Genomic DNA, 43,571 nt, shown 5'->3' with positions numbered 1-43,571 from the left:
CTTTGCCGACCTCGTCGTCGGCGAAGCGAGGCGGCAGCCGAGGGTGAGGGGGCTGCCACGGAGGAACCACATCCGTTCGCACCCCCTCACCCTCGCTTCGGCGTTGCCTTCGCTTCCCGCACGGACGACGAGGTCCGTGCGGGCCTCTCCCCGCCCGCGGGGAGAGGGGAACCCGCGCGTCGTCCGACGCCATGACGAAACGTGCGAATACGGTGGCCCGTTCGCGATAGGGCGCGCGCTTGTCCGGATCGAAGGAGCAGACGATGAGCAAGGGCCTGCGGAAGGGTCTCACCAGCTACGGCGATGCCGGGTTCTCGCTGTTCCTGCGCAAGGCCTTCATCAAGGCGGCGGGCTATTCCGACGACGCCCTCGACCGGCCGATCGTCGGCATCACCGACACGGCCAGCGACTTCAACCCGTGCCACGGCAACGTGCCGGCGCTGATCGAGGCGGCCAAGCGCGGGGTGATGCTGGCCGGCGCGATGCCGATGGTGTTCCCCACCATCTCGATTCACGAGAGCTTCGCGCACCCGACCTCGATGTTCCTGCGCAACCTGATGGCGATGGAGACCGAGGAGATGATCCGCGCCCAGCCGATGGACGCGGTGATCGTGATCGGCGGCTGCGACAAGACCCTGCCGGCCCAGATCATGGCGGCGGCGAGCGCCGACCTGCCGACGGTGGTGATCCCCACCGGGCCGATGGTCGTCGGCCACCACAAGGGCGAGGTGCTCGGCGCCTGCACCGATTGCCGCCGGCTCTGGAGCGCGCACCGCGCCGGCCAGCTCGACGCGGCCGAGATCGCTGCCGTCGAGGGCCGGCTCGCGCCGTCCGTCGGCACCTGCATGGTGATGGGCACGGCCAGCACCATGGCCTGCATCACCGAGACCCTGGGCCTGTCGCTGCCGATGTCGGCGACGATCCCCGCGCCCCATGCCGAGCGCATCCGCCTCGCCGAGGCCAGCGGCCGGCGCGCCGCCGAGATGGCGGTCTCGGGCGGTCCGCGCCCGAGCGCGCTGCTGACGCCGGACGCGTTCCGCAACGCGCAGGTGGTGCTCCAGGCGATCGGCGGCTCGACCAACGGGCTGATCCACCTCACCGCCATCGCCAACCGCACGCCGCACCGCATCGACCTCGACGCCTTCGACCGGCTCGGCCGCGCGGTGCCGGTGCTCGTCGACCTGAAGCCGTCCGGCGAGCACTACATGGAGCATTTCCACCATGCCGGCGGCGTCCCGAAGCTGATGGCGCAGCTCGGCGACCTGATCGACCTCGACGCCGGGACGGTGGCCGGCGGGACGCTCCGCGACGTGGTCGCGGCGGCCGAGGACGTGCCGGGCCAGGACGTGATCCGGCCGCGCGACAACCCGATCAAGCCGCTGGGCGCGATGGCGGTGCTGCGCGGAAACCTCGCGCCGCGGGGCGCCGTGATCAAGCACAGCGCCGCGAGCCCGGCGCTGCTCCAGCACGAGGGCCGGGCGGTGGTGTTCGCCTCGATCCCCGACATGACCGCACGGATCGACGACCCCGACCTCGACGTCGGCCCTGACGACGTGCTCGTGCTGCAGAACGCCGGCCCCAAGGGGGCGCCCGGCATGCCGGAGGCCGGCTACCTGCCGATCCCGAAGAAGATCCTGGCGACCGGGGTGAAGGACATGGTCCGGATCTCCGACGCGCGGATGAGCGGCACCGCCTTCGGCACGATCGTGCTGCACGTCACGCCGGAATCGGCCGACGGCGGCCCGCTCGGCCTCGTGCGCACCGGCGACCGCATCCGCCTCGACACGGCGGGCCGGCGGATCGACCTCCTGGTCGAGCCGGCCGAGCTGGAGCGCCGCCGGTCGGAGGCCGGGCCGGCCGAGCGCCCGGCCTGGGCCGCCCGCGGATACAGCCGCCTGCTCTACGAGACGGTCGAGCAGGCCGACGAGGGCTGCGACTTCGGTTTTATGCGCGCGACGCCCGAGGCCGGCTGACCGCTCCCAACCTTAGCCCTCCGCGCCCGGCAGGACGATTTCCGCGCGCAGGCCCCCCTGCGGCAAGGTCGCGAGCCGGATCTCGCCGCCATGCGCGCGGATCGCCGAGCGCGCGATGGCCAGCCCGAGCCCGGTGCCGCCGGTCTCGTCGTTGCGCGAGTCGTCGAGGCGGGCGAAGGGCTCGAACATCGCCTCGACCCGGTCCGCGGGGATGCCCGGCCCGTCATCCTCGACCCGGATGCGCACGTCCGCCCCGTCGCGGTCGAGGGCGATGCGGGCGCGCGCCCCATAGCGAACCGCGTTCTCGACGAGGTTGTCCAGCGCCCGCCGCAGGGCGTCGGGCCTCCCTGCGAAGGGCAGGGTTTCGGGCGCCGACAGGGTGACGTCGCGGCCGAGCGCCACGTGGTCCGAGACCAGGGTGCGGGCAAGCTCAGTGAGGTCGAGGGGGCCGCTCGCCTGCGAGGCGGCGTCGTCCCGGGCAAACGACAGGGTCGCCTCCACCATCCGCTTCATGTCGCCCAGCGTGCGCACCATGCCGGCGCGCAACGCCTCGTCCTCCACCATCTCGGCGCGCAGCCACAGCGAGGCGATGGGCGTACGCAGGTCGTGGCTCACGGCGGCCAGCATCCGCGTGCGGTCGTCGACGTAGGCCCGGAGCCGCGCCTGCATCCGGTTGAAGGCGATCGTCATCGTCTTCAGCTCCGCCGGCCCCGGCTCCGGCAGGGGCGCGACCAGGGTGCCGCGCCCGGCCTCCTCGGCGGCCTGCGCCAGGGCGGTCACCGGCCCGACCACCCCGCGCAGCCCGAGGCCGACGGCGACGAGCACGGCGACGACGCTGGCGACGATCTGGAACAGGCCGATCCGCATCCAGGGCGGCGTCGGCAGCGCGACCGGCGCCTCGCCGTTGAGCCAGCGCCCGTCGGCGAGGTGCACCGAGACCTGGAGCGCCTCCGGTTTGGCCCGGCGCTCCTCGGCGCCGGGAGCGTCCGCGACGTCGCGCTCGACCGAGTCGTGTTTGACCGCGTCGTGTTTGACCGAGTCGTGTTTGACCAAGTCGCGCTTCACCAAGAGGAGCCGCGCCTCGCTCGCATCCGCCTGGAGCCTGCGGTCGAGGCCGTGCGCCAGCCGCGCCTCGTCGGCGTCCATCGCCCCGTCGGGGACGAGGCTGGCCTGGCCGATCGAGAAGTGATGGCGCGGCGAGTTGAAGGCCGCGATGGTGCCCGGCACCGCGTCCGCCGGCACCGTGTCGAGCAGTCGCACGAGGATGGCGATGCGGTCGATCACCTGGGTGCGTCCCGCGGCCCGCCCGACGCGGGTCGCCTCGCTCGCGAACATCGCGAAGGCGGCGGCCTGCGCCGCCACCACCGCCAGCACGAGCAGCAGCGCCAGCCGCCAGACCAGCGAGCGCGGCACCAGGCGGATCACCGGACCTCCCGCACGTCGGCGGCGAAGACGTAGCCGCCGCCCCACACCGTCTTCAACAGCTCGGGATGGGCCGGGTCGCGCTCGAGCTTGCGCCGCAGCCGGCTGACCTGGTTGTCGATGCTGCGATCGAAGGCCTGGGCCGTGCGCCCGCTCGTCAGGTCGAGGAGCTGGTCGCGCGACAGCACCACCCGCGGGCGCCGCACCAGCGCTGCGAGCAGGCGGAACTCGGCGGTGCTGAGCACCACCGCCTCGCCGCCCTCGCCGACGAGTTCGCGCCGGTCGCCGTCGAGGACCCAGCGGTCGAAGGCGAGACGCCGGGCGCCGGGCTCCGCGCGCTCCCGCGGCAGGGCGGCGGCGCGGCGCAGCAGGTTCTTCACCCGCGCCAGCAGCTCCCGCGGGTCGAAGGGCTTCGTCACGTAGTCGTCCGCGCCGATCTCCAGACCGACGATCCGGTCGGTCTGCTCGGCCATCGCAGTCAGCAGGATCACCGGCGTGTCGTGCACCTCGCGGATGTGGCGGCAGAGCGAGAGCCCGTCCTCGCCGGGCATCATCACGTCGAGGACGACGAGGTCGATGGCGCTGGTGTTGAGGATCGTGCGCGCCGCCGCGGCGTCGGCCGCCACGCTCACCCGCAGGTCGTGGCGGCGCAGGTAGGCGGCCAAGGGATCGCGGATGTCGCGGTGGTCGTCCACGACCAGCAGGTGGGCAGCGTCCATGTCGTCGAGCCTTTCGCCGCCGATCCTAGCGGCGGCCCGCGCGCGGGCGCGGGAAACAACGTCGCAAGATGTATCCGGCGCTCCGGCCTGCGACAGCTCGACACGAAAGTCCGTCGGCCCGGGATCGTTGCGCGACAGGCCGAGGCCAAGGTTCGTTCCAACCCGATTTGCCAGGCCGATTCGCCGAGCAGATTCGCCAAGCCGCCGGTGCGGTGCGCCGCGGGGGGATCGAAGGATCGAAGCGATGACCACGGACGCCGTCCTGGCGCTCAACCGGTTCGGAGTCGGCGCGCGGCCGGGGGAGGTCGCCCGCATCGCCGCCGACCCCCGCGGATGGCTTCGCGCGCAGCTGTCGCAGCCCGCCGCGGCCCTGATCGACGACCCTGCGCTCCCGTCCTCCGATGCGGCGGCGAGGCAGCTCGCGCAGGCCCGCCGGGCGAAGCGCGATCCGGCGGCCGAGCCTGCGGCGCAGCCGGTCGATCCCGGGCAGCCGGTCGATAAGGCGAAGGCAGCCGATCCGGGGCAGGTCCGGCGAACGATCGGGCGATCCGAGGTCGCGGCGCGGCTCGCGCACGGCGTGGCGACGGAGGCCGGCTTCGTCGAGCGGCTGGCGCTGTTCTTCGCCAACCACTTCGCGGTATCGGCAGACAAGGGGCCGGTCCGCGTGCTCGCCGGCGCCTTCGAGCGTGAGGCGATCCGCCCGCACGTGCTCGGGCGCTTCGCCGACATGCTTGGGGCCGTGCAGCGCCACCCGGCGATGCTGGTCTACCTCGACAACCAGCGCTCCGTCGGCCCGGGCTCGGTGGCCGGCGCGCGCCGCGGCCTCGGCCTCAACGAGAACCTCGCCCGCGAGACCCTGGAATTGCACACGCTGGGCGTCGACGGCGGCTACGGCCAGGCCGACGTCACGGCGCTGGCCGCGGTCCTCACCGGGCGCGGCTGGGTGCCGCCGCTGGCCGACCGGCCGGATGCCGGGCGCTTCCTGTTCAGTCCCAACCGGCACGAGCCGGGCCCGGCGACGATCCTCGGCCGGACCTACGAACCGGGCGGGCTGGAGCAGGGCGACGCGGTGCTGGACGCGCTCGCGCGCCACCCGGCGACCGCCCACCACCTCGCCCGCAAGCTCGCGACCCACTTCATCGCCGACGACCCGCCGGACGGCGCGGTGGCGCACCTCGCCACCGCCTACCGCGAGGGCGACGGCGACCTCGCCGTGGTGGCCGCCGCCCTCGTCGCGACGCCGGAGGCGTGGGACCCGGCCCCGCGCAAGTTCAAGACGCCCTACGAGTTCGTGCTGAGCGCGGCCCGCCTCGTGCCCGGCATCGGCGCGGGCGACGGCCGCACCCTGCGCGCGCTCGCCGCCTTCGGGCAGCGCACCTTCGCGCCGCCGAGCCCGCGCGGCTGGCCGGACGCCGCCGCCGAATGGCTCGCGCCGCACGCCTTCAAGGCCCGGATCGACTGGGCCGCCGAGGCCTGCGAGCGGGCGCCGCCCGCGGACAACCCGGTCGCGCTCGCCGAGGACGCGTTCGGGCCGCTGCTCTCCGCGGCCACCCGGCGCGAGATCGCCCGGGCCGAAACCGGGGCGCAGGGCCTCGCCCTCCTCCTGATGAGCCCGGAATTCCAGCGGAGATAGGTCGATGCGCCTCCACCTTCCGACCCGCCGCGGCCTGCTCGCCGCCGGCTCGACCCTCGCGGTTTCCGCCCTGATGCCGCGGATCGCTTCGGCCGCCACCCGCGATCCGCGCTTCGTCTTCGTGATCCTGCGCGGCGCCCTCGACGGGCTCGCCTTCCTGCCCGCCCTCGGCGACCCGGCCTATGCGAGCTTGCGCGGCGCGCTCGCGCTGCCGGCTTCCGGCGACGGCGCGGCGCTGCCGCTCGGCGGCCTGTTCGGGCTCAACCCGAACCTGCCGTTCCTGAAGGGGCTGTTCGACGCCCGCGAGGCCTTGATGCTGCATGCGGTGGCGACGCCCTATCGCGAGCGCTCGCATTTCGACGGGCAGGACGTTTTGGAGAACGGCACTCCCAGCCCGAACGGCAGCGCGACCGGCTGGCTCAACCGCGCGGCCGGCCTGCTCCCGGCCGCCGGACCGGCCCGCGGACGCGACCTCTTCGCCTGCGGCGCGACGGTGCCCCTGGTGATGCGCGGGCCCGCCCCGGTGATGAGCTGGTCGCCCGGAGACCTGCGCACGCCCCTCGACGACACCGTGATGCGGCTGGAGCGCCTCTACGGCGAGCGCGACCCGCGCCTGCTGGCGGCGCTGACGGAGAGCAACCGCCTCGACGCGATGCTTCCCAAAGGACCAGCCGAAGGCGGTCCGGGCCGGTCCTACGCCACCCTGGCGGCGGCGGCGGGCCGGGTGCTCGCCCGGCCCGAGGGCCCGCGGATCGCGACCCTGGCGCTCGACGGCTGGGACACCCATGCGGCGGAGGGGCCGGCCTCCGGCCGCCTCGCCCACCTCCTCAAGGCCCTCGACGACGCGCTGGCCGCGCTGAAGGCGGAGCTCGGCCCCGCCTGGGGCGAGACCGTGGTCGCGGTCGCCACCGAGTTCGGCCGCACCGCCCACCCCAACGGCACGGACGGGACCGACCACGGCACGGCGGCGGCGGCCTTCCTCGCCGGCGGGGCGGTGGCCGGCGGGCGGGTCGTCGCCGACTGGCCGGGGCTTGCGCCCGCCTCCCTCCTCGACGGGCGGGACCTCCGCCCGACCCTCGACCTGCGCGCCGTGCTGAAGGGCGTCCTGCGCGACCATCTCGGCCTGCCGGACCGGGCGCTTTCCGACACCGTCTTCCCGGGCAGCGGAGGCGTCGGGCCGACGCGCGACCTCCTCGCCTGACCATCGTTTCCGGGCCTGCCAGTCCGGAATCCCGGTGCGGCCTCCCAGCGCGCCTCCCCTCACCCGAAAGGACGATCCGATGTTGAGACGATCGATGTTGAGCAGATCCCTGGGCGCCGCCATCCTCGCCAGCGCCTTCGCCGCGACCCTGTCGGGGCCGGCCTCGGCGCTTCCCCTCGTCGGCCTCGATGCGCCGGAGGCGAACATCGTCCAGGTCTACGGTGGCTGCGGCCCGTTCGGCCATCGCGGCCCCTACGGCGGCTGCCGCACCGGCGGGCAGGCGGGCGGCTACGTCCGCGGGCGCTCCTGCCCGCGGGGCTTCCACATCGGCCCCGCCGGCCGCCGCTGCCGGCCGAACCGCTTCTGAGCGATCGATCCCGCGCCGCCCCTCGCCGGGCGGCGTGGTCCCCGAGCCCACGGAGCAGCAAGCTTACCCGGCGAGGCCTGCCAAATGCAGGAGGATGCCGGCCGCGGAGCAGGCCGCCAGCGTCGGGATCACGCCGGCCTTGAACCGGAACACCGCCACGAGCGCCCCCAGCGCGAGGAGCAGCGCCCACGGGTCCAGGCTGGCGAGCACCGGCAGGTCGAGGCGGATCGGCCCGAAGGCGACCGGTTCGAGGCGGGCGAACAGCGTGTGCAGGGCGAACCAGACCGCGAGGTTCAGGATCACCCCGACCACCGCCGCCGTGATCGCCGAGAGCGCGCCGGCCAGCGCCCGGTCGCCGCGCAGGCGCTCGACGTAGGGCGCGCCGACGAAGATCCAGAGGAAGCACGGCGCGAAGGTCACCCAGGTGGTGAGCAGGCCCCCCAGCGTCCCGGCGAGCAGCGGCGGCAGGCCGCCCGGATTGCGGAACGCGGCGAGGAAGCCGACGAACTGCGTCACCATGATCAGCGGCCCCGGCGTGGTCTCGGCCATGCCGAGCCCGTCGAGCATCTCGCCGGGCCGCAGCCAGCCGAAATGCCCGACCGCCTGCTGGGCGACGTAGGCGAGCACCGCGTAGGCGCCGCCGAATGTCACCATCGCCATCTTCGAGAAGAATAGCGCGATCTGCCCGAACACCTCGCCGGAACCGACCAGGCCGACGATCGCGGCGACCGGCAGCAGCCAGAGCGCGCCCCAGATCGCCGCCGTCAGGAGCGTGCGCGCGGGGGCCTCGCGCTCCTGCGGCAACGCCGCGTCGCCGAGGAGATACGGCCCGGCCTTCGCGGTGCCTGTCGCGCCGTGGCCGCCGCCGACCCGGAACTGCGGCAGGCCGGCGCGGCCGCCGAGATAGCCGAAAAAGCCCGCCGCCAGCACGACCGCCGGGAACGGCAGGTCGAACAGGAACAGCGCGACGAACGAAGCCGCCGCCAGCGCCACCATCGGCGCGCTCTTTAGGGCGCGCCGGCCGATGCGCAGCACCGCCTCGGCGACGACGGCCAGCACCGCCGCCTTGAGCCCGAAGAACAGGCCGGCGACCACGCCGACGTTGCCCGACAGCGCGTAGATCCAGCTCAGCGCCATGATCGCGACGAGGCCCGGCAGCACGAACAGGCCCCCCGCGACGAGCCCGCCGCGGGTGCCGTGCATCAGCCAGCCGACATAGGTCGCGAGCTGCTGCGCCTCCGGCCCCGGCAGCAGCGTGCAGAAGTTCAGCGCGTGCAGGAAGCGACCTTCGGAGATCCAGCGCCGCTCCTCGACGAGGATGCGGTGCATCACCGCGATCTGCCCGGCCGGCCCGCCGAAGGACAGGGCGGCGATGCGGCCCCAGACGGGGACCGCCTCGGCCAGGCTCGGCATCCGCAACCCGGGCGTCGCGGTGTCTGGCATCGGGATGTCGGCGCCGTCCCCCATGTCGGGTTTCGCCTTCCGTGCGCCCGCCGCGGCCGGGCTGTCCGAGGTTTTAGGCGGCCACGCGGGAGGCCAGCACCTTGTCGATGCGGCGCCCGTCCATGTCGACCACCTCGAAGCGCCAGCCGCCGGCCTCGAACGCGTCGCCCGCCGCGGGGATGCGACCGAGCTCGTAGATCACGTAGCCGGCCAGCGTCGTGAAGTCGTCGGAATCCGGCGTCTCGGCCAGTTCCAGCCGCTCGAACGCCTGGCGGGCCGGGATCATCCCGTCGATCAGCAGCGAGCCGTCGGCGCGCTCGACCACGTCGGGCTCCTCGCCGGGTTCCGGGATGTCGCCGGCGATCGCCTCCAGCAGGTCGGTCTGGGTGACGATGCCCTCCAGGGTGCCGTACTCGTCGACGACCACCGCCATCCGCATCGGCTGGCTCTGGAAGGTTTCGAGCACCGCCAGGATCGTCATGCTCTCGTGCACGACGATCGGCGCCTGCGTCGCGGCCGTCAGGTCGATCGCGTCGCCGTCGAGGACTTGGTCGAGCAGGTCCTGCTTGCGCACCACGCCGACGAGTTCGTCGACCTGGCCCCGGCTGACCACGACCTGGGCGTGGCCGCAGGCGCGCACGGCCTTGAGGATCGCCGCGTGGTCGGCGTCGGCGTCGACCCACTCGACCTCGTGGCGCGGGGTCATGATGTCGCTGACCCTGCGCTCGCCGATGGCGAAGATCCGCTCGACCGCCTCCTGCTGGACCTCGCGGATCAGGCCGGCCTCCTGGCTCGCCTGGATCAGCAGGTTGAGTTCGGCGGTCGAGTGCAGCGAGCCCTCGCCATGGCCCGGCTGGAGGCCGAACAGGCGCAGCACGCCGTTGCCGAGCCCGTTGAGGAACAGGATCGCCGGCCGGAACACGAACAGGAAGATGCCGAGGGGGCGGACTACCGCGAGCGCGGTGCGCTCGCTGCGCTGGAGCGCGAGGCTCTTGGGCGCCAGCTCGCCGAGCACGATGTGCAGCGACGTGATCAGGGCGAAGGCGATCGCCACCGCGATGGAATGGGCGGCGACCGGCCCGAGCGACAGCGGCAGCCCGTCCACCGCCGGCGCGATCAGGTGGGCGAGCGCCGGCTCGCCGACCCAGCCCAGCGCCAGCGACGACAGGGTGATGCCGAGCTGCGTCGCGGCCAGATGCGCGTCGAGGCGGTCGGTCGCCCGCTGCAGCGCCGTCGCGTTCGCGCGCCGTTCGGCGACGAGTTCGGCGACGCGGCTCCGGCGCACCGAGACCAGGGCGAATTCGGCCGCCACGAAGAAGCCGTTGGCCAGCACCAGGACGAGGACCGCGAGCAGCCCCAGCGCGGTCGCCCATGCATCGTCGGAAATCGCCGTCTCCCGTCGTGTCGAACGCCCCGCCATAGCAGCCGGCGGCGCGCCGGGCCACGCCGAAGGTCTCGGACGGCGGCGCATCGTCGAACGCAAAATCAGAAACGATGGGTTTCCATCGTTTCCGTTTCAAATCGCCGGGATGATCCTCAAATCAGGCCGATCGCGAGCGCCGGGCGGCGCTCTCAAAGGAGACACGTCATGTCCGAGATCGGCCTCCACCACGTCACCGCCTTTTCCGGCCCGGCAGCGCGCAACCGCGATTTCTACACCCGGGTGCTCGGGCTGCGGCTCGTCAAGACCACCGTCAACTTCGACGACCCGGGCACCTACCACCTCTATTACGGCGACGAGACCGGTCGCCCCGGCACGCTGCTGACCTTCTTCCCGATCGCGCATGCGACGCCGGGCCGGCTCGGCGTCGGCGAGACGCAGGAGATCGCGCTGCGGGTGCCGCGGGCCGCGATCGGCTGGTGGATCCACCGCTTCGTCGCGACGTCCGTCGATCACGACGCGCCGGCGAGCGTCTTCGGCGAGCCGACCCTGCGCTTCCGCGATCCCGACGGGATGCGGCTGGCCCTGGTCGGCGTCGACGGGGCGGAGTCGGAGCCGGCCTGGGGCGGCGGCGCGGTGCCGGCCGAGCACGCGGTGCGCGGCCTGCACGGGGTCACGCTGCGCCTCGCCGAGACCGGCCCGACCGCGGCGATCCTCGCCGACGGCCTCGGCTTCCGCGAGACCGCGCGCGAGGGCGCGTCGATCCGCTTCGCCGGGGACGCGGCGGCCGGCGGCTTCGTGACCCTCGAGGCGGCCGGCGCGGTCGCCCGGGGGCGGCAGGGCGCCGGGTCGGTGCACCACATCGCCTTCCGGGCCGCCGACGACGCGGCCCAGGCGGCGATGGTGGCGCGGCTCTCCGCCGACCACGGCCTCGCGGTCACCGAGCAGCGCGACCGCCAGTACTTCCGCTCGGTCTACTTCCGCGAGCCCGGCGGCGTGCTGTTCGAGATCGCGACCGATGCGCCGGGCTTTGCCGTCGACGAGCCGCTCGCCACCCTCGGCGGCGCCTTGAAGCTGCCGGCCGGCCTCGAACCGCACCGGGCGCGGATCGCGGCCGCCTTGCCCGACCTCGCCTTGCCCGACCTCGCCTTGCCCGACCTCGCCTGACCCGTCTTCCCGCCCCGCGCCTACGGGGCGGGATCGCCCTGCCCGCTTCCTGGAAGTCCGTCATGACCACCACCGATCTCGGCTTCGTCCACCGTTTCGAGCCGGGCGACGCGTCCGTTCGCCCCCTGCTCCTCCTGCACGGCACCGGCGGCGACGAAGCCGACCTGCTGCCGCTCGGCCGGCGGGTGTCGCCGGGCGCCGCCCTGTTGTCGCCGCGCGGTCCGGTCCTGGAGAACGGCATGCCGCGCTTCTTCCGCCGCCTGTCCGAGGGCGTGTTCGACGCCGACGACGTGCGCCGCCGCGCGGCCGACCTCGCCGGGTTCGTGGCGGCGGCGCGGGCGCGTTACGGCCTTCCGGCGCCGCTGGCGCTCGGCTTCTCGAACGGCGCCAACATCGCCGCCGCGATGCTGCTGCTGCACCCCGAAACGCTGGCGGGCGCCGTGCTGCTGCGGCCGATGGTGCCGCTGTCGGACGCCGCGCCGGCGGACCTCGCCGGCCGGCCCGTGCTGATGCTGTCGGGCGCGGCCGATCCGATCGTGCCGGCCGAGAACGCGGCGCGGCTCGCCGCCCTCCTCACGGCGGCCGGAGCCCGCGTCGAGCACGCCACGCTTCCGGCCGGGCACGGCCTGTCGCAGGCCGACCTCGCCGGCGTCGAAGCCTGGATGGCGCGCGAAGCGCCGCCGGCTTGAGAGCCGCCGCCGGCTTGAGGGCTGCCGCCGGCTTGAGGGCCGCCCCCGATCCGCGGCCATCCCCCGCAGGCGCTCCCTCGCGGCGTGCAAGCGTATAGGAAGGCACGCCGCGCCCTGCCGACGCCCGGCAGGACGCGCACGGACGCGGGAGCTTTCCATGGATGCCGACCTCGCCGAAACCCTGCGCCGGGCCGCCGCCGCCGGGCGTCGGCACGCCCAGACCTTCGTCGTCCAGACTTTCGTCGACCAGGTCGGCGCCGACGCCCTCCCCTGGTCGGTGGTCGCCGCCTTCGACGCCGAGATCCGCGGCTCGGTCGAGCGCGACCGGCGGATCGAGGACGAGCGCGACCGCGTGCTGATCGCCGCGGTGAAGCTCGCCGACGGCAGGCCGGAGGACGGGACGGAGGCGATCGAGACGGCGCGCGCGCACCTGATCGCGGCGATCGACTACCTGGAACAGGCGGTGCTGCGGTTCGGCGTCGTCAGCCGGGCCGGGGCGAAGCACGGCTTCGGCCCCGCCGGCCGTCCGATCGTCGCGCGGAGCTGAGCACCCCACGGCCGGATGCGTCGCCTGCGTTCGAGCCGTGGTCCTGGCGAAATCGCCGTCGCCGCGTGCGACGACTGCGAGCCCGCCCGGTTGACGTTGGCGGGCTTCCTCGTGCCCTTCGTAAGGATCGTTCCGGCCGCCGCGACGGTTTGCGCCTGCGCAACCGTCGTCCATCTCGACAACCGATGCCGCGCCGGCCGACCGGTGGCGGCTGGAGACTTCCGTGCCGCACAGACAGCCGCTTCGCCTCTGGATCGTCCGCCATGGCGAGAGCGCCGGCAACGTCGCCCGCGATGCGGCCCAGGCCGCCGGCGCGACGCGGATCGACATCGCCGAGCGCGACGTCGACGTGCCGTTGAGCGAACGCGGCCACCGGCAGGCCGAAGCCCTCGGGCGCTGGTTCGCCGCGATGCCCGCCGACGCGCGGCCGAACCTCGTCCTGGCCTCGCCCTACCGCCGCGCGGTCCAGACGGCCGAGGCGATCCGCGCATCGGGGGCGCTCGCCGCCGGCGCGCCGCCGCTGCTGGTCGACGAGCGCCTGCGCGAGAAGGAGTTCGGCATCCTCGATCGCCTCACCCGCGCCGGCATCGAGCAGTTGCACCCCGAGCAGGCGGAACTCCGCACCGACCTCGGCAAGTTCTACCACCGGCCCCCGGGCGGCGAGAGCTGGTGCGACGTCATCCTGCGCCTGCGCAGCGCGCTCGACACGATGGCGCTGCATTACGAGGGCCAGCGCATCCTCCTGGTCGCCCACCAGGTGGTGGTCCTGTGCCTGCGCTACCTGCTGGAGAATAGGACCGAGGCTGAGATCCTGGCCATCGACGCGCAGGGCGACGTCGCCAATTGCGGCGTCACCGAATACGCCCCCGCGGCGGTCGCCGCGCCCGGCCCCGCCCTCGACCTGATCCGCTACAACTTCGTCGCACCCCTTGAGGCACAGGGTGCTCCCGTTACTTCCGAACCCGACGCCAACGAAGCACAGGCCAAGAGCTGACAGCGTTGCACCATCGTCGGAAACCGACCGGAGGACAGCCATGGGCGCCGTGACACCGCTGACCGAGCACGTGCTCCGCGGCATGGCCCCCCCTAAGCCGGAGGGCGACAGCAAGGACGGCCGCGGCTGCGTCCTCATCGTGGCAGGCTGCACGGGCCTGCCCGGTGCCGTGCTGCTGAGCGCCGACGCGGCGATGCGCGTCGGCGCGGGCAAGCTCCAGATCGGCGTGTGCCGCGACCTCGCGATCCCGATCGGCATCGCCGTGCCGGAAGCCCTGGTGGTCGGCTTGGCGCAGACCGAGGGCGGCGGCATCGGCCGCGACTGCGCCGACGACCTCGTCGAGCGGGCCGGCGCCGTCGACGCGATCCTCACCGGTCCGGGCATGAGCGAGGACGCGGACACCGAAGCCGTGGTGTCCGCCCTCGTGCGCGGGGGCAAGGAGGCGGCGTTCGTCCTCGACGCCGGGGCGCTCGTTGCGCTCCGCGCCGACCCGGACCTGACCCGAAGCCTGTCCAGGCCGGCGATCATCACCCCGCATGCGGGCGAGATGGCCAAGCTCCTCGACCTGGATCGCGAGGCCGTCGAGGCCGACCCGCTGGCGGCGGCGCGCCGCGCCACCGAGCGCTTCGGCACGGTGACGGTGATGAAGGGCGGCCGGACGCAGGTCGTCTCCCCCGACGGCCGCGCCTGGTGCTACGAGATGGGGCATGTCGGCCTGGCGATCTCGGGCTCGGGCGACACGCTCGCGGGCCTGATCGTCGGGCTGCTCGCCCGCGGGGCCGAGCCCGAGGCGGCGGCTCTGTGGAGCGTCTACGCCCACGGCGAAGCCGGTCGCCGGCTCGCCCGCCGCTACGGCGGGATCGGCTTCCTGGCGCGCGAGATCCCGGCGGAGGTGCCCTGCATCCTCGCCGAGGTGATGACCTGAGGCCGAGTCCGGTCTCCAACGTTTGCGAAGCGAGGACCCCATGGCGCAGCCGCCGGACGACAACCTGGACCACTACGCGCTCGGCTTCTACGCGCCGGGCAAGACCCTGCGCCGCGAGGACTGCCCCTATGCCGAAGGCATGGAGGCGCACGACCTCTGGCTCGCGGGCTACGACGCGGCCCTGCGCGGCGATACGCTCGAGGATCGTCCCGCGCCGCAGGCCTGAGCCCGGGCGACGGCGTTTGGCCGTCGGAACCGCCCGCGGCGCATGGACTACCCCGCGGCGCATGGACTACCAGGGCACGGTCTGCCCGGCGTGGTCGAGGAAGACGCAGCCGCGCTGCCCGAGGTGCCGTTCGAGCACCGTGACGATGCCGCGCGCGCTGGTCTCGACGTCGAGGGTCGCGCGCCGGCCGCCGAGATCCGTGCGCACCCAGCCCGGATGCATCAGCACGACGCCCCAGGCCGCCTTGGCGTGCTGCCCGGCGAAGGAGCGGGCCAGGGTGTTGAGCGCCGCCTTGCTCGCGCGGTAGCTGCTCCAGCCGCCGCCGCGGTTCAGCGAGACCGAGCCGAGCTTCGAAGTCATCAGGACGACGAGCCCGTCGGGGGCCACGCGCGCGTGGAACGCCTCGGCGAAGCGGATCGGGCTGAGGGCGTTCGTCTGGAAAACCGCCGTCGCCACCGCGCGCGGCATCGCGGCGGCCGGCGTGCCGGCCTGGGTGGCGACGCCCGCGACCACGAAGACGAGGTCGAAGGCCGGCGCGTCCGCGAGCGTCCTGCGCAGGGCGGTCACCGCCGCGTCGTCGTCGATGTCGACGCCCGCCTCGATCCGCAGCCGGCCGTCGGTCGCGAGGCCGGACAGGGCGGCGGAAGGGCGGCGCACGGTGGCCGTCACGTCCCATCCGCGATCGAGGAACCGGGCGACGAGGCCGAGCCCGAGGCCGCGGGAGGCGCCGACGACCAGCGCCCTGCGGGCGGTCAAGGCGCACATCCCCGGCTGGGCATTACGACGACCGGCCTGCGCGGCAAGGCCGATGAAGCGCCGCCTGCGACGGCTCTCGTGACGGCATCGATGAGGGGAGGCATCGCTTCAGGATAGGTCCCGGAGCCGGCCTGTCGAGGAAACGGTTTGTCGCGTGGCAACGCCCGGAGCGGATGGGGCCGAGCCGCGTTGACCCTGTGACACCGCCGGACAGGACCCCCTCGATGCATGCGAAGCGACTGGCGGAGACCGAGGCGGCACTCGCCCGCACCGACCGCCTCTGGCGGGCGGAGGTGAGCCGGCTCTACGGCCCGGAGGGCGTCCTCCGGTTCGGCTACGGGCCGGAGGGGCGCGGCGTGGACGGCTCGTCCGTCCGGCGCGCCTACGAGGCCCGTCGCGACGCGGTCGCCTCCTGGCGCCACGAGCGGCGGTCGGCGCACGCGGTCCGGTAGCCCGACCGTGTCGACCGCGACGGCCTCCATCCTCGGCCTGTGGTCCGCCTACTGGGCGGCGATGTTCGCGCAGGTCGCCCACCTGCGGACGCTCGACGACGGCGTCGGCGCAACCACCTGCGGCTGGGTCTCGCGAAGCCTCCTGGCCATCGGAACCGCGTTCTTCCTGCTGGCGAAGGGCGGGTAGGCGAAGGCACGCGCGGGGTCGGCTCTGGATCGACGCCTGCCCCTCCGGCCGCCTGCGAATTGCTCAGCCGGCCAGGTCGGTGAGGTAGCGCCGGTGGACCCAGCCGGACCGGCACGGTCCCGCGTAGGCGGTCCGGCGTGGCCAGGGCGTCGCGACGCCGCAATCCTGCCCCTCCGGGGCCGCGTACACGACGCCGAGCCACGGCCCACGGGTCTCGCAGACCGACAGGCGCTGGCCCGTATGGATGCGATCGACCTCGCGGTAGGGGCGGCCGCCGGGGCCGCTGCGCACCGAGAGGAAGTCGTCGCCCTTCGGGTCGAGGCCGGTGACGGCGGCCAACCGCGGGCAGGCGTCGAGCTCAGGCCCGTCCGCGCCAGCCTGGACCGGCACGTCGAGGGAAGCGGTTTGCGCGTGGGCGGCCGCGATCGACAGGCCGAGCGCCGCGGCGAGGACGAGCGGCTTGCGCCAGGTCATGAACCACTCCGTTGCGGACGGGGCGACGCCGCGCCGGGCGAGCTATGTCGGCGGCGGATCACCGGTCAAGCACCGGCGGCGCGGCAGAGCGCGTGCGCCGAAACCGGGCGAGGCCGTGCCGGACGGCCGCCACCAAGCCGAACGCGGTGAGCCAGGCGAGGAGCCAGATTTCGTACAGGTCGGCGTCCATCGCGGATTCTCCGTCGAGGCCGAGCCAGGCGGCCAGGCCGTGCGGGACCGGAACGCCGGACCCGAGCGCGAGGCGCATCGCCGGGATCGACAGCAGGGAGGTGACGAGTATGTGCGCCGCCGCCCGGTAGAGCGGCCGGGCCGCGCCCGCGACGGTTCCCGCGAGCCCCGCGAGCAACGCCGCGCCGAGCCAGAGCGCCACAGGCCGCCGGGCCGCATCGGCCTCGGCCCCGCCGGGCAGGAGCGGAAACAGGAGGAACAGCGGCGCCAGGCCGAGCGCGAACAGCAGCGCGAGGGGCGGCACGTGCAGCAACCGGGCGACGCGACGGCGAACCGATTCGTCGGCGTCGGCGCCGTTCTCAGCCGCCCGCATCGCGCGCCGCGTCGAGGATCTTCAGGATCGCAGGGCTCCGGCCATGGCGACGGCGCAGGCGCGCCTCGTCCGCGTCGAGGGCGTCGCAGCCCAGGTCCTTGACCGCGGCGGCGATCTCCCGCCCCCGGGCCGCGTCGTAGGCGTCTTCGCCGGTCCAGTGCCGGCAGCCGGTCAGGCGCGTCAGGTAGCGCTCCACGTCGGCGGGGCGTCGGCCGGGCTCCGCCGCCAGCGGCGACACCGGAAGCAGCGCGGCCAACAGCGCGAGCCGCATCGTCCGTCCGGTCATTCCGTCACCTCCGCCCTCACCCCCGCCCCCGCCCCGTCGCCATACCAGAGGTTTGGCGTCGGGCGCAGCCGCCCCCGCCGGCCCGAGCCCCGTCGCCTCTCCCATTCGCCGTGCGGAAGCTGCTAGGCAGGCGAAAGCGGCGCCGGACGCCGCCCGACGCCGCGGCCTCGACGCCGCAACCTGGACGAGCATTCGCTCGCCGCTTCACCCGCCCGCGCCGACGAACGGTCGGCGCATTCCGATGGAGACGCCACGCATGCTCTCACGCCGAAACGCGCTCGCCACCGCCGCGCTGCTGCTCTGCGCATCCGCCGTCCGGGCCGAGCCGACGGTCGGGCTGGCCGAGCGCCGGGCGATCGCCGCCTATCGCGAGGGCCGCTATCCGGCGCAGCAGAAGGCGATCCAGGACGCGGCCGGCTTTCCGGTGCCGGTCGAGGTGGCGTGGGACCAGCTCACCATCCCCGGCGACGACAAGTACTATTCCGACCCGGCCTACTTCGAGACGACGATCTTCGAGCCGCTGGCGGCGGGGCTGAAGCAGGTCGGCCGCGATCCGATGGGCCGCGACGCTCTCAAGGCGAAGCTCAAGGGCATCCGGGTCCGCTACGACGAGAAGACCGCACCGGCCTCGAACTACCCGAACGGCCTGAGGTTCGATGCCGGGGTGCTCGACGTCAACTGGCGGCCCTTCGCCAACGTGGCCGACTACAAGGACCGGGTGGAGGCCGTGGTGAAGGTGCTGGAGCAGGGATTGTGATCCGGGCGGCCCGGCCGCGCCGGGCCGTGTCCGGTGCCCTCGCGGCGGTGGCCTGGTGCGGAGCGGCGATGGCCGAGCCTGCGCCGCGCTCTGGGCGTTATGACAGCCTCACCCTGGTGGTGAAGGGCGACCGTGTCGCCGGCGCCTTCGCCGAGGGCCGCGGCGGGGTCGAGGGCATGCCTTCGTTCAGCTGCATCTTCCTCCTGCACGGGACGCTGTCGGGCGCCCATGGCACCGTCGAGACCTGGTACCCGGGCGAGGCGCGGCGCATCTCCGGCACCCTCGCCTTCGACGCCGCCGGGGCGGCGCTGACCTTGGCCGAGGATCACGGCGGTTGCCCGATGACCACGGGCAGCATGGTCGGCAGCCCCTACGCCCTCGCGGCCGAGGCGGCCGATCCGGGTGAGGACGTCGCGCGCTGGCAGGGGGTGGCCCTGGTCACCGCCGAGCGCGCCGCGTTGCTTGCCGAGCCCGGACCCGCACCGAAGCGCAGCCCGTACCTCGTCGCGACCGACGTCGTCGCGGTCGAACCGTGAGACTTTCCATGAGGCCCGGCTCCGTCGAGCGACCGGCCGACATGTCGGCGGCCTCGTTCGCCGGCGACAGCGGAGACCGGATGATGGTGCGAACATCGACGCGTGGCGAAGGCCGGTTTGCGATCTCTCGGAAGGCGACCACGTGGGTCGCCCTGCTCGGTTTCGCCGTTCTCGATCTCGCCGTCCTGCCGACGCTCCGGCTCGATGCCGCCGCCCGCGAGCCGTCGGGCTCCGCCGCGCTCCGTCGCGACGTCGAGGGCTACGCCTTCGCCGCCTGCCTGACGGCGCAGGATTCCGCGTACCTGAAGGAGCAGGGCCACGGATGGGGCGCGGTCGTGCTGGAGCGCGGCCACGGCGGCGTCGAGCCGCTCATGTCCCTCGATGCGGCCGTCAAAGCCGCGGCGGCGCGGACGCCGATGGCGCTCATGCACAAGGACGGGCCCGTCTCGGAACCGCTCGTGCCCCTGCCGATCCTGTTCTGCGCGGACCTGCTGCAGACCCCGTCCGTGCGGGCGGCGAAGCTTCGCGCGATGCGGCGGCTTCGACCGGATTACCATCGCTGACGCGACGCGCCTGCGTCGGCTTTTATGCAGACACGTCGCTGCGCGCCGCATGGGGCGATCTGTCCGAGGTCTTCGCGCTCCCGTGATGCAGTCGTTCTGCGGTTTGATCGGTTGCGCAGAAGAACGTCCGGGTTTTCGTCCAATCGAAGACCCGGCACCTCATCCATCGAGCACCGATGTAGGACGCCCATGTGGTACCTCTACGGCATCGCCCTGCTGGCCGGCGTCGCCAACGCGATCGAGCCCGGCCAGAACGCCACCTTGGCCAAGGTCACGGGCCAGCCGATGCTGGCGGGACTCTTCTGCTTCGGTCTCGCCATGCTGTGCCTGATCGGGGCGATGGTCGTCACCGGCCGGCTCGACCGGCCGAGCGCAGAGAAGGTCGCCAGCGTTTCCTGGTGGGCCTGGCCGGGCGGAATCCTCGGGGCCGCGGTGGTCCTGGCGCAGCTCTACGTCGCGCAATCGGTCGGCGCCGCGCCGTTCCTGGGCTGCGTTATCACCGCGGGCGTGGTCGGGTCGATCGCCCTCGACCATTACGGCCTGGTCGGCTTCGATCGCCGTCGCGCCAGCCCGTGGCGCATCGCCGGCGGTGTCCTGATGGTCGGCGGCGTCGCCCTGGTGGCGGTGTTCTGACGATCGACGTCTTCCCAGCCTGATCAAGGATTCCGCATGGTCTTCCTCTATGGATTCGCGCTCCTGGCCGGTCTCGCCAGCGCGATCGAGCCCGGTCAGAACGCCGGCCTCGCCAAAGCGTTCGCGCAGCCGCTCCTGGCGGGCGTGGTCAGCCTCGTCATCAGCATCGCGACGCTCGCCGTGATCATGCTCGTGATGGGGCGCTATGGCTGGCCGGGGATGGAGCGCCTCGCGCAGGTTCCCTGGTGGGCCTGGCTGGGCGGCGTGCTGAGCGCGATCCTCGCGGTGGCGCAGCTCTACGTATCCAAGAAGATCGGCGCCGCCAGCTTCCTCGGGCTGATCGTGACGGCGGGCGTCGTCACCTCGGTCCTGCTCGACCATTTCGGCCTCGTCGGCTTCAAGGTGCACGAGGCGAGCGTCTGGCGTCTCCTCGGAGGCGTCCTGATGATCGGCGGCGTCGGCCTGGTCGCGCGGTTCTGATCGACGCCTGCGGAGGCGGTTTATCCGGCTGCCCTGCCTCGTCCGTCAGACCAGAACCAGGATCGCCCCGAGGATCAGCAGCACCGCGAGGCCGGCGAGCAGGACGACCCGTCCGACCGGCTCGTCCGCGTCCGCCTCGCCTTTCGCGTCCGCGGCAGGCGGCGGCGTGACGCTCACCGCCGGCTCGCCCTCGCCGCCCGCGATCGCGCGCGGCACCCCGGGCTCCGGCATCGCAAGCGTCAGCCTCGGCGTGACGGCGGTTTCGGCGCGCGGGCCGAACGCATCCGGCTCCACGCTCACCCCCGCCTCTTCCAGCTCCAGCATCACCAGGACGAGGGCGTCCACGTCGAGGCTGTCGACGGGAATTGCGGCCTCGAACTCGCTCGCCGTGAGTTCCCCGCGCGTCCGCCCGAGGGCGATCAGCCGGTCCAGCGTCGCGCGGTCGATCGTGCCTGCCATCCGTGACCTCCTGCCGTCTCCGCTCTCTCATGTGGCGCGAGGCCGACGGCATGACAGCCTGCTCGAAGGTCCGCGGGGCGAGGGGCTGGCAGCCGAAGCAGGCGAGGTTTAGGAACGGCCCCGTCGAGGCTTGGCCGACGGGGTGCCGGACGTCGGCGTTCCGAACCCGTCCAGTACGGTCCGGCCGACGGACCGAGGGCGTGTGCCGGATCACCGCAATCGAAGAGAGCGCGAACTGATGCCCTACCCGGTCGCCATCGTCTTCACGCTCGCGTTGCTCTTCGTCGGGCTCGCGGCGATCGGATGGTGGCAGGATCCGGCGGCACCCGCGCTCAGCGATTGGTTCGTGGCCAAGGCGACCGAAGGCGGGCTGTGGTCGGGCCTCCTGCTATTCCTGGTCGCGGCCGCCTTCTTCGCCTGGCGCGACGGCAGGACGAGACCGTGACGGCGGACAAGATCGCCCAGGTTCAACGCCTTTCCTCGGCGCTCGCCGCCCGGGTTCGCTACGCCCAGATGGTGCGTGGGCCGATCCTGCCGGCACAGGTCGACGCGCTGCTCGCCGCCGCGATGCTACTCCAGGAGCACGGGGTGCCCTGGCCCTCCCTGGTGGAGCAGGTGCTGCACGATCTGGCGCAGGACCTGGAGCACCCGGAGCCTTCCGCCGCCGCCGAGCCGTGACGAAGCCTCGGCGTGCCCGAGCGAGCGCGATCGATCGCGGCCTCGGAACAAGTCGGGCCGGAACGACCTGAGTGGGGGGCACGCGCCGGAACGGCTGGCGCACCCCACGCTCACGGAGCCCCGCACGCCATGGTCATGATCATCATCTGTTTCCTGGCCCCCTGGCTGGCGATGTTCCTGCGCGGGAAGGTGATCCAGGGCATCCTCTGCATCCTGCTCCACATCACCGTCATCGGCTGGATCCCCGCCACGATCTGGGCCCTGATGGTGACGCGCAAGGAAGCCTGAGGCGGTCGGGGTTCGCGACAGCAGGCCAGCGGCGGCGGAGCCCGCTCCCTCGTCGCAAAAAATCGGACGTCCCGGCGCGGAGCGGTCGCGGGGCCGTATGGCCGGCGGACCGCCAAGTCCGCGCCCGCCATCGCCTGCGAGGCGGAGCCTTAAGGCCCTGATAACCACGCGCATGCGTTCGTGATCCGGACCTGTCTGGATCCGTTCGATGGCGATTCGCGCACAACACGTTGAGAATGCGGAGGTTCGTGCAGCGAACGCAGATGGCGCGAGATCGGCCGACGGCACCCTGGCATCCGGCCTGTTGCGCTTGGCGCGCTGGCGGCTCCTGGCCATGCATCACGCGGCGGGTGTGGGACATCTCGGCGGCAACCTGTCGGCCTTCGATGCGATGATGCTCCTGCATCACGAGATGCTTCGTCCGCAGGACCGGTTCGTCCTGTCCAAGGGGCACGCGGCGGGGGCCTACTACGTCACCCTGTGGAGCCGCGGGCTCATCACCGACGCCGAGCTCGACAGCTTCCATGGCGAGGGCACCCGGCTCGCCGGGCATCCGCCGGCGCGGGGCGTGCCCGCCATCCGCTTCGGGACCGGCAGCCTCGGCCACGGCGTTTCGCTGGCGGCGGGCCTCGCCCTGTCGATGCAGCTGCAGGACCGGCCCGGGCACGTCTTCTGCCTGACCTCCGACGGCGAATGGCAGGAGGGGTCGACCCTCGAGGCCTTGATCTTCGCCGCCCACAACAAGCTCGTGAACCTGACGATCCTGATCGACAACAACCGGCTCCAGGGCTTCGGCACCACGCGGGACGTGGCCTCGATGGAGCCGCTGGCGTCGAAGCTCGCCGGCTTCGACGTGGAGATCCGCGAGGCCGACGGGCACGATCTCGCCGACATGCGCCGCGCCCTGTCGGCCGGCCGGGAGCGGCCCACGCTCGTCGTGCTCCATACGGTGAAGGGCTACGGCGTCCCCGCGATCGAGGGGCGGATGGACAGCCACTACCTGCCGCTCACCGACGACCAGTATCGCGAGGCCGTCACCGGCATCGGAGGCCTCGGGGCATGACGCGCCGGAACGCCATGCCGGACGACCTCCACCGATCCCTTCGCCCCCGACCCAGCCTGTGGTGCGTGCCGTGAGACGCCAACTCTGCGACGCCCTGGTGGAACGGGCGGCCCGGCCCGACCTCGTCTTCCTCACGGGCGACCTCGGCTTCGGCGCCTTGGAGCCCCTGCGCGACGTGCTGGACCGGCGCTTCATCAACGCCGGCATCGCCGAGCAGAACATGGTGGGCGTCGCCGCCGGCATGGCGAGCGAGGGGATGGAGCCCTGGACCTACACGATCGCGCCGTTCTGCTACGCGCGGGCCTTCGAGCAGATCCGCAACGACGTCTGCCTGCACGCCCTCCCCGTCCGGCTCCTCGCCAACGGCGGCGGCTACGGCTACGGCGTCATGGGCGCCACGCATCATGCCTTGGAGGATTACGGCGTCCTCTCGACGCTGCCGAACCTGCATCTCTTCATCCCGGCCTTCGACGAGGACGTCGCCGCGACGATCGCTGCGGCGGGAGCCCTTCCGGGCCCCGCCTATATCCGCCTGGGACGCGGCGAGTTGCCAGCGGGCACGATCGCGCCGGCCTACGCACCGTGGCGTCGCCTGCGTGCCGGGACAGGCCCGGTGGTGGTCGTCGTCGGCCCGATGGCCGGTCCGACCCTCAGTGCCCTCGAAGACGACGCGGCCGAGATCTGGGCCGTCTGCGAGCTGCCGCTGCGTGTCAGCCCGCCGCCGGAGGCGTTCGTCGCCGCCCTGCGGAAGAGCCGCCGCCTCTGCGTCGTGGAGGAGCACGTTGCGCAGGGGAGCCTGGGCCAAAGCCTCGCCGCGTGGTGCCTGGAGACCGGCGTCGGCCTCGACGGCTTCCGCATGCTCAATGCGCAAGGGTATCCCTCCGGGACCTACGGCTCGCAGGCCTTCCACCGGCAGGAGAGCGGCCTCGATGCGCCCGGCATCCGTGCCGCCGTGCAGGCGATGGGCGCCGCATGAGCCCGGATTCCGCGCACTGGATCGGAACGCTCAAGGGCCCGATCGTCGTCCTCGGCGCGGGCGGCTTCGTCGGCTGCAACCTGTTCCGGGCCATCCGGGCGGTGCGGCCGGACGTGTTCGCCGTGGTCCGCAACCTTCCAGCCCCGCGCCTGCGCGACGTCGACCCCAGCCATCTCGTCGAGGTCGACCTGAACGACCGCTCGGCGGCCCGAAACTTCGTCGAGGCGATCCGCCCGGCCACGGTCTTCGACTGCGTCGCCTACGGTGCCTACTCCTTCGAGCAGGACGCCGACCTCGTCTACGCGACGAACTTCACCGCGATGGTCAACCTCGTGGAATTGCTGGCGGCCGGCGGAACGCTCGCGGCCTACGTCCACGCCGGCAGCTCCTCCGAGTACGGTTCCAACTCGGACGCGCCGAAGGAAGATGCGGAGCTGAGGCCCAACAGCCCCTATGCCGTGTCGAAGGCCGCAGCGAGCCATTACCTGACCTTTGCCGGGCGGACGCGGCGCCTGCCGGTCGTGAACCTGCGGCTCTACTCGGTCTACGGCCCCTACGAAGACGCCTCGCGCCTGATCCCCGCCGTCGTGGCGCGCGGATTGGAGCGCGGCTACCCCGACTTCGTCGATCCCGGCATCGCGCGCGACTTCGTCTACGTCGACGACGTCTGCGAGGCCTTCGTGCGCGCCGCCGCCAAGATGGACCTCGATCTCTACGGCGCGTCGATCAACATCGGCTCCGGCGTCCAGACGACGATCCGCGAGCTCGCCAGCCTCGCGCAGACGACGTTCGCGATCCCCGATGCGGCCCGCTTCGGGGACATGCCGGCACGCGGCTGGGACCTGACCCGCTGGCAATCCGACCCCGCCAAGGCCGAGCGCCTCCTCGGCTGGCGTGCCCGCACGTCCCTGGACGAGGGCCTGACCCGGACCGCCGCATGGATGCGTCAGGCGGACCCGGCGCTGACCGGCCTGACCAAGCGCCACGGGTCGGCGCCGCGCCGGCGCTCGATCGCCGCCATCGTCGCCTGCTACAAGGACGAGGAGGCGGTGCCGGTCATGCATGCCCGCCTCACCGCGGTGTTCCAGCGGATCGACGTCGACTACGAGATCATCTTCGTCAACGACGCCAGCCCCGATCGCTGCGGCGAGCGCATCCGCGAGATCTCGGCGCGCGACCCGCACGTCCTCGGGATCACCCACTCGCGCAACTTCGGCTCGCAGATGGCCTTCCGCAGCGGCATGGAGCTCGCCACCGCGGAGGCCTGCGTCCTGCTGGACGGCGACCTGCAGGACCCGCCCGAGCTGATCGAGCAGTTCTACGCCGCGTGGCTCGCCGGGGCGAACGTGGTCTACGGCCGCCGGGTCGAGCGCGACATGCCCTGGATCTGGGGGCTGCTCTACAAGGCGTTCTACCGGGTGTTCGCGGCCTTCAGCTACATCCGCATCCCGCACGACGCCGGCGACTTCTCGCTGATGGACCGGCGGGTGGTGGGCTGGCTGCTGAACTGCCCCGAGCGCGACCTCTTCATGCGCGGCCTGCGCGCCTACGTCGGCTTCCGCCAGACCGGCGTCGACTACGTCCGCCCCAAGCGGATGTTCGGCGCCAGCACCAACAACCTCCTCTCGAACCTCGAATGGGCCAAGCGCGGCATCTTCTCGTTCAGCAACACGCCCTTGAAGATCCTGACCGCATCCGGCTTGGGCCTCCTCGCCCTGACCGCGATCCTGAGCCTCGGCCTGATCGTCGCGCGCCTCCTCGTGCCCGACATCGCTCCGCGCGGCGTGACCACCCTGCTGCTGGCGATCCTGTTCTTCGGCGCCCTCAACCTGTTCGGGATCGGTCTCGTCGGGGAATACGTCGCCAAGATCATGGAGGAGGTGAAGGGCCGCCCGCGCCTCATCCGCGCGGCGCTGATCCGCAACGGCGTCTCCAGCGACCTCCTTCCGGACGGACGATCGATCCCATGAGCCTCCTCGACGACCTGCGCGGTCGCGACTGCCCGGTCTGCGGCGCCTCCCAGGCCGGCTCGGCCCCGTTCCTCTCGGCCAGCGTCGATCCCGCGCGGATCGGCAGCTTCAGCTTCGCCTCGCGCAAGCGGCCGGAATTCATGTCGTTCCGGCTGGTCCGCTGCCTGACCTGCCAGACCGTCTACGCGGCCGAGGCGCCCAGTGCCGAAACGCTGGCCGACGCCTACGCGGCCGCCGACTACGACACCTCCGAGGAAGCCGACCTGGCGGCGCAGACCTACGCGCGGGCGCTGGCGCCCTTTCTCGATGCGGGCATCCGCGACGGGGCCGCCCTGGAGATCGGCGCCGGCACCGGAAGCTTCCTGCGCGAGCTGCAACGCCTGGGCTTTCGCCACGTGACGGGCGTCGAGCCCTCGAGCGCGGCCGTCGCCGCCGCCGCCGACCTGCGCGACCGCATCCGCGTTGGCGTGTTCGACCCCGCCGACCACGCGCCCGAGAGCCTGTCCTTCATCGGATGCTTCATGACGCTGGAGCACGTGCGCGATCCGTTGGCGCTGACCCGGGCCGCGTTCTCGCTGCTGCGCCCCGGCGGGGTGCTCGCCTTCGTCACCCACGATCACCGCGCGCCGATCAACCGCCTGCTCGGGCGCCGGTCGCCGATCATCGACATCGAGCACATGCAGCTGTTCTGCCATGCCAGCCTGCACAAGCTCCTTGCGCGCACCGGCTTCTCCGAGGTCGCGATCACCGCGATCCGGAACGCCTATCCCCTCCGCTACTGGTTGCGCCTCCTGCCCCTTCCGGGTGCGATGAAGACCGCCGCCATCGCCGGCGCGGATGCGACCGGGCTCGGCCGGCTCCGCGTCGGCCTGAACGTCGGGAACCTGTTGACGGTGGCGCGCAAGCCCGTCGCGCCGACCCCGTGACGGCGCCGCGCCTCGGACAGCTTCCCTTCGCGACGATTCTCTGCCTCGTCGCGCTGCCGAACCTCGCGTTCCTGACGACGCACCTCGCGAGCCCGCTCCTGGGCGTCGCCTGCGTGGCCTGCACGGTGGTTGGCGTCCTTGCGACCCTGCGCGCGGTGCTGCGGCAGCCGGTCCCCCTCGACGGTCCGCTCCTGGTAGGCGCGCTCGGCGTCGGCTTCGCCCTCTGCTGCGTCGGGGGCCAGGCGCACGTCTTCTACGCGAACGACGACTGGCTGATCCGCGACGCCGTCCTTCGAGACCTCGTCGCCGAGCCGTGGCCGGTGGGGTATCGCTACCTGGGCGAGGCGACGACCCTGCGCGCACCGCTCGGGATGTACCTCGTCCCGGCGGCGTTCGGGAAAATCCTGGGGTTGCGCGCGGCCCATGTCGCGCTGTTGGCGCAGAACGGCGTCCTGTTCGGATGCCTCCTCTACGTCTTCGCGCAGGCCTCCACGCCGCGGCGCGCCGCGTGGTCGGTCCTTGCGATCTTCGTCCTGTTCGGAGGCTGGGACGTCGCCGGAGCTTGGCTCCTCGACGAGCCGCTGGCCTTCGGGACCCATCTCGAGCATTGGATGCCGGGCCAGCAATTCACCTCGCACGTCACGCAGGTGTTCTGGGTGCCGAACCACGCCGCCTCGGGCTGGACGTTCGTGGCTGCCTACCTCCTCTGGCATCGCAGGCGCCTCGACCTCGGCGGCCTGGTGTGCGTCTTCGGGCTTTGCGCGTTCTGGTCGCCGCTCAGCCTGATCGGCGCGCTGCCGTTCCTGGCGCGGGCCGTCGTCGTGGATGGTGTGCGCGGACGCCTGCGGCTTCGGCAGATGCCCGCTCCGATCTTCGTCGCCGTCGGACTGGCGCCGACGCTGCTCTACCTGCTCGCCGACGGCGGACGCGTTCCGCATGGCTTCGCGGCGATCGATGCGAGCTTCGTTGCGAGATACGTCCTGTTTCTGCTCGTCGAAATCGGCCCTGTCCTCGTCATCCTCTATACGGCATCGCGATCCGATCTTCAGCGCCGGGACTCGGTGTTGGGCGCAGACATGCCGCTCGTCATCCTCGTCCTGTCGTTCGTCCCCTTGTATCGGCTCGGCGTGCTCGACTTCGTCATGCGCGCCTCCATTCCGGCGCTTGCCATCCTCGCCCTCCGTTTCGGCGAAGTCGCGACCGCCCCGTGCAGGCCCCGACGGCGGGTCGCGACGATCGCCGTCGTCCTGCTCGGCGCCGGCGCGCCCATCTACGAAATCGGCCGGGCCTTCCTGAAACCCGCCTTCGCGATCAGCGACTGCACCCTGCTCGATGCGTCGCGGTTCCCGCCGAACGACGGGCCGCTCTTCCACTATCTGGCGCGCAAAGCGGTCATCGAATCCTCTGTCGCCGGGAGGATCTTGGCCGTTCCGCAGCGCGTCTTGGAGGTTAGCGCGAGGCCGACATGTTGGCCGGACCGTGTTTCGGAGACCGACCCTATGAAGGTCGCCGAGTCTCTCCGAAGCGCGCGGAACTAGCATCCGCCGTCGGCGCGTGGCGTCGCTCGACGAGCCGACGGCGGCGGCGAGAACGCCGCGGCGGGACGGCTTACGCGGCGGCCAATCCGCCGACGCGCGTCACGGCGCGATCGAGGCTTGCGCGGCCTGGAGCAGTTCCGTTGCCAGCGCCTCGTCGTCGACGGCCCGGGCCAGGACGACGGCGCCGACGAGGGTCGCCACCGTCGCCAGGGCGCGTTGCCGGCGCCGCTCCTTCGACGCCTTCGGCGTTAGGTTGGCGACGATGGAGGCGAGGCCTTCGATCCCTTGCGCGAATCGTCCCCGGACGGCGCTGCCTGCACTTTCCCGCGAGACGTCGTTGGCGAGCGCCGCCAGCGGGCAGCCCTTCCCCGGCGTGCGGACGTGGTCGAGGGACAGGTAGTTCGCGACCACGGTGTGGGTCGTGCCCCGGTATTCTTCCGCCAGCGCGGTATCGAAGGCTTCGGCCGCCAAAGCATCCTTGTTGGCGAACTGGCCGTAGAAGCCGCCATGGGTCAGGCCGGCGGCGGCCATGATGTCCACGACCCCGACGCCGTGGAGGCCGCGCTCGCGGAACAGGGCCGCGGCGACTTCGACGACGCGCTGTCGGTTGATCCTGGCCTGTTCCTGCGAGACTCTCGGCATGGCCCGATCCTTCGGCGTGTCCGACGACGATATAAAGGCGACCTGCCCTCCCAAGAAGGGCCCGGCTCAAGGCTCGGCCGGCACTGGCATCGCCTGGTCATCGGCGGCGACGCGCCGTTCGCGCGTCGCCCGCCCGACCCGGAACCACAGGGCGTAGAGGGCGGGCAGGAACAGCAGGGTCATCAGCGTGCCGACGCCGACGCCGCCGATGAGGACGTAGGCGAGCGCCCCCCAGAACACCGAGTGGGTGAGCGGGATGAAGGCCAGCATGGCCGCGGCCGCCGTCAGGATCACGGGCCGGGCCCGGCGCACGGTGGATTCCACGATGGCGTCGTAATCCGCCAGGCCCGCCGCCTGGTCGTGGTGGATCTCGTCCACCAGGATCAGGGTGTTGCGCATCAGGATGCCCGACAGCGCGATCAGCCCGAGGATCGCGTTGAAGCCGAAGGGCTGCTGGAAGACCAGCAGGGTCGGCACGGCGCCCACGAGGCCGAGCGGCGCGGTGGCGAACACCATGAACATCGTGGAAAACGAGCGCACCTGCAGCATGATCACCGTCAGCGTCACGATCAGCATGATCGGGAACACCGCGACCAGCGCCGTCATCGCCTTGGCGCTCTCCTCCACCGACCCGGCCGTGTCGATGCGGTAGCCCGGCGGGAGCTTCGCCTTGATCGGTTCGAGGAGGGGGAAGACCTGGGCGTGGATGTCGGGCGGCTGCAGGCCGTCGAGGACGTCGCCCTGCACACGGATGTAGGCCTCGCGGTTGTAGCGCTTGAGCACCGCGTCCTCGGTCCGGCTCTCGAGGCGGGCCACCTGAGAGACCGGCACCTGGCGCCCGTCCTTGGTCGTCAGCGTCAGGTCGCCGACCTCGCCGAGCGAGCGCCGCTCCGGGCCGGGGCTGCGCAGGACGACGTCGACGGCGCGCAGGTTCTCGCGCACCTGGGTGGCGGGCGTCCCGTTGAGGTAGCTCTGCAGTTGCTGGGCGGCCTCCTTCGGGGTCAGGCCGATCAGGCGCAGGCGCTCCTGGTCGAAGGCGAGGCGCAGGCTCGGCGTCCTGTCGCCCCAGTCGAGGTGGACCATCCGCATGTTGGGATTGCTCGCCATCACCCCTCGGACCTCCTCGGCGATGCCGCGGATCACGTCGAGGTCGGGTCCGACCACCCGGAAGGCGACGGGGAAGCGGACCGGCGGGCCGAACACGATCTGCAGCACCCGCACCCGCGCCTCTGGGAAGCGGCCCTCGTCGACGAGCTTGCGCACCTTGATCCGCAAGGCGTCGCGGGCCTGGGCGTCGGCGGTCTGCACCACGATCTGCGCGAAGGCCGGATCGGGCAATTCGGGATCGAAGGAGAGCACGAAGCGGGGCATGCCCTGGCCGACATAGCTCGTGATCTCGCGCGCCTCGGGCAGGTCGCGCACGGCCGTCTCGATCCGCTTGACGCTGGCTTCGGTGGTGGCGAAGGCGGAGCCCGTCGGCAGGGTCACCTCGACGATGAGCTCGGGGCGCTCGGAGTTCGGAAAGAACTGCTGCTCGACGCGGCCCATGCCGACCACGGCGAGCGCGAACAGGCCCACGGTGATGCCGGCGGCCAGCCACTTGTGGTCGACGGACATCCGCACGACCCGGCGCAGGCGCTCGTAGTTCCTGGTGGCGTAGATCGCCCCGTGGCCGCCTTCCACCGTCTTGATGTTCGGCAGCAGCTTGACGCCGAGATAGGGCGTGAAGGTCACCGCCACGATCCAGGAGACGATCAGCGAGAAGGCCACCACCCAGAAGATGTTGCCGGCATACTCGCCCGCCGTGGAGGCGGCGAAGCCCACCGGCAGGAAGCCCGCGATGGTCACGATGGTGCCGGTGAGCATCGGCGCGGCGGTCGAGCGCCAGGCGTAGGTCGCCGCCTCGACGCGGTCGTAGCCCTCCTCCATGCGCACCACCATCATCTCGATGGCGATGATGGCGTCGTCGACCAGCAGCCCGAGCGAGATGATGAGGGCGCCGAGCGTGATGCGGTCGAAGTCGCGCCCCGTCACCATCATCACCACGAACACCGCCGAGAGGGTGAGCGGCACCGCCAGCGCCACCACGATGCCGACCCGGAATCCGAGCGCCACCAGGGAGACGAAGATCACCACGCCGAGGGCGGTGAAGAACTTGACCATGAACTCGTGGATGGCCTCGTCGATGACCTTGGCCTGGTCGGTGATCTTGGTGAAGCCGATACCCGCCGGCGTCTCGTGGTGGATCGCCACCTCCTCGGCGTTCAGCGCCGCACCGAGCGCGAGGCCGTCGAAGCCGGGCTTCATCACCAGGCCGAGGATCAGGGCGGGCTCGCCGTCGTTGCGGATCGCGAAGACCTTCGGGTCCTCGTAGCCGCGCTTCACCTCGGCGACGTCGCCGAGCTTGAGGCTGCGGTCGCCGGCGGCCACGGGCAGATTTCGGATGGCGTCGAGCCCGTCGATCGCCCCGTCGAGGCGCAGGTACACGCGCGGACCCGCCGCCTCGACGAAGCCGGCCGGGGTCACGTCGTTCTGGTTGGCCAGCGAGGCCAGCAGTTGCTGGCCGGTGATGCCGAGCGTCGCGAGGCGCTGGTAGGAGATCTCCACGAAGATCTTCTGCGCCTGCTCGCCGAGGATGTTGATCTTCTCGACGCCCGGCACCCGCAGCAGGCGCTGGCGCAGGTCCTCGGCGCGCAGCACGAGCTGGCGGTGCGGCAGCCCCTTGGCCTGGAGCGCGTAGAGCGAGAAGTAGACGTCCGAGAACTCGTCGTTGAACAGCGGCCCCATCACCCCGCGCGGAAGGCTGGAGGCCTGGTCGGAGAGCTTCTTGCGAGTCTGGTAGAACTCCGCCTGCAGCTTGGCCGGCGGCATGTTGTCCTTGAAGAACACCTTGATCAGCAGCAGGCCGGGGCGCACCGTGGTCTCGGCGCGGTCGTAGTAGAACAGTTCCTGCAGGCGCTTCTCCAGGGGGTCGGCGACCTGGCGCTGCATCTCGTCCGTCGTCGCCCCGGGCCACGCCGCCGAGACGACCATCGTCTTGACGGCGAAGCTCGGGTCTTCGCCGCGCCCCAGTTTCTCGAAGGCGAAGAAGCCGGCGCCGATGAGCGCGATCAGCAGGAACAGGGTGACGGCCCGCTCGCGGACGGCGAGGGCCGAGAGGTTGAAGCCGCTCATCGCACCACCCCGGTCATGCCGGCGGGCGCCTGGCGGACCTTCTCGCCGGCCTTGAGGAGGTGGGCCCCGAGCGCCACGATCCGATCGCCGGGGTTCAGTCCGGCGACGACGTCGGCCCGCTCCTCGCCCATGCGGGCGACCCGCACGGCCTGCGGTTGGACGGTCTCGCTGGCGGCGTCGTAGCGCCAGACCGAGGGACCCTGCCCCTGGTCGAACAAGGCCGCGAGCGGCACCTCCACCGATCCGGCCCGGGCGGCGTCGAGGTCCTTGAGCTGAAGGGTCACCGTGGCGCCCAAGGGCGCGGCCTCGCCGCCGCCCGAGAGGATGTAGCGCGCCCGGTAGGTGCGCGTGGCCGGGTCGGCGGTGGCGGACAGCTCGCGCAGGCGCGCCGGATAGGTCGCCGCGCCCTCGGCGTAGAGGGTGGCGGAGGCTTCGCCCTTGGTGCCGGAGGCTTCGCCCTTGGTACCGGAGGCTTCGCCCTTGGCGGCGCGGCGGCTGCCCTCGGGCAGGAACACCTCCGCCTCGCGCGCCCCGTCGCGGGCGAGCTTGACCACGGTCTGGCCGGCCGCGACCACCTGGCCGGGCTCGGAGGGCACCTCCATGACCACGCCGTCGGCGTCGGCCTGGAGCTCGGCGTAGCCCGCCTGGTTCTGGATCTGGCTGGCCTGGGCCTCGGCGTTGGCGAACTGGGCGATGGCGGCGTCGGCCGCGCCCTTGTTCTGGTCGTAGGTCTGCTTCGAGGTCCAGCCGTCGGCGACCAGCTTGCGGCTGCGCTCCTCGTCGGCCTTGGCCTTGATCATCTGGGCGCGGGCCGCCTCGACGGAGGCGCGGGCGGCGGCGAGCGCGAGGGTGAAGTCGGTGCGGTCGAGGCGCATCAGGGGCTGGCCGAGGCGCACGCGGTCGCCTGGGTCGACGAGGCGTTCGAAGATCTTGCCGCCGACCCGGAAGCCGAGGTTGCTCTCGGTGCGGGCGCGGATCACGCCGGTGTAGCGCGACACGGCGCCGGGACCGGGGACGACCTCGGCGACCTGGACCAGGGGCGGCTCCGGCGTCACCGCCGTCTTCGCCGGCGCGCAGGCGGTCAGGGCGACGCCCGCGAGCCCCAGAACCAGTCTTCGCAACATCGCCGCCCCCGTCGCCGTCTGCTCGGTCGTAAAATTATGATCATCATCTATTAGGGCGCACGGTCGGCGTCAATGGGCGTCGTCGGAGGGGGCGGACGCATTCGTGGCCGCGCGGCCGGCAGGGCGATTGCCGATGCCGATTTGGTCTCCGGACTTCCACCGGCAGCACCGCGTCATCCCGGGGCCGCGCAGCGGAGCCCGGGATCCAGACACGCAGGTCGAGCCGGACTTTGTACCGTCGGCGGTTCTGGATTCCGGGCTCGCCTGCGGCGACCCGGAATGACGGTGCGGTGCCATCTGCAAGCGCCCTGCGAGGGCGTCGCGGCGGCTCAGGCGCCCTGAGACGCCCCGTGGTGGCGCGCGTTCCGCTTGATGACTTGGGGCGGCTGGCCGAACGCGCGGAGGAAGGCGCGCCGCATCCGCTCCCGGTCGGCGAAGCCCGTCTCCCGGGCCACCGTGTCCAGCGAATGCCGGCCGTCCTCCAGCATCGTCCGGGCGGCGTCCAGGCGGAGGTTCTCGACCGCCTTGGCGGGCGATTGGCCGGTCTCCTCCCGGAAGACGCGGCTGAACTGGCGCGGGCTCAGGCGGGCGGCCTCCGCCAGCTCCTCGACGGAGAGCGCGTTCTTCAAATTGCCCCTGGCATAGGCCAGGACCGTCTGGACCCGGTCGGACCGCGGCTGAAGCTCCAGCAGGGCCGAGAACTGCGACTGGCCGCCCGTCCTGCGGTGGTAGACGACGAGGTTCTTCGCGATCCCCTTCACCATCTCGGGGCCGAGGTCGTCCTCGACCAGGGCCAGCGTGAGGTCGATCCCGGCCGTCATCCCGGCCGAGGTCCAGACGTTGCCGTCGGAGACGAAGATGCGGTCGTCGTCGACCTGGATCGACGGGTGGAGCCGCTGCAGGTCACGGGCGTGGGCCCAATGGGTCGCCGCCCGCCTACCGTCGAGCAGGCCCGCCTCGGCCAGGAGGAACGCCCCCGTGCAGGTCGCGGCGACGCGGCGCGCGGTGGCGGCCGTCTCGCGCAACCGCGCGATCAGGCCGGGGGCCGACGGGCCGACCTTGATCGAGCCGACCACGAGGACCGTGTCGAAGCACCGGCCCGCGAAGGGCTCGGTGTCGACGACCATCCCGATCGACGTCCGGATCGGCCCGCCGGCCTCGGACAGGAACGTCACCGCGTAGAAGTCGTGGCCGACCACGAGGTTGGCGATCTCGAACGCCGTCAGAGGAGCCAGGTTCATCGCCTGGAAGCCGGGGAACAGCACGACACCGATGGACGGCATGGCGGACCTCGCGACGAATGTCCGAAAAGGGTGGATCTTCGACATATGGGATATGCCGGAGGCCGTCTAGGTTTCATCGCAACGGACGTGGATGCCACCCGGCCTCGCCCCCGTCGCCCAGGAACCCGATCGCCATGAACCCCATCGCCATGAACCCGACCGCCATGAACCCGATCGCCATGACCGCGCCCTCCCCCGTCGCCGCCGGCACGGACGCCGATGCCTACACGCGCCGCTGGCTCGCCTCCGGCGAGATCGCCCACGCGACCCTGAGGGACGGGACGCGCATCCGCTACGTCCGCGTGGGCCATGGCCCGGCTCTGGTGCTGACCCACACCGTGCGCACGCAGCTCGACCTGTTCCAGCGCGTGATCCCGCTGCTGTCGCCGCACTTCACGATCTACGCGCTCGACCTGCCGGGCTTCGGCTGGTCGGACCTGAAGCCAAGCCTTCCCAAGGACGAGCCCACCCTTCGGGCGGCCCTGATGGGCTTCATCGCCGAGCTCGGCATCGCGCGGCCGATCCTGGCCGGCGAGTCGATCGGGGCGACGCTCTCGCTTTCCCTCGCCGCGGAGCTCGGCGACAGGGTCGAGCAGGTCTTCGCCTTCAACACCTACGACTACCGGCCGGGCCTCGAGCGCTCGAACCTGCTCGCGTCGATCATCATCAAGAGCGTGCGCGCACCGGTCGTCGGCCCGGTCTTCGCGGCCCTGGAGAACCGGACCATCACCGGCGGCATCATGAGCGGCGGCTTCCACGACCCGAGCAGCCTGCCCGCGGACCTCCTCGACGAGTACGCCCGCGTCGGCGCCCGCGCCGGCTACAGCACGGCGTCGCGGACGCTGCTCAAGGCCCTCCCGAGCTTCGTCGCCGCCCGCGCCCGCTACCGGTCCATCACCGCGCCCGTGACGCTCGTCTGGGGCGACAAGGATTGGTCGACGCCGCGGGATCGCGCCGGCGTCGAGGCGGCCGTGCCCTCGCCCTCCGTCGTCACCCTCGAACGGACCGGGCACTTCAGCGCGCTGGAACGCCCGCAGGCCTGGGCCGACATCATCCTCGCGGCGACGAAGGCCCGCGCCGCCTCGTGAGGCACGGCGTGCCGCCGCACTGCATCACCGCATTCGCCCTGCCATTCGCCCGTTCATTCTTGGAGCCGAGCCGATGACCTTGGAGCCGAGCCGATGACCTTGGAGCCGAGCCGATGACCGACCCCATGACCTCGACCCGCGTCACGGTGGAGCACGTGACGCTTCGCTCGGCAAAACCCTTCGCGGCGGTGCGGGAGGCGCTGGAAGCCGCGGTGCCTCCCCTCGACCACGCCTACGCTGCGCTCCTGCGGGACGGGCATGTGGACGCGGCGCGCGACCTGCTCGAACGGCAGGCGCCGCTCTCGATCTTCGGCGCCCGCGACCATGGCGGCCTGCTTCTCACCGCCGGGCTCGCCCGCAAGGCGATCCAGTACGACATCGGCAACCCGCTGACGGCCGCGCGGATGACCCGGCACGTCCTCTCGGCCGCCCTGTACGCGCCGATCCGCGTGCTCCTGCGCGAGGACACCGAGGGCGGCGTCGCGTTCGAGTACGATCGCCCGGTCACGACCTTCGGGCAGTTCGGAACGCCGGAGGTCGACGGCGTCGCGGCCGACCTGGACGAGCAACTCCGTGGCGTCCTCGCCGCGGCGGCGTGACCGCCGCGTCCCGGCCGCCTGCGCATCAGCGCTTGAGGCCGATGAAGTCGACGAAGGCGCGCAGCGGCGCGGGAAGGTGGCGGCGGCCGGGATAGTACAGGTACGGGCCCGAAAACCCCTGCCACCACGGTTCGAGCACCGGCTCCAGCGCCTGCGTGTCGAGGTGGGGCCGCAGCCAGTCCTCGAACAGGGTGAGGATGCCGACGCCCGCGATCGCGGCCTCGACCGCGAGATCCGTGGCGCCGCCGACGCGCACCGTCAGCGGTCCCGTCGGATGGATGCGGACCACCTCGCCCGCCTGCTCGAACTCCCAGGCCAGCGTGGCACCGCTGGAGAAGCGCCCGCCGATGCAGGCGTGGCGCAGGAGGTCGTGCGGGTGCTGCGGCCGGCCGTGGCGGTCGAGATAGGCCGGCGAGGCCACCGTGGCGAAGCGCTGCCGGCGCGGGCCGATCGGCACCGCGATCATGTCCTGCTCCAACCGCTCGTCGTAGCGGATGCCGGCATCGCAGCCCGCCGCCAGCACGTCGACGAAGCCGTCCTCGGCCACCACCTCGAGCCGGATCTCGGGATAGGCCGCCAGGAACGGCGGCACGATCGCGGGCAGGACCAGCCGGGCGGCGCTGACCGGCACGTTGAGCCGCAGGGTTCCCGCCGGACGGTCGCGAAAACCGTTGACCACGTCGAGGGCGGCGTCGACCTCGCCCAGGGCCGGCCCGAGCCGTTCGAGCAGCCGGGCGCCCGCCTCGGTGGGGGCGACGCTGCGCGTGGTCCGGTTCAGCAGGCGCACGCCGAGGCCGCGCTCGAGCCGGCTCACGGCCTCGCTGAGGCCCGACGCGCTGCCGCCGCCGGCGCGGGCGCCGTCCCGGAAGCCGCCGGCCCGCGCCACGGCGACGAAGGCCGCCAAGTCCGCGAGGTGTGTCGCCATCGTTCGAAATCCCGAACAGCCCGTACCGAGAATGCCTGCTTATCCGATCAATCGCGCCCGTCTACATCCCGGGCGGCAAGGGAGATTAGACATGACCATGATCGCATCGGCCGGGACGTTCGCGCTCGGACATCGCACCGTGAAGCGGATCGGATACGGCGCCATGCAGCTTGCCGGGCCGGGCGTGTTCGGGCCGCCGAAGGATCGCCGGGCGGCGGTCGCGGTGCTGCGTGAGGCGGTGGCGCAGGGCGTCGACCACATCGACACCAGCGACTTCTACGGACCGCACGTGACCAACCAGCTGATCCGCGAGGCGCTGCATCCGTATCCCGACGACCTGGTGATCGTCACCAAGGTCGGCGCGAGGCGCGGCCCCGACGCCTCGTGGAACCCGGCCTTCGCGGCGGACGAGCTGGTGCAGGCGGTCCACGACAACCTGCGCCATCTCGGCCTCGACGTCCTCGACGTGGTCAACCTGCGCCTGATGTTCGACGTGCACGGGCCGGCCGAAGGCGCGATCGAGGCGCCGCTCACGGTGCTGGCGGACCTGCAGCGGCAAGGCTTGATCCGCAGCATCGGCCTCAGCAACGCGACGCGGCGACAGGTGGCGGACGCGCGGCGCATCACGGACATCGTCTGCGTGCAGAACCAGTTCAACCTCGCGCACCGAGACGACGACGCCCTGATCGACGAACTCGCGGGCGCCGGCACCGCCTACGTTCCGTTCTTCCCGCTCGGGGGCTTCAGCCCGCTGCAATCCGAGACGCTGTCCGCGGTCGCCGGACGCTTGGGCGCGACGCCGATGCAGGTCGCCCTGGCCTGGTTGCTGCGGCGTGCGCCCAACGTGCTGCTGATCCCCGGCACGTCGTCGATCGAGCACCTGCGCCAGAACCTCGCCTCAGCCCGCCTGACGCTGCCCGACGACGTCCTCGCCGAACTCGACGCGATCACGCCTGCGAGCGAGGGCGCCTGAACCGCTTCATCGCGCACCCCGTCCGGCGGGTGATCTCGCCGGGCGGCCTTGCGCCCGTGCGTCCTGACGCACGCTTCGGATCGCGGGCGGGGCGACGGCGCCCGCCCGGCTGCCGTCGCGGAGAGCGGGTGTCAGGCAGCCAAAGGCAGGGCGGCGATCGATCCTTCGACGATCGGGGCGACGTCCCTAGGCCCGAACAGCAGCTGATAGATCGCGGCCGGCGTGCGCGCCTGACCGTTGGCGTCGACGATCCGGACATCGGATAGACCGGAGGCCTGCAGCGAGAGGCCTTGCTCCAGGGCGTCCAGCATTGACGTGTAGTGGTGCGAGAACCGTTGTGCCGAGATGCGAGCGGTGACGGTGAAGTTCACGGACGCCAATCCTGACTGTCGCGCTCGGCCGGCGGCCCCATGGCCGTGATCCGAGACATAGCGATGGATGAAGGGAGGATCACGGGACAGGACCGGCGCGGCACTGAAATCCGCCGCGTCGCCTGATGAACCCTGCCTCGCAGGCAATAGAGGCGGTTGGTTGACGAAAACTTAGCCCAGTATGGCGGGGGCGTGTCTTTTTCGATTGTGAGGGGTCGTGACCCGGAAAACGCTGCTCGACCAGATCAACGCGATCCAGATGGCCCGCACCTACTGCCTCTTGGTGAACGCCGATCCCGACGCGGTCGTCGCGGGCTACTTCGTCGACGCGACCGGCCAGCGACGACGCGTCAGCAAAGCCCGCTGGCGCTGGTATCGCGACATCGCCGAACCACCCCCTCCGAAGCTGCCGGAGCCTACCGGGACCTGAGCCGGTTCGATACCGAACGCCGCGGCTTTCACGGTCCGGCGTGAAGACCGGGCGGCCTCTACTTCCGCGCCGCCATCAAATCGTGCGTCAGGACGGTCAACTTGCCGATCAGGCCGGTGATGTCGGCCCCCTTGCACGACCACTGCGTGCCGACCGCCTCGCCATCCGCGGACACGGACACGACGGCGACCGAGCGCAGCTTGCCTTCGCGCGCCAGGTCGAGCTGGTCCTGCAGCACGGCGATGATGGAGGCGGTGTCCGCATCCGCGACCGCAGCGGAGATCCGCGCAGGAAACGGCACGACGACCCCGGCATCCGCTTGTTCGTTCATCGCCATCACGCCCTCGCCTGCCCCGAAAGAGGAGCCGAGGCTTGTGCGACTGTCAGGGACAAAGTGTGGCAGCGTGTCCGTATCGACGAACGTCGATCCCCAGTGTGGCTGCCAGAGCACTCAGGCATCAGGACCGCAGGGTTTTGAAATCCTATTGGACCGCTGCTCGGCGTCGAGCCGATACCGAAGCAACCCCCGTGCTTTCGGATCGCACGCCACGCGTCGAACGGCGAGCACGGAAGTCGAACCTCGGCCACGCGGTCGTGCAGACCCAGGATCATGTCCGGCGCTGCATTCGAGAGCGCTGTACGGACGATTCAATGCAGTCTGTCGAAGCGGTCAGACCGAACGGCGGCGGGCTCGACGCGGAAGCGCTCGATGATCCGGATCGTGGCGGGAGATGCCATGTTGGGCGCAACGCCCTCAGCGAGGCCGGAAGACGCCCGATGAGAAGTCTCTCATGCGACAGGCGCAAGAATCGGCGCAAAGCTTAGATGTGTTGGCGCGCCCTGCGGGAGGAAGCGCCACCATTCACACCATCAATGTTGTCAACGACTTACGCCGCATGGGAAGCGCTATGTTATGCGTTGGGTGATACGCGAACAAGCCTTATCGGGCACGAATACGTTTGACCGGCAGGCTAGGTGTTCGAAAGCGCTGGACCATTGCCAGCGAATAGCCGAGCTTCGGGTAATACCCGCCGCCGTGGCGGGTCGTACCGTTGCTCGCAATGCTCCTCGATCTTGTTTCCGCCAGTGCCGATGAGGCTCACCCTGCGCCCCCAGCCTCCGAGCCGGCGAGGCGCACCCGGACGCCCAAGCCGGCGCTTATGCCCGCCGAGGCCAGGAGCGCCGACGCCCGAACCATCGCGGTCCTGGAAGCGGGCGGCATCGACTTCCGACCCACCCAGGAGACGAGCCTGCTGGTCCTCTCGACCGGCGTTGAGCATCCACTTCCCAACCTGAGGGAACGGCCCATCTTCGCCGTCCACCATCGGCGCCGGGTCGCGGAGATGGCGCTGACCTTCGACGCCTTCCGGCAGGGCCGGGACCTCGGGAATCTGCGGCTCGTCGGCCTGCGCCCGGTCGAGGGTAAGGCCCCCCTCGGTGGCCTCGATGAAGCGTTTACGGCCTTTTCGCGGGCCTACAACACGCATGTCGGGCGGCTAGTCACGGCGGGGACGATCGAGCCGATGCTGACCGCGATCCATATCCGCTTCGATGTGGCGCTCGGTGCGTGGGACCTCCACGCACATGCCCTGTGGAACGTGCCCGATGCAAACATCGATGCCATGTGGATCGGCCTGGGAACCCACTTCTCGGACAAATGGATTGATGGAGAGCGGGTCAAATCTCCGGGGGCGGCTGCAAATTACTGTCTGTCGTGGACCATCGACCATCGGGAGATGATGAATTGGCCGGAGGAGGCGGTGCTTGAGCTTTGGGATCTAGAGCGACCGCGCTTGATGCGGCCGGCCGGCGCCTTCCTCGTCCGTCGCCGAGACCTCAAGACGAAGGTACTTCGGAGAGATGGGGATATCGTGCGGATCGAAGACCGGCCCGTCACCGGCCCCCGCTGCAAGGCCGCCAGACGCCCAGGGCCGCCCGTCAAGGGGGCTCGCGTGGCCAGCATCACCAACGCCCGTATCGGCGGCAAGCGGGAGCGCTGCGCGGTCCTGAAGCGGCCTCGTACCGACGTTCGGCAGTCGAAGGTCATGATCGAGGAGGCCAGTCTTTCCCACCCCTCGCGCGTGCGCGCAGACCTCGCCTACGGCGAGTACCGGCTTAACTCCTCAACCACCGATCCAACGCCGAAGTCTCCTGTTGCCTGCGCTTCCAAGGTCCCGTCACGCCGTACAACCCGGCGATGGGTCCAGAGAGACGTAAGGGCCGCGCTGGATGCCCTCCCGGCTCGCCGGGGGTGGATGCGCAAGGCGTGGCCCCTGGCAAGTCCCAGGCGGCTGCCGCTTGCAATCGTCCGGCGGTTCGCCACCCCGCCGCCTAGTTCGACTGTCTTGCCCAGCATCGGGGTCGTCAGCGATAGGGGTCCCGACCTCAGCACGGTTAAACGGAAAGGCCGCGCAGGTGCCGTGCCGGCCCCGCCGGGCCGCCCACTCTCGCCGTCCTGCCGGGCCTCGCCCGTCCCGCCTGAACAGCCTTCATGCCGCACGCCGAAGCGCATAGGAGCGCCCACCATCCGTCGTGGTCACGAAGCCCAGGCGCGCGAGAGCCGCCAAGACCGCCCCGACCCGCTCCTCCAGGCGGCGCGCCTTCCGGAAACCCGATGCGATGGCAGTGGCGTCGAGAGGCCCCGCCGCCCCCATGAGGGCACCCATGACCACGGCGGTCTGTGCCATGTCATCGGCCGGGAAGCCGGGCTTGCCGGTAGCCCCGTCCGCGACCACCAAGTCGGCCTCGACTTGTTCCCCGGTTCCTTGGGCAGGGGTGCCCAGGCGTGGCACCTGGAAGCCCGGGCGCAGCCAGTGGACCACGCCCCGAACCTCGTCCGCCGCCCGTGCCTTGTTGAGGGCGACGAGGCGCGCCAGCATGTCGTCATCCGTAAGGTTCGCCGGCCAGCCGTAGGCGTCCGCCACCGCGACGTCGAGGTCATCGTGAAGCTCGCGCAGGATCAGGACCAGGGCGGCGTCCAGAATCGCTCGGTCTTCTTCATCAAGGGAGGTAACCCTGATGCCAGCCCGGAGCTTGGTCAGGACGTTGTAGGCGTCGGTCAGGCTAACTCCGGGGTGGAGGACCTGCCTTTCCTTGCGGTGGGCGTCCAGGGCCTCCGCTGCCCGGCGAATGCGGTCGCGCTGAGACGCCGTCGCAAGTGGGAACGGAAAGGGGTCGAAGCAGCGGGACTTCACGTAGACAGAATCGTTCCCGATCCCAAGCCATCCACCGGCCCGCATCGCCCAGGTTACATGGATGCGTGAGGACAGGACGCCTAGATGAAATGCATCGTCCGTCCCTACCGCCACCAGCTTGTTGTCGGGCAGGATGCTCGCATCCAAGAATTGAAACAGGCGATGACGCATGGTCTCGACTGTGACCACGTAACGGGGCAGGCTAGCCGTGAAGCCACGCATGAGGGTGTTTCGGCGCCCAAAAAGCCACCAGTTTACCCGGCGATATTCTTCGTTGTTTTGGTCGCGCTCGGGCTTCACCGTCGTCAGCAGGTGTTGATAGACCTCAGGGAAGCGAGCGCGCACCTCGTCTGAACTGAAGCCGTCCAGGTCAATGACCATCACGCCCCGGGGCCGAGCGGTTAGGTCCCGTCCATGCCGGTACTGGCGGATGTGCCGCTCAAGCCCGGGTCGGCGCCCGAGGCCCAGGTCCGCCGCTTTTTCGGGTGTCACGATGAAGCCCGCCCCGTGGAGTTTCACCCCAGGCGAGCACAGGCCCTCGTTGGCCAGCAGCGTAATCGCGGTTGTCACGTCCGCGCCCACTGTGAGGTCGGAGTTGATGGTGCCCGAACGCTCGTCCAGTTCGACCGCGGGCTGGTCCGTGTCGAGCCCCCCTTCCTGGATCACCTCTCGCAATACCCCGTCCTTGATGCCAGCCTCCACCACGGTCATGGCGATCCGCACCGCTGCGGCGTCCCGCGTGGCCTTGGTCCAGGGATGATCAGGAATGGCCGTCACGAGCGAAATCGGCCGCTTGGCCTTGAGGTGGCGTTCCATGACCCGACGTTGGAACACCTGACTGATGCTGTTGGTGGTCACAAAGCCGAAACGGCGCAGCATCGTACCCTTACGGGTCAGCAATTCCGCGGCCCGGTCCCACCAGAACATCACGAAATCGGCGCTCTCGTTCATGTGCGGGTGCGCCGCCCAAAGCGCTTCGGTGTAGGCATCGCCAAGGCGCGCCCGAAGGTCCTTGCCGCCGATGAAGGGCGGGTTGCCAACAATGAACTCGGCTGCGGGCCACTCTGGCCGGCGGGGATTGCGGTGGAGGGTGACGGGCTGCGGGGTCCCATCCGAACCGAGCCGGGTCTGCGGCTTGCCGCTCTCGTCCCGGGCGAGCACGAGCTCGGACGCCAGCACCGCGTCGAAGGAGCCTCGGACGTTGCGGAAGGCTTTCAGGATCGGGTCGGACGGCGCACCGCCGCGGGTCCGGAAGTGCCATTGCAGGTAGCCGATCCAGAGCACCAGTTCGGCAATGGCGGCGGCGCGGGGGTTCAGTTCCAGGCCGAGGAACTGATGTGGGTCCACCGTCGAACCTTCGAGGCCACTCAGGTGTAAAGGGCGGACCAATTCCAGGCCGCTGTGGCGGAGTAAAACCAGGCCAGTGGCGGCCGGCAGCTTGAACGATGAAGGGGCCCGATCGGGCGCCTTCATCGTTCAAGCTGCCGGCCGCCACTG

General features: G+C 71.6%; 46 protein-coding genes. 29 read left to right on the top strand and 17 right to left on the bottom strand.

The genetic code is table 11. The features are described 5' to 3' along the window. The first annotated feature begins 263 nt into the window (after positions 1–263). Positions 264–1,973 carry an IlvD/Edd family dehydratase gene (locus tag MFF13_RS22790; RefSeq protein ID WP_147829068.1) on the top strand — a complete coding sequence of 570 codons (1,710 nt, stop codon included), beginning with the start codon at positions 264–266 and terminating at the stop codon, positions 1,971–1,973. Positions 1,974–1,985: 12 nt separating this feature from the next. Here MFF13_RS22790 and MFF13_RS22785 read toward each other — a convergent pair whose 3' ends face one another. Next, positions 1,986–3,398, bottom strand: coding sequence for an ATP-binding protein (locus MFF13_RS22785; protein WP_238272990.1), 1,413 nt, complete (start codon positions 3,396–3,398; stop codon positions 1,986–1,988). Continuing rightward, the gene (locus MFF13_RS22780; protein ID WP_147829072.1) at positions 3,395–4,114 is read right to left on the bottom strand and encodes a response regulator; all 720 of its coding nucleotides are present in this window, start codon (positions 4,112–4,114) and stop codon (positions 3,395–3,397) included. The genes MFF13_RS22785 and MFF13_RS22780 overlap by 4 nt, the downstream gene beginning before the upstream one ends. A gap of 244 nt (positions 4,115–4,358) precedes the next feature. Between MFF13_RS22780 and MFF13_RS22775 the strand changes: the two genes are divergently transcribed. From MFF13_RS22775 to MFF13_RS22765, 3 genes are all read left to right on the top strand, one after another. Continuing rightward, positions 4,359–5,747, top strand: coding sequence for a DUF1800 domain-containing protein (locus MFF13_RS22775; protein WP_147829074.1), 1,389 nt, complete (start codon positions 4,359–4,361; stop codon positions 5,745–5,747). A 4-nt stretch (positions 5,748–5,751) separates the two neighbouring features. Beyond that, positions 5,752–6,948 (top strand): DUF1501 domain-containing protein, encoded by a 1,197-nt coding sequence (locus tag MFF13_RS22770; protein ID WP_147829076.1) that lies wholly within the window; start codon positions 5,752–5,754, stop codon positions 6,946–6,948. Positions 6,949–7,042: 94 nt separating this feature from the next. Further along, positions 7,043–7,315 (top strand): GCG_CRPN prefix-to-repeats domain-containing protein, encoded by a 273-nt coding sequence (locus tag MFF13_RS22765; RefSeq protein ID WP_147753882.1) that lies wholly within the window; start codon positions 7,043–7,045, stop codon positions 7,313–7,315. A 63-nt stretch (positions 7,316–7,378) separates the two neighbouring features. On the opposite strand, the gene chrA is transcribed toward MFF13_RS22765, so the two are convergent. Further along, on the bottom strand, positions 7,379–8,782 hold the full coding sequence (chrA, locus tag MFF13_RS22760) for a chromate efflux transporter (RefSeq protein ID WP_147829080.1): 1,404 nt from the start codon (positions 8,780–8,782) through the stop codon (positions 7,379–7,381). Positions 8,783–8,831: 49 nt separating this feature from the next. Continuing rightward, positions 8,832–10,178, bottom strand: a complete 1,347-nt coding sequence (locus MFF13_RS22755) for a hemolysin family protein (RefSeq protein ID WP_147829082.1) — start codon at positions 10,176–10,178, stop codon at positions 8,832–8,834. A gap of 168 nt (positions 10,179–10,346) precedes the next feature. On the opposite strand from MFF13_RS22755, the gene MFF13_RS22750 reads away from it, so the two are divergent. From MFF13_RS22750 to MFF13_RS22725, 6 genes are all read left to right on the top strand, one after another. Beyond that, complete coding sequence (locus MFF13_RS22750) at positions 10,347–11,306, top strand: VOC family protein (protein WP_147829083.1); 960 nt, start codon at positions 10,347–10,349, stop codon at positions 11,304–11,306. A 62-nt stretch (positions 11,307–11,368) separates the two neighbouring features. Beyond that, positions 11,369–11,995 (top strand): alpha/beta hydrolase, encoded by a 627-nt coding sequence (locus tag MFF13_RS22745; protein WP_238272989.1) that lies wholly within the window; start codon positions 11,369–11,371, stop codon positions 11,993–11,995. Between the two features lie 157 nt (positions 11,996–12,152). Then, positions 12,153–12,542, top strand: a complete 390-nt coding sequence (locus MFF13_RS22740; protein ID WP_147829087.1) for a hypothetical protein — start codon at positions 12,153–12,155, stop codon at positions 12,540–12,542. A 223-nt stretch (positions 12,543–12,765) separates the two neighbouring features. Further along, a complete protein-coding gene (locus MFF13_RS22735) occupies positions 12,766–13,536 on the top strand; it encodes a histidine phosphatase family protein (RefSeq protein ID WP_147753888.1) in 771 nt (256 codons plus the stop codon). 40 nt (positions 13,537–13,576) lie between these two features. Beyond that, the gene (locus MFF13_RS22730; RefSeq protein WP_147753889.1) at positions 13,577–14,461 is read left to right on the top strand and encodes an NAD(P)H-hydrate dehydratase; all 885 of its coding nucleotides are present in this window, start codon (positions 13,577–13,579) and stop codon (positions 14,459–14,461) included. Between the two features lie 40 nt (positions 14,462–14,501). After that, complete coding sequence (locus tag MFF13_RS22725; RefSeq protein WP_147753890.1) at positions 14,502–14,687, top strand: ribosome modulation factor; 186 nt, start codon at positions 14,502–14,504, stop codon at positions 14,685–14,687. Positions 14,688–14,753: 66 nt separating this feature from the next. On the opposite strand, the gene MFF13_RS22720 is transcribed toward MFF13_RS22725, so the two are convergent. Beyond that, positions 14,754–15,452, bottom strand: coding sequence for an SDR family NAD(P)-dependent oxidoreductase (locus MFF13_RS22720; RefSeq protein ID WP_147753891.1), 699 nt, complete (start codon positions 15,450–15,452; stop codon positions 14,754–14,756). A gap of 215 nt (positions 15,453–15,667) precedes the next feature. On the opposite strand from MFF13_RS22720, the gene MFF13_RS22715 reads away from it, so the two are divergent. Together MFF13_RS22715 and MFF13_RS22710 are read left to right on the top strand one after the other, a co-directional pair. Continuing rightward, positions 15,668–15,895: a hypothetical protein gene (locus MFF13_RS22715; RefSeq protein WP_147753892.1), complete on the top strand. Its 228-nt coding sequence runs from the start codon at positions 15,668–15,670 to the stop codon at positions 15,893–15,895. Positions 15,896–15,902: 7 nt separating this feature from the next. Further along, positions 15,903–16,082, top strand: coding sequence for a hypothetical protein (locus MFF13_RS22710; RefSeq protein WP_147753893.1), 180 nt, complete (start codon positions 15,903–15,905; stop codon positions 16,080–16,082). Between the two features lie 63 nt (positions 16,083–16,145). Here MFF13_RS22710 and MFF13_RS22705 read toward each other — a convergent pair whose 3' ends face one another. From MFF13_RS22705 to MFF13_RS22695, 3 genes are read right to left on the bottom strand one after another with little or no spacing between them, the layout of a single operon-like run. Beyond that, positions 16,146–16,556, bottom strand: a complete 411-nt coding sequence (locus tag MFF13_RS22705) for an SH3 domain-containing protein (protein ID WP_147829089.1) — start codon at positions 16,554–16,556, stop codon at positions 16,146–16,148. A 58-nt stretch (positions 16,557–16,614) separates the two neighbouring features. Next, the gene (locus MFF13_RS22700) at positions 16,615–17,118 is read right to left on the bottom strand and encodes a hypothetical protein (RefSeq protein WP_147829091.1); all 504 of its coding nucleotides are present in this window, start codon (positions 17,116–17,118) and stop codon (positions 16,615–16,617) included. Next, positions 17,105–17,404: a hypothetical protein gene (locus MFF13_RS22695; protein ID WP_147829093.1), complete on the bottom strand. Its 300-nt coding sequence runs from the start codon at positions 17,402–17,404 to the stop codon at positions 17,105–17,107. Before MFF13_RS22695 ends, MFF13_RS22700 begins: the two co-directional genes overlap by 14 nt. A gap of 256 nt (positions 17,405–17,660) precedes the next feature. Between MFF13_RS22695 and MFF13_RS22690 the strand changes: the two genes are divergently transcribed. From MFF13_RS22690 to MFF13_RS22670, 5 genes are all read left to right on the top strand, one after another. Continuing rightward, positions 17,661–18,161, top strand: coding sequence for a hypothetical protein (locus MFF13_RS22690; protein ID WP_147815566.1), 501 nt, complete (start codon positions 17,661–17,663; stop codon positions 18,159–18,161). 68 nt (positions 18,162–18,229) lie between these two features. Continuing rightward, positions 18,230–18,697 (top strand): hypothetical protein, encoded by a 468-nt coding sequence (locus MFF13_RS22685; protein WP_147831418.1) that lies wholly within the window; start codon positions 18,230–18,232, stop codon positions 18,695–18,697. An 8-nt stretch (positions 18,698–18,705) separates the two neighbouring features. Next, positions 18,706–19,260, top strand: a complete 555-nt coding sequence (locus MFF13_RS22680; RefSeq protein WP_238272988.1) for a hypothetical protein — start codon at positions 18,706–18,708, stop codon at positions 19,258–19,260. Positions 19,261–19,449: 189 nt separating this feature from the next. After that, positions 19,450–19,893 carry a DMT family transporter gene (locus tag MFF13_RS22675; RefSeq protein ID WP_147831414.1) on the top strand — a complete coding sequence of 148 codons (444 nt, stop codon included), beginning with the start codon at positions 19,450–19,452 and terminating at the stop codon, positions 19,891–19,893. A gap of 36 nt (positions 19,894–19,929) precedes the next feature. Beyond that, on the top strand, positions 19,930–20,373 hold the full coding sequence (locus MFF13_RS22670; RefSeq protein ID WP_147752484.1) for a DMT family transporter: 444 nt from the start codon (positions 19,930–19,932) through the stop codon (positions 20,371–20,373). A gap of 45 nt (positions 20,374–20,418) precedes the next feature. On the opposite strand, the gene MFF13_RS22665 is transcribed toward MFF13_RS22670, so the two are convergent. Next, positions 20,419–20,832: an RNA polymerase sigma factor region1.1 domain-containing protein gene (locus MFF13_RS22665; protein ID WP_147831412.1), complete on the bottom strand. Its 414-nt coding sequence runs from the start codon at positions 20,830–20,832 to the stop codon at positions 20,419–20,421. Between the two features lie 202 nt (positions 20,833–21,034). Between MFF13_RS22665 and MFF13_RS22660 the strand changes: the two genes are divergently transcribed. The 8 genes from MFF13_RS22660 (at position 21,035) to MFF13_RS22625 (ending at position 28,271) form a co-directional block, all read left to right on the top strand. Next, positions 21,035–21,277 (top strand): hypothetical protein, encoded by a 243-nt coding sequence (locus MFF13_RS22660; protein ID WP_187273750.1) that lies wholly within the window; start codon positions 21,035–21,037, stop codon positions 21,275–21,277. Next, complete coding sequence (locus MFF13_RS22655; protein ID WP_238272987.1) at positions 21,274–21,510, top strand: hypothetical protein; 237 nt, start codon at positions 21,274–21,276, stop codon at positions 21,508–21,510. The genes MFF13_RS22660 and MFF13_RS22655 overlap by 4 nt, the downstream gene beginning before the upstream one ends. Positions 21,511–21,639: 129 nt before the next feature. After that, entirely contained in the window at positions 21,640–21,798 is a 159-nt protein-coding gene (locus MFF13_RS22650) for a YqaE/Pmp3 family membrane protein (protein ID WP_147752481.1), read from the top strand. Positions 21,799–22,132: 334 nt separating this feature from the next. Continuing rightward, positions 22,133–22,861, top strand: coding sequence for a transketolase (locus MFF13_RS22645; RefSeq protein WP_147831405.1), 729 nt, complete (start codon positions 22,133–22,135; stop codon positions 22,859–22,861). A 70-nt stretch (positions 22,862–22,931) separates the two neighbouring features. Further along, a complete protein-coding gene (locus MFF13_RS22640; RefSeq protein ID WP_147813363.1) occupies positions 22,932–23,837 on the top strand; it encodes a transketolase family protein in 906 nt (301 codons plus the stop codon). After that, positions 23,834–25,807: an NAD-dependent epimerase/dehydratase family protein gene (locus MFF13_RS22635; RefSeq protein WP_238272986.1), complete on the top strand. Its 1,974-nt coding sequence runs from the start codon at positions 23,834–23,836 to the stop codon at positions 25,805–25,807. Before MFF13_RS22640 ends, MFF13_RS22635 begins: the two co-directional genes overlap by 4 nt. Then, positions 25,804–26,733 carry a class I SAM-dependent methyltransferase gene (locus MFF13_RS22630; protein WP_147831401.1) on the top strand — a complete coding sequence of 310 codons (930 nt, stop codon included), beginning with the start codon at positions 25,804–25,806 and terminating at the stop codon, positions 26,731–26,733. The genes MFF13_RS22635 and MFF13_RS22630 overlap by 4 nt, the downstream gene beginning before the upstream one ends. Continuing rightward, the gene (locus MFF13_RS22625; RefSeq protein ID WP_238272985.1) at positions 26,730–28,271 is read left to right on the top strand and encodes a hypothetical protein; all 1,542 of its coding nucleotides are present in this window, start codon (positions 26,730–26,732) and stop codon (positions 28,269–28,271) included. The genes MFF13_RS22630 and MFF13_RS22625 overlap by 4 nt, the downstream gene beginning before the upstream one ends. A 99-nt stretch (positions 28,272–28,370) precedes the next feature. On the opposite strand, the gene MFF13_RS22620 is transcribed toward MFF13_RS22625, so the two are convergent. The 4 genes from MFF13_RS22620 to MFF13_RS22605 all read right to left on the bottom strand — a co-directional run bounded on the left by MFF13_RS22620 (position 28,371) and on the right by MFF13_RS22605 (position 34,494). Further along, positions 28,371–28,913, bottom strand: coding sequence for a TetR/AcrR family transcriptional regulator (locus MFF13_RS22620; RefSeq protein WP_147831397.1), 543 nt, complete (start codon positions 28,911–28,913; stop codon positions 28,371–28,373). 66 nt (positions 28,914–28,979) lie between these two features. Further along, positions 28,980–32,087: an efflux RND transporter permease subunit gene (locus MFF13_RS22615; protein WP_147831395.1), complete on the bottom strand. Its 3,108-nt coding sequence runs from the start codon at positions 32,085–32,087 to the stop codon at positions 28,980–28,982. Next, positions 32,084–33,211, bottom strand: coding sequence for an efflux RND transporter periplasmic adaptor subunit (locus MFF13_RS22610; protein WP_147831392.1), 1,128 nt, complete (start codon positions 33,209–33,211; stop codon positions 32,084–32,086). Before MFF13_RS22610 ends, MFF13_RS22615 begins: the two co-directional genes overlap by 4 nt. Before the next feature lie 329 nt (positions 33,212–33,540). Further along, positions 33,541–34,494 (bottom strand): GlxA family transcriptional regulator, encoded by a 954-nt coding sequence (locus MFF13_RS22605; RefSeq protein ID WP_147831390.1) that lies wholly within the window; start codon positions 34,492–34,494, stop codon positions 33,541–33,543. A 134-nt stretch (positions 34,495–34,628) separates the two neighbouring features. Here MFF13_RS22605 and MFF13_RS22600 point away from each other — a divergent pair, with 134 nt between their 5' ends. Next, complete coding sequence (locus MFF13_RS22600; RefSeq protein ID WP_187273749.1) at positions 34,629–35,582, top strand: alpha/beta fold hydrolase; 954 nt, start codon at positions 34,629–34,631, stop codon at positions 35,580–35,582. A 113-nt stretch (positions 35,583–35,695) separates the two neighbouring features. Further along, positions 35,696–36,181, top strand: a complete 486-nt coding sequence (locus MFF13_RS22595; protein WP_147831386.1) for a DUF302 domain-containing protein — start codon at positions 35,696–35,698, stop codon at positions 36,179–36,181. A 25-nt stretch (positions 36,182–36,206) separates the two neighbouring features. Here the strand turns inward: MFF13_RS22595 and MFF13_RS22590 are convergent, their stop codons facing one another. Beyond that, positions 36,207–37,106, bottom strand: coding sequence for a LysR family transcriptional regulator (locus MFF13_RS22590; RefSeq protein WP_147831384.1), 900 nt, complete (start codon positions 37,104–37,106; stop codon positions 36,207–36,209). A gap of 91 nt (positions 37,107–37,197) precedes the next feature. Between MFF13_RS22590 and MFF13_RS22585 the strand changes: the two genes are divergently transcribed. Further along, positions 37,198–38,079: an aldo/keto reductase family oxidoreductase gene (locus MFF13_RS22585; RefSeq protein ID WP_147831383.1), complete on the top strand. Its 882-nt coding sequence runs from the start codon at positions 37,198–37,200 to the stop codon at positions 38,077–38,079. 131 nt (positions 38,080–38,210) lie between these two features. Here the strand turns inward: MFF13_RS22585 and MFF13_RS22580 are convergent, their stop codons facing one another. Continuing rightward, positions 38,211–38,450: a hypothetical protein gene (locus MFF13_RS22580; protein ID WP_147752467.1), complete on the bottom strand. Its 240-nt coding sequence runs from the start codon at positions 38,448–38,450 to the stop codon at positions 38,211–38,213. Positions 38,451–38,667: 217 nt separating this feature from the next. Here MFF13_RS22580 and MFF13_RS22575 point away from each other — a divergent pair, with 217 nt between their 5' ends. Continuing rightward, positions 38,668–38,880, top strand: a complete 213-nt coding sequence (locus tag MFF13_RS22575; protein ID WP_147752466.1) for a hypothetical protein — start codon at positions 38,668–38,670, stop codon at positions 38,878–38,880. A gap of 58 nt (positions 38,881–38,938) precedes the next feature. On the opposite strand, the gene MFF13_RS22570 is transcribed toward MFF13_RS22575, so the two are convergent. Then, complete coding sequence (locus MFF13_RS22570) at positions 38,939–39,211, bottom strand: hypothetical protein (protein WP_147752490.1); 273 nt, start codon at positions 39,209–39,211, stop codon at positions 38,939–38,941. A gap of 2,158 nt (positions 39,212–41,369) precedes the next feature. Further along, positions 41,370–43,547 (bottom strand): class I SAM-dependent DNA methyltransferase, encoded by a 2,178-nt coding sequence (locus MFF13_RS22565; protein ID WP_238272983.1) that lies wholly within the window; start codon positions 43,545–43,547, stop codon positions 41,370–41,372. Positions 43,548–43,571 lie beyond the last annotated feature (24 nt).

The sequence above is a fragment of the Methylobacterium cerastii genome (genome assembly GCF_022179125.1).
GTDB lineage: Bacteria > Pseudomonadota > Alphaproteobacteria > Rhizobiales > Beijerinckiaceae > Methylobacterium > Methylobacterium cerastii.
Note: the sequence above shows the minus strand (reverse complement) of the source record. Positions and strands in the feature narration are given on the sequence as shown.

Excerpts from the sequence above, each read along its gene's own strand:
- MFF13_RS22790 (WP_147829068.1), top strand. The coding sequence starts at position 264 with ATGAGCAAGGGCCTGCGGAAGGGTCTCACCAGCTACGGCGATGCCGGG.
- MFF13_RS22780 (WP_147829072.1), bottom strand. The coding sequence starts at position 4,114 with ATGGACGCTGCCCACCTGCTGGTCGTGGACGACCACCGCGACATCCGC.
- MFF13_RS22775 (WP_147829074.1), top strand. The coding sequence starts at position 4,359 with ATGACCACGGACGCCGTCCTGGCGCTCAACCGGTTCGGAGTCGGCGCG.
- MFF13_RS22770 (WP_147829076.1), top strand. The coding sequence starts at position 5,752 with ATGCGCCTCCACCTTCCGACCCGCCGCGGCCTGCTCGCCGCCGGCTCG.
- MFF13_RS22765 (WP_147753882.1), top strand. The coding sequence starts at position 7,043 with ATGTTGAGCAGATCCCTGGGCGCCGCCATCCTCGCCAGCGCCTTCGCC.
- chrA (WP_147829080.1), bottom strand. The coding sequence starts at position 8,782 with ATGGGGGACGGCGCCGACATCCCGATGCCAGACACCGCGACGCCCGGG.
- MFF13_RS22755 (WP_147829082.1), bottom strand. The coding sequence starts at position 10,178 with ATGGCGGGGCGTTCGACACGACGGGAGACGGCGATTTCCGACGATGCA.
- MFF13_RS22750 (WP_147829083.1), top strand. The coding sequence starts at position 10,347 with ATGTCCGAGATCGGCCTCCACCACGTCACCGCCTTTTCCGGCCCGGCA.
- MFF13_RS22745 (WP_238272989.1), top strand. The coding sequence starts at position 11,369 with ATGACCACCACCGATCTCGGCTTCGTCCACCGTTTCGAGCCGGGCGAC.
- MFF13_RS22740 (WP_147829087.1), top strand. The coding sequence starts at position 12,153 with ATGGATGCCGACCTCGCCGAAACCCTGCGCCGGGCCGCCGCCGCCGGG.
- MFF13_RS22730 (WP_147753889.1), top strand. The coding sequence starts at position 13,577 with ATGGGCGCCGTGACACCGCTGACCGAGCACGTGCTCCGCGGCATGGCC.
- MFF13_RS22725 (WP_147753890.1), top strand. The coding sequence starts at position 14,502 with ATGGCGCAGCCGCCGGACGACAACCTGGACCACTACGCGCTCGGCTTC.
- MFF13_RS22720 (WP_147753891.1), bottom strand. The coding sequence starts at position 15,452 with ATGTGCGCCTTGACCGCCCGCAGGGCGCTGGTCGTCGGCGCCTCCCGC.
- MFF13_RS22715 (WP_147753892.1), top strand. The coding sequence starts at position 15,668 with ATGCATGCGAAGCGACTGGCGGAGACCGAGGCGGCACTCGCCCGCACC.
- MFF13_RS22705 (WP_147829089.1), bottom strand. The coding sequence starts at position 16,556 with ATGACCTGGCGCAAGCCGCTCGTCCTCGCCGCGGCGCTCGGCCTGTCG.
- MFF13_RS22700 (WP_147829091.1), bottom strand. The coding sequence starts at position 17,118 with ATGCGGGCGGCTGAGAACGGCGCCGACGCCGACGAATCGGTTCGCCGT.
- MFF13_RS22695 (WP_147829093.1), bottom strand. The coding sequence starts at position 17,404 with ATGACCGGACGGACGATGCGGCTCGCGCTGTTGGCCGCGCTGCTTCCG.
- MFF13_RS22690 (WP_147815566.1), top strand. The coding sequence starts at position 17,661 with ATGCTCTCACGCCGAAACGCGCTCGCCACCGCCGCGCTGCTGCTCTGC.
- MFF13_RS22685 (WP_147831418.1), top strand. The coding sequence starts at position 18,230 with ATGGCCGAGCCTGCGCCGCGCTCTGGGCGTTATGACAGCCTCACCCTG.
- MFF13_RS22680 (WP_238272988.1), top strand. The coding sequence starts at position 18,706 with ATGAGGCCCGGCTCCGTCGAGCGACCGGCCGACATGTCGGCGGCCTCG.
- MFF13_RS22675 (WP_147831414.1), top strand. The coding sequence starts at position 19,450 with ATGTGGTACCTCTACGGCATCGCCCTGCTGGCCGGCGTCGCCAACGCG.
- MFF13_RS22670 (WP_147752484.1), top strand. The coding sequence starts at position 19,930 with ATGGTCTTCCTCTATGGATTCGCGCTCCTGGCCGGTCTCGCCAGCGCG.
- MFF13_RS22665 (WP_147831412.1), bottom strand. The coding sequence starts at position 20,832 with ATGGCAGGCACGATCGACCGCGCGACGCTGGACCGGCTGATCGCCCTC.
- MFF13_RS22650 (WP_147752481.1), top strand. The coding sequence starts at position 21,640 with ATGGTCATGATCATCATCTGTTTCCTGGCCCCCTGGCTGGCGATGTTC.
- MFF13_RS22645 (WP_147831405.1), top strand. The coding sequence starts at position 22,133 with ATGCATCACGCGGCGGGTGTGGGACATCTCGGCGGCAACCTGTCGGCC.
- MFF13_RS22635 (WP_238272986.1), top strand. The coding sequence starts at position 23,834 with ATGAGCCCGGATTCCGCGCACTGGATCGGAACGCTCAAGGGCCCGATC.
- MFF13_RS22630 (WP_147831401.1), top strand. The coding sequence starts at position 25,804 with ATGAGCCTCCTCGACGACCTGCGCGGTCGCGACTGCCCGGTCTGCGGC.
- MFF13_RS22620 (WP_147831397.1), bottom strand. The coding sequence starts at position 28,913 with ATGCCGAGAGTCTCGCAGGAACAGGCCAGGATCAACCGACAGCGCGTC.
- MFF13_RS22615 (WP_147831395.1), bottom strand. The coding sequence starts at position 32,087 with ATGAGCGGCTTCAACCTCTCGGCCCTCGCCGTCCGCGAGCGGGCCGTC.
- MFF13_RS22610 (WP_147831392.1), bottom strand. The coding sequence starts at position 33,211 with ATGTTGCGAAGACTGGTTCTGGGGCTCGCGGGCGTCGCCCTGACCGCC.
- MFF13_RS22605 (WP_147831390.1), bottom strand. The coding sequence starts at position 34,494 with ATGCCGTCCATCGGTGTCGTGCTGTTCCCCGGCTTCCAGGCGATGAAC.
- MFF13_RS22600 (WP_187273749.1), top strand. The coding sequence starts at position 34,629 with ATGAACCCCATCGCCATGAACCCGACCGCCATGAACCCGATCGCCATG.
- MFF13_RS22595 (WP_147831386.1), top strand. The coding sequence starts at position 35,696 with ATGACCGACCCCATGACCTCGACCCGCGTCACGGTGGAGCACGTGACG.
- MFF13_RS22590 (WP_147831384.1), bottom strand. The coding sequence starts at position 37,106 with ATGGCGACACACCTCGCGGACTTGGCGGCCTTCGTCGCCGTGGCGCGG.
- MFF13_RS22585 (WP_147831383.1), top strand. The coding sequence starts at position 37,198 with ATGACCATGATCGCATCGGCCGGGACGTTCGCGCTCGGACATCGCACC.
- MFF13_RS22570 (WP_147752490.1), bottom strand. The coding sequence starts at position 39,211 with ATGAACGAACAAGCGGATGCCGGGGTCGTCGTGCCGTTTCCTGCGCGG.
- MFF13_RS22565 (WP_238272983.1), bottom strand. The coding sequence starts at position 43,547 with ATGAAGGCGCCCGATCGGGCCCCTTCATCGTTCAAGCTGCCGGCCGCC.